Here is a 57317-nt window from a genome sequence, read left to right as displayed (position 1 = left end):
TATCGGCGGGACGCCTGCGCACGGCGGTGGCCTATCCGCTGTGTCCCACGAGCCTGGGCGCCGCGGTTCAGGCGCGCGATGCCGGCTATATCGAGCCGGTGCTGGTGGGGCCCGCGTGCCGGCTGCGGCCCCTGATGGCGGAGATGGGCCTGGCCGCCGATGCGCTGGAGGTGGTCGATACGCCGGACGACGAAAAACTGGCCGCCTGCGCCGCCGCCGCCCTGGCGCGCGATGGGGCCGTGCGCATGCTGATGAAGGGCAGCCTGCACACCGATCATTTCATGTCGGCCGTGGTGGCGCGCGACGCCGGGCTGCGCACCGACAGGCGCATCAGCCATGCATTCGTGATGGGCGTGGCAGCCTATCCCAAGCTTTTCATCCTGACCGACGCCGCGGTCAATATCGCGCCCACCCTGCAGGAGAAGGCGGATATCGCGCAGAACGCCATCGACCTCGCGCGCGCCCTGGGCGTGGAGCGGCCCAAACTTGCGGTGCTGTGCGCCACCGAGTCGGTCAATCCGTCGATGCCGGCGACGCTGGACGCCGCCGCCCTGTCGAAGATGGCCGACCGCCATCAGATCCAGGGTGGGGAGATAGACGGCCCGCTGGCCTTCGACAACGCCATTTCGCGCGCGGCCGCGGATCAGAAGGGCATTGTGTCCAGCGTGGCCGGGGACGCGGACATCCTGCTCGTGCCGGACATAGAGGCCGGCAATATGCTCTACAAGGAGCTGACCTGGCTGGCCGGCGCGGGCACCGCGGGGCTGGTGCTGGGCACGCGCGTGCCGGTGCTGCTGACGAGCCGCTCCGACTCCATGTCGGCTCGCGTGAACAGCTGCGCGGTGGCCGCCCTGTATGCGCGCGCGCTTGCCGGCTGACCCTCCATGAGTCCGATACCGCGCCTGGCTCCAAAAAGTCTGGCGGTTTGGTACTAAGCCCGGACCCTCAGGCTGGCTACGCTACCTGTAAGGCCATCCCGTTGAATGGTTCGTGAGACAGAACATAAAGGGGTTGAACATGCGCAGCGCAAGAAAATGCTTGACCACGATCCTGGCAGCACTGGCGATGGCCGGCGGCGCCATGGCGGCGGACACTCCCAAGCCGGGCGGCACCCTGGTAATCGGTTCGACGCAGGTGCCGCGGCACCTTAATGGCGCGGTGCAATCGGGCACGGCGACTGCGTTGCCCAGCGCGCAGCTGTTCGCCAGCCCGCTGCGCTATGACGCCGACTGGAAGCCGCAACCCTATCTGGCGCAGTCCTGGGAGCTCGCTCCGGACGGCAAGTCGCTGACGCTGCACCTGCGCAAGGACGCGCTGTTCCATGACGGCAAGCCCGTGACCTCGGCGGACGTGGCGTTCTCGGTCATGGCGGTCAAGAAGAACCATCCGTTCCAGACCATGTTCGCGCCGGTGGAGGCCGTCGATACGCCGGATCCTTACACGGCGGTGCTGCGCATGAGCAAGCCGCACCCGGCGATCCTGCTGGCCCTGTCGCCTGCCTTGATGCCCGTGCTGCCCAAGCACATCTACGACGACGGCCAGGACCTGAAGACGCACCCGCGCAACTCGGCCGACGTGGTCGGTTCGGGTCCGTTCAAGTTCAAGGAGTTCAAGCCGGGGCAGGAAATCGTGCTGGAGAAGTTCGACAAGTTCTTCCTGCCCGGCAAGCCCTACCTGGACCGGATCGTCGTGAAGATCAACCCGGACGCCACCAATCTGCTCATCGGGCTGGAACGCGGAGACATCGCGGCCTTGCCGTTCATGACCGAGCCGACCATCCTGCGGCGCGCCAAGGACAATCCGGCGATCGCGATGACCAGCAAGGGCTACGAAGGCATCGGGGCGCTGAGCTGGCTGGCCTTCAATACGGCGCGCAAGCCGCTGAACGACGTGCGGGTGCGCCAGGCCATCGCGTACGCGGTCGACAAGGGCTTCATCACCAAGGCGCTGAACGCGGGCTTCGCCAAGCCGGCCGACGGCCCCATCATCGGCACGAGCCCGTTCGCGGCGCAAGACGTCAAGAAGTATCCGCTGGACCTGAAGAAGTCCGAGCAACTGCTGGAGGAGGCCGGCTTCAAGAAGAATGACAAGGGCGAGCGCCTGTCGCTCACGGTGGACTACATGCCGGGGTCCGACGTGCAGGGCAAGAACGTGGCGGAATACATGCGCAGCCAGCTGAAGAAGGTGGGCATCGCGGTGCAGGTGCGTGCGTCGCCGGATTTTCCGACCTGGGCCAAGCGCATCGCCAGCCATGATTTCGACATGACCACCGACATCGTCTTCAACTGGGGCGATCCCGTCATCGGCGTGCACCGCACCTACTTGTCCAGCAACATCCGCGACATCATCTGGACCAATACGCAGTCCTACTCCAATCCGAAGGTCGACGCGCTGCTGGAGCAGGCCGGCACCGAGACCGACGTAGACAAGCGCCGCGCCCTGTACGGCGAATTCCAGCGGATCGTCACGGAAGACCTGCCCATCGACTTCCTGACCGTCATTCCGTACCACACCTTGACGTCCAAGAAGGTGCACGCCTTGCCCGCGGGGATCTGGGGCGTCATGTCGCCGATGGACGAAACCTACCTGCAGTAGGGGGCCGCCATGACGCGCTATATCTTGCGCCGCCTGGCCTACGCGCTGGTGCTGCTGCTGGCCGTGGTGACGCTGAACTTCCTGCTGATCCACATTTCGCCGGGGGACCCGGTCGAGACGATCGCCGGCTCGATGGGCGGCATCAGCGAAGAGCTGCGCGAACAGCTGCGCACGCAGTATGGGCTGGACAAGCCCTTCCTGGTGCAGCTGGGCATGTACCTGTCCCAGGTGCTGCGCGGCGACCTGGGCTATTCCTATTTTTTCAACGTGTCGGTGGCCCAGCTGATCTGGGAACGCGTGCCGGCCACGCTGCTGCTGGTCGTGACCTCGGTGATGGGCGCCTTCCTGGTCGGCACGTTGTTGGGCACGCTGGCCGCGCGCAAGCCCAACGGGCCGCTCTCGCAGGGCATCACGCTGCTGTCGGTGGTGGGGTATTCGGCGCCGGTGTTCTGGACGGGCATCATCCTCATCCTGCTGTTCGCCTCCGTCCTGCCGATCTTCCCGGTATCGGACATGCGTTCCGCGGGCGGGCCGGAGGCCGGCTGGGCGGGCATGCTGGACGTGCTGCACCACCTGGTGCTTCCGGCCTTCACGCTGGCGTTCGTGTACCTGGCGCAATACAGCAGGCTGGCGCGGGCCAGCGTGATGGAAGCCCTGTCCGCCGACTACATCCGCACGGCGCGGGCCAAGGGCCTGTCGGAACGCTCGGTCCTGTACAAGCACGCGCTGCGCAACGGCGTCTTGCCGGTGGTGACCATGCTGGGCCTGCAATTCGGCAACGTGCTGGCGGGCGCCATCCTGGTCGAGACGGTCTTCAACTGGCCGGGCCTGGGGCGCCTGGCGTTCGACTCCGTGCTCCGGCGCGACTACCCCACGCTGCTGGGGATCCTGCTGTTCGCATCGCTGCTCGTGGTGGTGATGAACCAGCTCACCGATCTGGCCTACCGCCTGATCGATCCCAGGATCAAGACGACATGAGCCAAGTTCCTTCCGCTGTTCCCATCGCCGCGCCGACCGCCGCGGCGGCCCGGCCGCCGGCGCGGCAATCCTACGAGGCCCTGCGGGTGTTCGTGCGCAATCCTTCTGCGGTGGTTGGCGTGCTGCTGCTTGCGGCAGTGCTGGCCGTGACGATCTTCGGGCCCATGTTGATGCAGGCGGATCCTTTCGAGATCGCCGGGGCGCCGATGAGCCCGCCCGGGGAGGATGCGCTGCTGGGCACGGACTACCTGGGGCGCGATGTGCTGACCGGCATGGTCTACGGGGGACGCGCCACCCTGCTGGTCGGGGTGGTGGCGGCCGTGCTGTCCATGGCCATCGGCCTGACCGTGGGTGCGCTGGCTGGGTATTACGGCGGCTGGGTGGACGAAACCCTGATGCGCATCACCGAGTTCTTCCAGGTGCTGCCCACTTTGCTGTTCGCCATGGTGCTGGTGACGCTGTTCTCTCCGTCGCTCGCCACCATTGCGGTAGCGATCGGCGTGGTCAGCTGGACGGGGACGGCGCGGCTGGCGCGCGGCGAATTCCTGCGCCTGAAGCGACGCGAGTACGTGCTGGCGGAGCGGGTGATCGGCGCGGGTGACGCGCGCATCATCTGGCGCGTGATCCTGCCCAATGCGCTGGCGCCTCTGATCGTGTCGGCCACGCTGGCCATCGGCATGGCGATCCTGTTCGAGGCCGGCCTGTCGTTCCTGGGGCTGGGCGATCCGAACATCATGAGCTGGGGGCTGATGATAGGCAGCAACCGGCCCTACATCCTGACCGCGTGGTGGGCCGTGACGCTGCCGGGAGCCGCGATCTTCGTGACGGTGCTGGCGGTCAGCCTGATCGGCGACGGCCTGAACGACGCGCTCAATCCCAACTCGCGGGGGCGCTCATGAACGCGATCGAGCAGGTTCCCGTTCTGGAAGTGGACCGCCTGAGCCTGGAATTCCGCGCGCGGGGGCGGGTGGCCGAGGTGCTGAGCGCGGTCAGCTTCGACTTGCGCCCGGGCGAAACGCTCTGCCTGGTGGGGGAGTCCGGCTGCGGCAAGAGCATGACCGCGCTGGCCATCATGCGCCTGATTCCGCCGTTGGGGCGCATCGGCGCCGGTAGCGTGCGCCTGCGCGGCGACAACCTGGCCGACCACGACGAGGAAGCCATGCGCCAGGTGCGGGGCAACAAGATATCCATGATCTTCCAGGAGCCCATGACCGCGCTGAATCCGGTGTACACGGTGGGCGACCAGATCGCGGAGCCGCTGAGGCTGCACCAGGGCATGGGCAAGGCGCAGGCGCGCGAGCGCGCCATCGACATGCTGAAGTCCGTCGGCATACCCCTGCCCGAGAGGCGCGTGGACGACTATCCGCACCAGATGTCGGGCGGCATGCGGCAACGGGTGATGATCGCCATCGCGCTGGCCTGCGATCCCGACGTGCTGATCGCCGACGAGCCCACCACCGCGCTGGACGTGACGGTGCAGGCGCAGATCTTCGATCTGCTGCGCGAGCAGCAGGCGCGCCGCGGCACCGCCGTGCTGTTGATCACGCACGACATGGGCGCGGTGTCGGAAATGGCCGACCGCGTCGTGGTCATGTACGGAGGGCGGGTGGTGGAGCAGGGAGGGGTGCGCGAGATCCTGGCGCATCCCCGCCATCCCTATACGCGCGGGCTGATCGCCTGCCTGCCCGAGCTGGATCGCGAACCCAGCGACATCCGGCCGGACCTGCCGGAGATCCCCGGCGTGGTGCCTTCGGTCTGGGAGCGTGGCGTGGGCTGTCCATTTTTGGAGCGCTGCGGCCAGGCGATGCCGCGCTGCCGCGACACCTTTCCACCGCTGACGCGCGTGGGCGACGCGCAGGAAGTGGCCTGTTGGCTTTACCCGGAGGCGACGCCATGACGCAGCCGAATGCCCCTGCCTTGCTGTCGGTGCGCGACCTGGCCGTGCATTTCCCCATCGGCGGCCGCGGACGGGACGGCAAGCCGGTCGTCGTCAAGGCCGTGGATGGCGTGTCGTTCGACCTGCAGCGCGGACGCACGCTGGCGATCGTGGGAGAGTCTGGCTCGGGCAAGACCACGACCGCGCTTTCGGTGCTGCGCCTGGCCGACCCGACCGCGGGCTCGATCCATTTCGACGGCACGGACCTCACCGCGCTGCGCGGCGCGGACCTGCGCCGCATGCGGCGGCGCCTGCAACTGGTATTCCAGGACCCGTACTCGTCGCTGAATCCGCGCCAGCGGGCCGGCGACATCGTGCGTTCGCCGCTGGACCTGATGGGCATAGACCCGCCCGGCGGCCGCGAGGCGCGCGTGGCCCGGATGTTCGAGCTGGTCGGATTGCGGCCCGAGCAGCGCCAGCTGTTTCCGCACCAGTTTTCCGGAGGGCAGCGGCAGCGCCTGAACGTCGCCCGGGCGCTGGCCAGCGCGCCCGACCTGATCGTCTGCGACGAGCCGGTATCCGCGCTGGACATCGCGATCCGGGCGCAGATCCTGAACCTGCTGCGCCGGATCCAGCGCGAGCAGGGGCAGTCATTCCTGTTCATTTCCCATGACATGGCCGTGGTCGAGCACATCTGCGACGACATCGCCGTCATGTATTTGGGCAAGATCATCGAGCAGACCTCGCGCGAGGCCTTCTTCTCGCGGCCGCTGCATCCTTATAGCGTGGCCCTGATGTCGGCGGTGCCGACGGTCAAGGGCGGGCGCGAGCTTGCCGCCCGGCGGGTACGGCTGGCGGGCGATCCGCCCAGCCCGGTGGACCCGCCGCCGGGCTGCCGCTTCGCCGGACGCTGCCCCGCCGCGCAGCAACTGTGCTCCACGCGCGAGCCGGCGTTGCGCGAAGCCGCGCCGGGCCACCGCGTGGCCTGCCACTTCGTCGAAATCCGCAATGGCGTCCCGGAATCGCCGCTGCGGGCCTGACCCCGATATCCAGAGGAGACCCTGATGACCCAGCCAGCCACGACCATCTACGCCGCGCGCAGCATCCTGACCATGAACCCGGCCCAGCCGCGGGCCACGCACGTCGCCGTGCGCGACGGCCGCATCCTGGGCGTGGGCAGCAAGGAATCCCTGGCCGGCTGGGGCCCCGCCGAGGTCGATGGGCGCTACGCGGACAAGGTGCTCATGCCGGGCCTGGTGGAAGGGCACTGCCATCTGCCCGAAGGCGGCATGTGGAAGTTCGTCTATGTCGGCTTCTACGACAGGCGCGGGCCCGACGGCCGGCTCTGGGAGGGGCTGAAAAGCTTCGAGGCCGTCGCCGCCAGGCTGCGCGAGGCCGAAGGCGCCCTGGCGCAGGATACGACGCTGATCGGTTGGGGCTTCGACCCGATCTTCTTCGAGGGGCGCAGGATGGACGTCCGCGACCTGGACGCCGTGTCCCCGCGGCGGCCGGTCGTGGTGATGCACGCCAGCATGCACCTCATGAATGTCAACACGCCGATGCTGGCCAAGGCGGGCATCGACCGCGATACCGATATCGAGGGCGTGACCCGGATGGAGAACGGGCAGCCCAGCGGAGAGCTCTGCGAATTCGCGGCCATGTTCCCGGTGATGCGGCTGATCGGCAGTCCGTTCCGCACGGTAGGCGTGTCCGAAGAGGGCCTGCGCATGTTCGGCAAGGTGGCGACGTGGGCCGGCGTCACCACGGCCACGGACCTGGTCAACGAGCTGGGCGACGAAGGGCTGGCGGCGCTGGCCCGCGTGACGGCCGAGCCGGATTACCCCGTGCGCATCGTGCCGGCCGCGTCGGCGCTGACCTACGCGGGCGATCCTGGACGCTGCCTGGCGAAGCTGGAAGAGGCCCGCCGGCTGAATCATGGCAAGCTGCATTTCGGGATGGTCAAGCTGGTGGTGGACGGGTCGATCCAGGGCTTTACGGCCCGGGTGCGCTGGCCCGGCTACTACAACGGGGCGCCCAATGGCATCTGGGTCATCGCGCCGGCCGAAGTGGATACTCTGGTGCAGGCCTACCATGAGGCCGGCGTGCAGATGCATATCCACACCAACGGCGACGAGGCGACGCAACTGGCGATCGAGGCCGTGGACCGCGCCTTGCGGCGCAGCCCGCGGCGCGACCACCGCCATACGCTGCAGCACTGCCAGATGGCCGACGCGGCGCAATTCCGGCGCATGGCCAGCCTGGGCATGTGCGCGAACCTGTTCGCCAACCACATCTTCTATTGGGGCGATGCGCACCACGCGCTGACCATGGGGCCGGACCGCGCCAACCGCATGGACGCCTGCGCCACGGCGGCGCGCGCGGGGGTGCCGTTCTCGATCCACTCGGATGCGCCGATCACTCCCCTGGGGCCGCTGTTCACCGCATGGTGCGCGGTGAACCGGCAGACCGCCAGCGGCAGGGTGCTGGGGGAATCGGAGCGGATCGGCGTGGATGCAGCCCTGCATGCCGTGACGCTGGGCGCGGCCTATACCCTGCACATGGATCACATGGTGGGGTCGATCGAAGTCGGCAAGTACGCGGACTTCTGCGTGCTGGAGGAAGATCCCCTGGCGGTGCCGGCGGACAAACTGAAGGATGTGCCGGTGGCGGGCACGGTCATCGGGGGCAGGCCCCTGGCGTTGCGGGAGGGCTGACGTGGCGCCGCGGGGCGGGGCGCCGGCGCGCATCGCGCTGACGGTGGTGGGCGGCTTCCTGGGCGCCGGCAAGACGACCTTGCTCAATCACGTGCTCGCCACGAGCCGGCGCCGCGCGGCGGTGCTGGTGAACGATTTCGGGCCGGTCGATATCGACGCCGGCCTGATCGCGGGGCGCGCGGACGACGTTATCCGGCTGGCCAACGGCTGCGTCTGCTGCTCGATGGCAGGCGGGTTGGACGATGCGCTGGCGCGCGTGCTGGCGCTGGATCCGTTGCCGGAATGGATCGTGATCGAGGCCAGCGGCGTTTCCGATCCGGCCCGCATCGCACAGGTCGGCATGTCGGATCCGCTGCTGCAACTGGAAGCCGTGGTGGTCGTGGTCGACGCCGCCAATGTGCGCGCCCTGGCGGCGGATCCGCTGTTTGCCGATACGCTGGAGCGCCAGCTCGGGGCGGCGGATCTGCTCGTGCTCAACAAAACGGACCTGGCCCCGCCGCGGGAGCTGGCGGCTCTGCATGCGTGGCTTGAGGACCTTACCCACGGCGCGCCGCGCATCGAAGCTCGCGAAGGCCGCGTGGATTTGCGCTGCCTGATGGGGGAGGCCGCGGTCGCGCATCACGGGCACCACGAGCACCACGATTGCCGTGCCGCCGGCTGCGGCCATGCCGGACATGAGGCCGAGGAACCGGACCATCCGTTCGAAAGCTGGCTGTGGCGGGCGCCTGCGCTGCTCGACGCCGACAGGCTGGCCGAACGGCTCAGGCAGACGCCTCGGCAGTTGCTGCGCGCGAAGGGCTGGGTGCGCACGGACCGGCATGGCCTTGTGCTGGTGCAACTGGCCGGACGCCGGGTGCGTTACGACACACAGGCGCAGCCGCCTGCCGGGCTGGACGAGCCCGGGCTGGTGTTGATCGGATTGCGCGGCGCCGTCGACCCGCGCGCGGTGGCGGAATGGCTCGCGCCCGCCGAGGCATAACGCCGCGCGCGTCGAACGGCCGTTCTGGTGCAAGCGATTTTCCGTTTCTGGTTCTAGACCCTGCCAGGCCGCTCACTTACCTTGGATCCTGAATGCTGGCGCATGCCGCGCCGGCTTCCACTGGAGGCACGCAATGCACAAGACCGTCACCGCGGACATGCTGGCCGAATTCGCGGCGGCCTGGAACCGCCACGATATCGAAGCCCTGATGTCTTTCATGAGCGACGACTGCGTATTCGAAACCGTGGGCGGACCCGAGCAGTGGGGCGCGCGGCATGCGGGGCGCGATGCGGTGCGCGCGGCCTTCGCGGCGGCGTGGGCCTCCTTTCCCGACGCGCAGTGGCGCAACGGCAGGCACTGGGTCGCCGGGGACCGGGGCGTATCCGAATCCACGTTCACGGGCACCGCCGCGGACGGATCGCGCGTGGAGGCGGACATGGTGGACGTTTTCACTTTCCAGGACGGGAAGATCCGCGTGAAGAACGCATTCCGCAAGCAGCGGCCGGCCTTGCCGGCGCGGTCGTGACGCCCGCCGCGCACTCAGCAACCGGAACCGCAGCATGGATACCCAAATGTCCTTCCAACCTGAAGGCCCGGCCCGTTCGGGCGGGGCAGCAATCAGCGCATACAACCCGGCCTACGATCCGCTGGTGTCGCCGCCTGGCCAAGGGCAGGACTACGCGCCCACCTACTGGGTCGCGACCGCGGGCGCGCCGCCCGAGGACGACGGCCCGGTCAATGGCGATATCGACGCCGACGTGGTGATTGTCGGATCCGGCTTCACCGGGCTGTCGGCCGCGCTGACCCTGGCACGGGACTTCGGCGTCAAGGCGGTGGTGCTGGAGGCCAACCGCGCGGTGTGGGGCTGCACCAGCCGCAATGGCGGGCAGGGGCAGAACGCCTCGGGGCGGCTGTACCGTTCGCAATGGATCGAGCGCTGGGGCCTGGACACGGCCAAGCGCCTCGATGCGGAGATCCGCGAAGGGTTCGAGTACTGGAAAAGCCTGGTCGCCCAGGTGGATTGCGACGCGCAGCCGGGGGGGCACTTGTACACGGCGCATCGCCAGAAGAAGATGGCGTTCCTGCGGAACGAGGCGCGCGTGATGCGAGAGGTCTTCGGCTACGACACGAAGATGCTCAGCAAGGAAGAGCTGCGCGAACGCTATGTCGACGACCGCGAGGCGGTGGGCGCGATGCACGAGCCCGATGGCGTGGGCGTGCATCCGCTGAAGCTCGCCTATGGCTATCTGAGGCAGGCGCGCGCCTTGGGGGTGCGGCTCCACCCCGGCAGCCCGGTGCTGCGCTGGCGCGCGGAGAATGGCAGGGTGCTGCTGGAAACGCCGGGAGGCGTGGTGCGCGCGCGCCGGGTTGCGTTCGCCACCGGCGGCTACACCGCGCAGGGCGTCAACCGCCTGCTGGACAACCGCATCATGCCCGTGCTGTCGAATTCGCTGGTGACGCGGGTGCTGTCGCCCGCGGAGCGCGAGGCGGCAGGCTTGAAGAGCACGGTGTTCATCACCGATACGCGGACCCTGCGCTTTTACTACCGGCTGCTGCCTGATGGCAGCATGCAGATCGGCAGCCGCAGCGCGCTGCGCGGCGCCGACGCGGAGAATCCGCGCCACCTGGCGTTGCTGCGCGACGGGCTGGCGCGCAAGTTTCCCGCCCTGAAAGGGGTGGAGGTGGCGTATTCGTGGTGGGGCTGGGTGGACGTCAGCCACGACATGATGCCGCGCGTGACGCAGCCCGACCCGGTGCTGCCGGTGTACTACGCGTTCGGCTATGGAGGTAATGGCGTGGCGTTCTCGGCCCATGCCGGCAGGCGGCTGGCGCAGCGGATGATGGGCAAGGACGGCGTGGCCTGGAATCTTCCGATCTACGATTCCCCCTTGCCCGGGCATCCGTTCGCCCCGTTCCGCAGGCTGGGCCAGGGCCTGCTGTACCGTTGGTACTACCTACGAGACGAACTGCTCTAGCGTGTTGAGATCGGGGCCTTCCGTGTCGCGCCGCCCGTCGGCGCGGGCGCGGAATCGGTCGACGACCCGGGCCAGCCTGACGATGCCCGGCTCGATGTGCTCGGGGCGGATCGAGGTGAAGCCCACCCGCAGGAAATTGCGGGGCGCGTCGGCGCCGTTCATGAAGAAGACGTCGCCGGGCTCGACGACCACGCCCTCGGCCAGGGCGGCCTCGGACAATTCGACGGCGTCGAGCCAGGGCGGCCCCTGCAGCCAGCACGAGGACGACCCGGTGATGGGGATGACCTTGAAATCGGGCAGGTGCTGCGCCAGCGCGCGCGAGAGTTCGTTGCCGCGCTTCTGGTAGGCCTGGGACTGCCGGCGCAGCAGCGCGTGGTGATGGCCCAGCGAAATGAAGAGCGAGAAGGCGCGCTGGATGTAGGCGGACGGATGGCGCAGCATGAGCCGGCGCAGGGCGCGCAGTTCGCCCGTGAGTTCGCGCGGCGCCACGATATAGCCGATGCGCAGGCCGGGCGCAAACGATTTGGCCAGGCTGCCCACATAGATGACGCGGCCGTCGCGGTCCAGGCTCTTTAGCGCGGGTATGGCGCCTTCGCCCCAGCGGCTCTCGCTTTCGAAATCGTCCTCGATGATCATGCTGTCGGCCTGGCGGGCCAGCGCCAGCAGGCTCTGGCGCCGTTCCATCGAGAGCGTGACCGTGGTGGGGCACTGGTGGCCCGGAGTGACGAAAAGATAGTCGCAGCCCAGCAGGTGGGTGCCGGTGCACAGGCCCTGCTCGTCGACGGGCATGGGCAGCAGATTGCGCGTATGGCTGGCGAAGATGTTGCGGGCATCGGGGTAGCCTGGATCTTCCATGCCCACGACCGTGTCCTCGTTGACCAGCAGGTCCGCGAGCAGGTAGAGCGCGTGCTGCGCGCCCACGGTAATGACGATTTCCTCGGCGTCCGCCCATACGCCGCGGCGCGGCAGGACCTGGGTCCGGATCTGCTCGATCAGCGCGGGGTCGTCGTGGGTGATGAGGTCCGGGGCCCAGCTGCGGATGTCCAGCACCGACAGCGCCTTGATGCAGCATTCGCGCCACTCGGCGGTTGGGAACAGGTCCTGGTCGAACTGCGCGTAGACAAAGGGATAGGGCTGCTTCTGCCAGTCGCGCGGCTTGGTGATGTTGCGCTGCCGGGATGGCCGGAAGCGCAGCCGTTCTTCCCAGCGCACCGTGGGCGCGCCGTCGCCGCCGGTGGGGCTAGCGTCGGCCGCGGGGCCCGAATGCCCAAGCATGACTGTGTCGCTGACGAAGTGGCCGCTGCGCTCCCGCGACACCAGGTATCCCTCGCTGACCAGCTGCTGGTAGGCGAAGACGACCGTATTGCGGGCGATGCGCAGCTGGTCGGCAAGATGCCGGCTGGACGGCACCGGCGTGCCGGGCGGCAGATGGCCGCTCAGGATGGCGGACACCAGCATCTGCCGCACGCATCCCTGCAGGCTGAGGTTGGGCGCGCTTTCCCGTTCGAACAGGCGCTCCCACAACACAGGCTTGAGCATCGAGGCCTGGCTGGACATGAAGGCTCCCCTTGTGACGACCACGCGGACGGAGGCGGCGCGCAGCGCGCCACCTCCGTTCCGGGTTCCGTCACTCAGGATAGAGGAGCCGGATGGGGGAAGGAATGAGGGATTGCCCTGCCGGCTAGACCCGTCCCTTCCAGGGGATCACGAATTTCTCCAGGTAGCGCACCAGCAGGTCGAAGGCGAAGGCGAACACCCCGATCACGATGATGCCCATGATGACGGTGTCGCTGGCCAGGAACTGGGCGGCATTGAGCACCATGAAGCCCAGGCCCCGGTCGGCGGCCACCATTTCCGCCGCGACCAGCGTGGTCCATCCGACGCCGATGCCGATGCGCATCCCGGTGAAGATTTCCGGCATGGCCGCCTTAAGGATGACGTGCCAGACTATCTGGGCGCGCGAGCCGCCCATGGCGTAGGCCGCGTGGATCTGCTCGATGGAGACGGACCGCACGCCGGCGCGCGCCGCGATCGCCATGGGCGCGAAGATCGCCAGATAGATAAGGAGGATCTTGGGAAACTCGCCGATGCCGAACCAGATGATGATCAGGGGCAGGTAGGCCAGCGGCGGCAGAGGGCGGTAGAACTCGATGGGCGGATCGAAGATGCCGCGCGCGTAGCGGTTCACGCCCATCAGGATGCCGACCGGTATGGCGGTCAGGCAGGCCAGGAAGAAGGCGCCGAAGACGCGGTACAGGCTGGGCAGCGCGTGCTCGGTGAGGGGGGGATTGGCCACGCCCTCGGTCATGGCGAAGACGAACTTGTCGTAGACCGCGAAGGGCGAGGGCAGGAACAGCGGCCGCACCCAGCCCGCGCCCGTCACCAGGAACCACAGGGCGACCAGCGCCAGGCTGGTGAGCAGGCTGATGTGGCCGCTGTAGCCCGCGCCCGGCGCGCCGTACACCATGCCGGGCGTCGCGGGCTTGTGCCCCGGCGAACGGCTCCTAGACATGGACGCCTTGGGGGGAGGCGGAGGCGCGTTCGTCGCCATAGATGATCCCGAGGACTTGTTCCCGCATGTCGATGAAGTCGGGACTGGATTTGATGCTGCGGCCATCGCGGGTCTCCAGGTAGCGCCGGTTGAAATCCGGCGTGAAGGTGTGCGTGATCCGGCCGGGCCGGGGCGACATGACGATCAGCCGCGAGCCCAGGAATAGCGCTTCTTCCACGCTGTGCGTGATGAAGAAGAACATCTTGTTGGTCTGCCGCCAGATGTCCAGCAGCAGTTCCTGGATGGTTTCGCGGGTCAACGCGTCCAGCGCCGCCATGGGCTCGTCCATGAGCAGCATGGCGGGGTCGCAGGTGAGGGCGCGCGCGATGCCCACGCGCTGCTGCATGCCGCCGGAAAGCTGGTAGATCATGTGGCGGTGGAAATCCTGCAGGCCCACCAGTTCCAGGTTGCGGCGGGCGCGGGCGCGGCGCGTTTCCTTGTCCACGCCTTGCAGCATCAGGCCGAACTCGGTGTTCTCCAATACGTTCAGCCAGGGCAGCAGAGCGTGCTTCTGGAACACCACGCCGCGGTCGGCGCCCGGCCCGACGATGGGCTTGTCGCCCAGGGTGATCTCGCCCTCGGTGGGAGACAGGAAGCCGGCCAGCAGGCTCAGCAAAGTGGTTTTGCCGCAGCCGGAGGCGCCCAGCGCGACCACGAACTCGCCCGGCTGGATGGTCAGGTTGACGTTCTGCAAGGCGATCACCGGGCCGCTGTCGTGCAGGCCGGGATAGGTGACGCTGACTTTCTCCGCGCACAGGCGCTGCGCGGGCGTGGATGGCTGCATGGTCATGCGTGCTCCCTGTAGTGGGGCGCCGCCGTGGCGCGTGAACGGCGGCGCGGTAAGGCCGCCGGGCCGGCGTGGCCGCTACTTCGCCGCCGCCTTGGCGTACTTGTCCGTGACATGGGCGCTGTAGTCGCCCAGGGCGCGGTCGATCTGCTTCTGGTCCTTGAGGAACTTGGCGCTGGCCGTGAACGCGCGCGCGGCGCCCGACTCCTTGCCGCCTCCCAGCCATTCGTTGGAAGCCTGTTCCTGGACGGTGGGGAAGACCAGCAGCTTCAACGCCTCGACCATGTCCTCGGGTTTGCCGCCTATCAGTTTGACCATGCCCTTGACCTGCGGGGAGTCCGCCGTCCATTTGGCGCCATTTGCCCGGTACTCGGCATAGGACTTGGCCAGCACGGAGGTGAACGCGGCCATGAACTTCGGATTCTTGGCGGCCCAGGCGCGGTCGACGACGATGCCGTCGAAGGTGGGGACGCTGGCCGCGCCGATCTGCTCGGAGTCCGCGATGATCTTGCCGGTCTTGGTGATTTCGGTCAGGGCGGGCGGCCAGACATAGGCGGCGTCGATGTCTCCGCGCTGCCAGGCCGCGACGATCTGGGGCGGCTGCATGTTCAGGATGCGCACGTCCCGCGGGTTGATCTTCCAGACCTGTTCCAGGCCCACCAGCAGGTGAAAGTGCGAGGTGGACACGAACGGGGTCGCGACGCGCTTGCCTTTCAGGTCGGCGGTGCCGTTGATGCCGGAACCGTTGCGCGCGACCAGCGCCTCGGATTTGCCGATGTTGTCGAGGATCCAGAACAGCTCCATGTCCACGCCACGCGTGGCCGCGGCGGTGATGCCGGTGGAGCCCAATACGCCGACCGGCACGTTGCCCGATGCGAGCGCGGTGGAAATGTCGCCGCCGGAAGTGAACTGGCGCCAGTCCACCTTGTAGCCGGCCTCCTTGAGGGCGGCGTCGAAACTGCCGTCCGCAATGGCGGACAGGAACGGGCCGACGATGAGCTGGTAGCCGACCACCAGCTTGGTCTGCGCGTAAGCGGGAGCGGCCAGCAGCGCGGCGGCCAGGCCGGCCAGGGTGCAGCGGCGGATGAGGCGGTATATCGCGTTCATGGTGATCTCCGGGTGGAAACGGCCGCGCTCCGGCGCGACCGGGATGCTGATAGCAGTTTGCCCGGATGCGACCAGAACGCTAGGGCCAGATGCCCGGATCAGTAGGAGCCAAGTGTGTGCCCCCACGCTGCGCACGCTTTGCGTGCTTGCTGCCCCCCGAGGGGGCTGGCCCGCCTTGGGGCGGCCCGGCGGCGGGCGGGCTATTTTTGCGGAGAGTGGCGCGGACTCCAGCGCAGTCCATGCTTTGCGTGCTTGCTGCTCCCCGGGGGGCTGGCTGTATGGACCGGGGACATGGGTAACAGGTGTGCGAGGACATGGGTGACACTTTTCCGGGTTAGGCGCCTGGAAGATATCCGCGCCTTGGAGTCACGTTACCGCGGAAGACCAGAAGATCGAGTTTGTGGCATTGGCCACCCAGGCGGGCCTACCCTGCGCATGCATTGCCGCCTGCGGTAGACTTGCGTCACAACGCAATAGCAAATTGCCGCCCCAAGGCGCGCAACCCCAGGAGTCCCCCGATGTCATTGGAACCGCACTACACCGCCATTCTCGAACAATTGGGGGAGGATCCGTCCCGCGAAGGGCTGGCGGACACGCCCGCGCGCGCGGCCAAGGCCATGCGGCATCTGTGCCGCGGATACGGGCAGAACCTGGACGAGATCGTCAACGGCGCGCTCTTCACCTCGGACACCCGTGAAATCGTCCTGGTAAAGAACATCGAGTTGTATTCGCTGTGCGAGCATCACATGCTGCCGTTCATCGGCAAGGCGCACGTGGCCTACCTGCCCAACGGCAAGGTCCTCGGCCTGTCCAAGGTCGCCCGCATCGTCGAAATGTATGCGCGCCGCCTGCAGATCCAGGAAAACCTCAGTCGCCAGGTGGCCGAGGCTGTCCAGTCCGTCACCGGCGCCGCCGGCGTGGCCGTCGTCATCGAAGCCCAGCACATGTGCATGATGATGCGCGGCGTCGAAAAGCAGAATTCGTCCATGGTCACCTCCGTCATGCTGGGCGAATTCCACGACAACCCCTCCACCCGCGCCGAGTTCCTCAGCCTCATCCGCTAGCACGATCCATCCCTTTTTCGATCTAGACCGCGCGGCGTGCCGCTGAAGGGTGCTGGTGTTGCATGATGGGTGTCTGACACCCTTGCAGCAACCGCGCATGCTGGCATCCGTCTCTCCAAGGGTGTCAGACACTTGGCGGCGCAAGGCGAGCCAGTGTACGGACCGGGGACATAGGTAACACGTGTACGGGGACATGGGTAACAGGTTGATCTGCTTGCTTCATGGCTTTCAGATCCACTTGTCCGAGGCAGCGCAGCCCTTCAGGACCAGCGAACGCGCACAGTGCGCGCAGCGTGGGGGCACACACCCTCCGCCGGGCCGCCCCAAGGCGGGCCAGTCCCCTTGGGCAGCAAGCATGCAAAGCATGCAAAGCATGGACTGCGCTGGAGCCCGCGGCACTCTCCGCAAAAATAGCCGGCCCGCCGCCGGGCCGCCCCAAGGCGGGCCAGCCCCCTCGGGGGGCAGCAAGCACGCGAAGCGTGCGCAGCGTGGGGGCACACACCTTCAGCCGGGCCGCCCCAAGGCGGGCCAGCCCCCCTCGGGGGGGCAGCTAGCCCGCGCAGCGGGCGCAGCGTGGGGGGCAACTCACTTAGATTTTGCTACGGCCTGGTTCCAGGCCGCGACCACTGCCTCGTACTCGTTGGCCGCGGCTTCCTGGCTGACGGGGAAGATCTTGATGGTCTTCAGGTCGGGCAGGGTGGTCAGGCTGGCCACCGCCACGTCCGTGCGCGTCGGGCGGCGGAAGTTCTTCACCAGCTGGGATTCCTGCGATTCCTTGCTCAGCAGGCCGTCGTACAGGGCCTTGGCGGCGTCCATGTTCTTTGCGCCCTTGATGATGAACATGCCTTCGGGTGCCAGGTAGCTGCCCTCCGTCGGGTACACGAGCTTGATTTCCTTCTGGCCGCCGGCCACATACTCCTGGGCGGCGTATTCCAGCGTCATGCCCACGGCGTACTCGCCCGCGGCCACGCCTTTATAGGTGGTGCCCGAGGACGCCGTGACCACGGCGTTGGCCGCGATCTTGTCCAGGCCTTCCTGGCCGAACTGCTTGTACAGGCCGTACACCAGCATATAGGCGGTGCCGCTTTTGGATGGATCGGTGATGGCGAACTTGTTCTTCCATTGCGGCTGCATCAAGTCCGACCAGGTGGCGGGGGCCGGCAGGCCCTTGAGCTGCCGTTCATTGACCATCATCACCATGACGTGCACGTTCGTGCCCACCCAGAGATCGTCCGGGCCGCGGAACTCGGCGGGAATCTTGTCGAGATCGGCCGGGTGGTAGGGCTGGAGATGCTGGCGGTACGCGCCCAGCGTGCCGAAGCCGCCGCTCCAGAACAGGTCGCCGCGCGGGTTCTGCGATTCGGCCTCGATGCGCTTCATCATCGTGCCCGTGCCGCCCGTAACGGGCTGCACGTTCAGCTTGGGCGCGTGCTTCTTCACGGCTTCCAGCGCGGTTTCGATCGTCTCGGTGTTGTTGGACGAATAGAGCACCACGTTCTGGGCATGGGCCGCGCCCGTGACCAGGGCCGCGGCCAGGACACTGTACTGAAGGATGTGCTTGAGTTGCATGGTGAGCCTCTGTGCGAGTGGGTTATTTGCCGGAGAACAGCTTGATGCGGAACGCCTTGACCGACACGATGATGGGCAGCACGATCACCGTGACCAGGGCGGCGCCGTAGGCCGACGCCATGCCCAGCCTGCCGCCGTCCACCTGGCGGAAGATCGCGATGGGCATCGTCTCCAGGCCGCCGCTGTAGGCGACGATGGAGGCGGACAGTTCGGATATCGTCGTCAGCCACATCAGGATGGCGGCCGAGATGATCGACGCTTTCATGGCGGGCAGGACCACCTTGAAGAAGGTCATGAGCGGGGATACGCCCAGGCTGATCGAGGCTTCCTCGATCGACTCGGGAATGTTGAACAGCACCGACGAGGCGTTGCGCACCGCGAAGGGCAGGCGCCGCACCGTGTAGCACAGCACCATGATGCCGGAGGTGCCCGCCAGCACGAGCCAGCCGGTATTGAAGGTCTGCACCAGGGCGATGCCCAGCACCGTGCCGGAGATCGTGAGCGGCAGCACCACGATGTAGTCCAGGACCTGCGTGGACGCGCTGCGCTTCTTGATCGTCAGGTAGCTGGCCAGGACCGCGAAGGCCACGCCCAGCACGGTGGCCAGGGAAGCGAACTTGAGCGAATTCAGGATGGGCTCCGGCGCTCCGTGCACCGCGCGCTGCATGCTGGCGAGCGACCATTGCCCCCATTGCATGACCGGGCCGCTGGTCTTGGTGAAAGCCGCGATGAAGACGACGATGAGCGGCAGCAGGGAAATGAAGATCACCAGGCCCACGCCGCCGGTGTAGAGCAGGGCGGTCCAGGAGCGCACGCGCGTGGCCGCGGGCGCTCGGCCCTGGGTCATCGTATAGACCTTGCGCTCGACCACGCGCTTCTGGAAGAACAGCACGATCGCGACGATGGCGATGGACACCACCGACATGGCGCTCTGCAGCGTCGGGCTGCCGCCCATTTCGCTGACGAAGGTGTTGTACGTCATTACCGACAGCAGGGGCACGCGGCTGCCCAGCAGCATGGCCAGCGCGAAGTTGCCCACCACCAGGGTGAACACGACCAGCGCATTGACGAGCACCGCGGGCAGCAGCACCGGCACCAGCACGCGCAGCTTGGTGGCGAGCGGCGGAGTGCCCAGGCTGAGTCCCGCTTCCTCGAGCTGGCCATCGAAGCCGCGCAATGCGGCCAGCACGCCGAGGTAGATGTAGGTGTAGTAGACGAGCGTCATGGAGAACACCATGCCCGTCCAGCCGTAGAACGACGGCAGCGAAATGCCAGCGTCTCCGAGCAGGTTGGTCAGGATGCCGTTGTTGCCGAGGATCAGCAGCCAGGACTGGCCTACGATGATCTCGGGAATCACGATGGTCAGCACCGGCAGGATGGCCACCAGGTTCTTCAGCGGGAAGTCGTAGCGCGCCACCATGAAGGCGAACGGCACGCCCACAAGCACCGTGCACGTCGTGACGGCCAGGCCCAGGATCAGGGTGTTGCCGAAAGCCTCCACGTACTGCGAGTCGGCCAGCAGGGCCCGGAAACCCTCCAGCGAGAAACCGCCGTCCTGCCCGGTGATGCTGTTGCCGAAGAGCACGCCCAGCGGATAAAGCACGAAGAACAGCAGCAGGGCCAGGCTGATCGCGGTGAGGACGCCCCAGGGCCACCATTGGATTTTCATGGCGTGCGCGTCCTCAGGCGTTGACGACGCGGCTGTCGGCCGGGATCAGGACCTGCACGGCTTCGCCCGGCTGGAACTGCGCCACCATGTTGCCGGCGTGCAGCTCGACGCGGATCTCGGAACCGTTCGCCAGCGCGATCCGGTAGGCCGTCTTGAAACCCAGGTACTGGCGCCGCAGCACCTTGCCCGGCAGGGTATTGGGCACGTAGGGCGTGGGCGCCATCAGGGCGAGTTCTTCCGGCCGCGCGATCAGCATGCCGTTTTCGGCCAGCTGCGCGCTGCCCTGCACGCCGTCGAAGCCCAGGCCGCAGAGTTCATAGCGGACATGGCCGGCGGGCGCGCCCGCCTGGCCGTTCCTGGCCGGAACCGGGATCACGTTGGCCGAGCCGATGAAGTCCGCCACATAGGCGTTCACCGGCGTGCCGTAAAGTTCCTCCGGCGTGCCCAGTTGGGCGATGTCGCCGTGGTCCATGATCGCGATGCGGTCCGACATGGCCAGCGCCTCTTCCTGGTCGTGCGTCACGAACACCGTGGTGATGCCGGCCTCGCGCACCAGGTCCAGGATCACGTCGCGCATCTGCAGGCGCATTTTGGCGTCCAGGTTGGACAGCGGTTCGTCCATGAGCAGCACGCGCGGCCGGATCACCAGCGCGCGCGCCAGGGCCACGCGCTGGCGCTGCCCGCCGCTCATCTGCGCGGGGTAGCGGTCGGCAAGCGCCAGCAACCCCACCTTGTCCAGCGCTTCGTTGACGCGCCGGGCGGTCTCGGCCCGGGCCACGCCGCGGGCGCGCAGGCCATAGGCCACGTTGTCGAAGGCGCTTTTGTCGGGAAACAGGGCGTAGTCCTGGAACACCATGCCGATGTCGCGGCGGTGGGCGGACACGTGGGTCACGTCGTCCTGGTCGAACAGCAGGCGGCCGGCGTCCGGCTCGTAGAAGCCGGCAATGCAGCGCAGCAAGGTGGTCTTGCCGCAGCCGCTGGGGCCCAGCAGCGTATAAAACGCGCCGTCCGGGATGTGCAGGGACAGGTTGCGCAGCACCTGCTGCCCGCCGAAGGTCTTGACGATGCCGTCTACCGTGATTGATGCCATGTTGGGTTCCTGCCTGAGATTGTCGGCATCATAGGAACGGGCCCGCCGGGCGACCAGCAGTGTTTTTTAAGGCATGGCGTTAGATTTTCTAAGAGGTCGGCGGCCTGCCTATCCCCTAGAATGCGGCTGGATATGGCGTGCGCGCTGCCAGCGGCGCGCCGACAATAAATAGACGACAAGGGTAAACGTGGGAAAGAGCAGCGCAGCGTGGCGCCAGGCAGGTGCCGGGGCGGGCCTTTTTGCCGCCGGGCCGCCCCAAGGCAAAAACGCCCCCTTGGGGGGCAGCAAGCCAAAGGCGCAGCGTGGGGGCATTTACTGAGATGGCGGGCCCCAGCCTGCCGCCGCTGAAGGCCTTGCGGGTATTCGAAGCCGCGGCGCGCCTGCGCAGTTTCACGGCGGCGGCCGACGAATTGAGCATTACGCACAGCGCCGTCAGCCAGCAGATCCGCATTCTCGAAGAGTATGTGGGGCAGCCCCTGTTCGCGCGTGAGGCGCGCGGCGTCGCGCTGCTGCCCTGCGCCCAGGCGTACTTTCCGGAGGTGCAGGCCAGCCTGGAGCGCATCGCGGCGGCCACCGCCAAACTGAAATCGCCCGCGTATGGCGGCGTGCTGCGCGTTTGCGCAACGCCGTCCCTGACCATGAAATGGCTGATTCCGCGCCTGTCGGCCTTCCAGGCGCAGCATCCGGGCATCGACGTGCAGCTGACCACGCAAGGGCGCCCCTTCCTGGACCGGGGCGGCGACGCCGGCAGCGATGTGTTGATCCGCCATGGCTACATGGCGCATTCCGAGCTGGCCTGCGTGCACTGCCTGGACGACTACCACGTGCCGGTGGCGTCGCCGCGCTTCATCGAGCGCAACCGCCTGGCCGCGCCGGCGGACTGCCTGGGGCATCCGCTGTTGAAGATCGCCGGCGGCATGGACCATTGGCCGCGCTGGTTCGCGCTGGCCAAAGTGGACGTGCCCGCGCAATTGCCCGGCCCGGTCTTCGACCATCAATTCCTGTGCATGCAGGCGGCCATGAACGATCTGGGCATCGCGCTGGCGCCGTGGTGCCTGCTGCACGACGACATCCGCGCCGACCGGCTGCGCCCGCTGTTCGCCGAGCCGCAACTGCCCAATGCCGGCATCCACGCGCTGTACCGGCCGGAAGGCCCGGCGGCCGCTTCGGCGCAATTATTCATCGACTGGCTCTGCGCGCAAGGGCGCGAGCCGTTCCAACCTGGATAGAAAAGGACCTTTCCATGCTGTTGCCCACGACGACCCCCGGCCTGCACTGGCGCGGCATCGAGCCGCCGCTCGCGCTGTCCGGCTACAAGCTCATCGCGTTCGATATGGACTCGACCCTGATCTCGATCGAAACGCTGGACGAGATGGCGGACCTGATGGGCAAGAAGGCGGAAGTGGCGGCGCTGACCGAAGCCGCCATGCGCGGCGAGATCGTGGATTACAAGCAGAGCCTGCGGGAGCGGGTGGCGCTTTTGGCCGGGATGCCGGTAGCGGCGCTGGACGAGGTCTACGAACAGCGCCTGCGCATCAACCCCGGCGCCGAGACGTTGATCGCCGCCTGCAAGGCCGCGGGCCTGACCTGCCTGCTGGTGACGGGCGGTTTTACCTGCTTCACGGACAGGCTCAGAGTGCGCCTGGGCCTGGACGACGTGCGCGCCAACGTGCTGGAGGTGCGCGAAGGCCGCCTGACGGGCCGGCTGCTGCCCCAGCCATGGGGCGATATCTGCGACGGCGAGGAAAAGCGCCGCAAGTTGCTGGAGGTGTGCGCCGCGCTGGGAGTGGGGCCGGAGCGCGCCATCGCCGTGGGCGACGGCGCCAACGACCTGCCGATGATGCGCGCCGCCGGTTTGTCGGTGGGCTACCGCGCCAAGCCGGCCGTGCGCCAGGAAGTGAATGTGGCGATCGACGAGGGCGGCCTGGACCGGCTGCTGGAGCTTCTGGCGTGAAGCGGCCTCAGGCCAGGCCGCGGATCTCCACCGCCGGATCGACGTCGGCGTCGTAGTCCACGCCGTCGATCTCGAATCCGAACAGGCGCAGGAACTCCTGCTTGTAGCCGGCGAAGTCCGTCATCTGATAGACGTTTTCGCTAGAGACCTGGCCCCACAATGCCTGCACGCGGGCCTGCACCTCGGGATCGAGCTCCTTGCGGTCCGCGCGCAGGCGGCCTTCCTGGTCCATGATCGGCGCCGGGCCACAAATGCTGTCGCGGTACAGGCCGTATACCTGTTCGATGCAGCCCTCGTGCGTGCCTTGCTCCTTCATGATCTTGAAGAGCAGCGATAGGTACAGCGGCATCATCGGGATCGCCGAGCTGGCCTGCGTCACCACGGCCTTCAACACGGAGACGCGCGCGTCGCCGCCGCGCGCGGCCAGCTTGGCGCGGATGTCCAGCACCTTCTGGTCCAGGTCCTTCTTGGCCGCGCCGATCGAGCCGTTCCAGTAGATGTCGTGGGTGATCTTCTCGCCCAGGTAGGTGAACGCCGTCGTGGTGGCGCCTTCGGCCAGCACGCCGGCCTCCAGCAAGGCGTCGATCCACATCTGCCAGTCTTCGCCGCCCATGACTGCAACGGTGGCGTCGATCTCGGCCTGCGTGGCGGGTTCCAGCACGGATTCCTTCACCACTTCGCGGTCGGTGTCCAGGCCGCGCAGGCTGACCGCCGCGCCGATGGGTTTGAGCGTCGAGTTGAAGACCTCTCCGGTCTTCGGGTGCGTGCGCCGCGGCGCCGCCAGGCTGTAGACCACCTGGTCGACCTGGCCCAGGTCGCGCTTGATCGCTTCGATGGTCTTGCGCTTGATTTCGTCGGAGAAGGCGTCGCCATTGATGCTCTTGGCGTAGAGCCCTTCGGCCTGCGCCTGTTCGTGGAAGGCGGCCGTGTTGTACCAGCCGGCCGTGCCGGGCTTGCCGCCCTCGGGCGGGCGCTCGAAGAACACGCCCAGGGTCTGCGCTCCGCAGGCGAAGGCCGCGCTGATGCGCGCCGCCAGCCCATAGCCGGTCGATGCGCCCAGCACCAGGACGCGCTTGGGGCCTCCCGCTACCGGGCCTTGCGCCTTGACGTAGTCGATCTGGTTCTTGACGTTGGCGGCGCAGCCGACGGGGTGGGTGGTTACGGAGATGAAGCCGCGCACACGGGGCTTGATGATCATGAGGGCCTCGATTCGGGGGATGCCGGGGGAGGAGCCCTTGCGGCAAAGCGCAAAGGGCGACCCGCATTGTACGGGAGGCGCCAAGAGGCGCCCGCCCGTGGCGGTTCAGCGGACGCGGGCGTCCGCCAGGGGAGAGGCGGGGGCGCGGCCGCGGCGCCATTCCACCGCGCCGATGCAGATGCCGCTGGCGCAGATGATGGCGATGCCGAGCCAGGTCAGCGCGTCCGGGAAATGGCCCCATACCAACCAGCCCACGGAGGTGGCGCTGATGATCTGCAGATAGACGAATGGCGCCAGCGTGGAGGCGGGCGCCCGGCGGTAGGCCGCGATCTGGAAGAGGTGGCCGAGGCCGCCGGTGATGCCGGTGGAAATCAGCACGACCCAATCCAGCGGCGTCAGCGCGCGCAGCACGGGCAGCGCGGGCGGCAGGATAAAGGGCAGGGCGATCGTAAGGAAGACGGTGCCCACCGCGCCGCTCCAGATCAGCGAGGTGAATGGGTCGTCGCCGGCCACGCGCCGCGTGGCGATGAACTGCACGGCGAAACAGCAGGCCGTGATCAGGCCGAAGACCGTGCCGACGGGATGCAGGCCGCCGCCGGGGCGGATCACAATGACCACGCCGATGAAGGCGACGCCGGCCGCGACGAAGCGCGAGAGGCGCGCGGGTTCCTTGAGGACCCAGGGCGCGGCGGACAGCACCAGGAGCGGCGCCAGGAAGTTGATGGCGGTGGCCTCGGCTTGCGGAATGTAGCTCAGCGTGGTGAAGAACATGAGCGTGGCCAGGAACATGGAGCCGCCGCGGATGACCTGTTCGCGCGGTTTGTTGCTGCGCAATATCCGCAGCCCGCGCGCGGGGAGCACCAGCGCCAGCACCAGCACGAGGTGCACCGCGTAGCGGAACCACGAGAGCACCAGGAGCGGCACGCCTTCGTTCATCACCCACTTGCCGCTGGCGTCCAGACAGGACAGGGTCCACATCGAAAGCACCAGCAACAGCACCCCGAGCATCGGGCCGCGTGCGGCGGGCGCGCCGGGGCGCGTGCGACCGTTATCGGCCGGGGTCATCGGAAAACTCCTTATTTTGGGGCCCTGTTCCTGGGGACCGGCAGGCGGCTGACATGATACGCTCATCGAGCCGGGGGAACAGGCTCATGATCGAATTACGCAACATAGAAACTTTTTTCTGGGTGGCCACGCTGGGCAGCTTCCGCGCCGCGTCGGAAAAGCTCAACACTACGCAGCCTGCGGTATCGCAACGCATCGCCTCGCTGGAGGCCGACCTGGGCGTGCGCCTGTTCGAGCGCGACGCGCGCGGCGTCAAGCTGACGGGCAAGGGGCACGAGCTGCTGTCGCACGCCGAACGCATGCTGCAAGTTCGGCGCGACATGTTCGAGGCCGCGCGCGAGCAGAACGTCATGACCGGCACCGTGCGCATCGGCGTGGCCGAAACCATCGTGCAGACCTGGTTGCCCACGCTGATCGAGCTGATCCACACGACGTATCCGGCGCTGGTGCTGGAGATCGAGGTGGATACCACCCACGTGCTGCGCTCGCACCTGATGTCGCGCCAGATCGACCTGGCGTTCCTGATGGGCCCCGTGCTCGAAGCCAGGGTCGAAAACCTGCCGCTGTGCACCTATCCCTTGGCCTGGGTGGCCAGTCCCATGCTGGATCTGGGGCCCGAGCCGCTGACCCTGGAGCGGATCGGCAAGCTGCCCATCATTACCTATCCGTCCAATAGCGCGCCGTATCGCGTTGTGCGCGACATGCTGACGCGGGCCGGGGTGACGTCTCCGCGCATGTACGGCAGCGCGTCCATGTCGATGGTGGTGCGCATGACCCAGGACGGGATCGGCACGAGCGTCATCGCGCCGGTGTTCCTGGGCAAGGAGCTGGCGCGGGGCGAGCTGCGCATTCTCAACGTGGAGGCGGATCCCTTGCCGGAACTGAGCTTTACGGCGACCTGGGTGCAGGGGCCCGACAGCCATGCGGTGCGAGTCATCGCGCAGATGGCGCAGAAAGTGGCCGCCCAGGCCGGGAACGGCACGCCCTGCTAGCGGCCCCGCAGGGCGCTTCGATGCCCCTGCGCCCCTAGGTGTTTTCCCCAGCAGACAGTGTCCCTATTTTCATTTCCGGCCGCCCCCGGGCGCAGGGAAAAGCTTCCTCGGCTGCCCGCAAAGCCGCGCCGCCGCGTCGTTTGGCGAAAACGCCACGCGCCGCGCCGGCGAGACCCAAGAAATATTTATACCCCCGTATCGCAACTTACGATTGGACGCCCCAGGGTCCTGACGATGCAATGGCGGCGCATCGACAACGATTGCCGCCGGGGCTCCTGACTTCCCGATAGCCACCCGCGCGCGACGAGGATAACGGGATCCCGCGCGCGGCATACCATCCCGCCAGCTAGGAGTTTTGTCCATGAAAAAGTCTCTAGTTTTCGCCGCCGTCGCCGCCAGCCTGCTGGCCGGCGCCGTACAGGCGCAGGACCTGCCCAAGACCCAACTGAAGGTAGTGGGGGGCTTGAGCAACCTGACCGCCTACAACGACTACGAAAAGCCGTTCTGGACCAAGACCATCCCCGAGCTGTCCAAGGGCCAGGTCACGGCAACGATCAAGGGCTTCAACGAAATGGGCCTGAAGGGCCCCGAGTTGCTGCGCCTGATGTCGCAGGGCGTGGTTGAGTTCGGCACCGCCACCCTGGCGTACTTCGCCAGCGACAACCCCATCAACGAAGCCATCGACCTGGCCGGCCTGGCGCCGGACGTCAAGACCGCGCGCGCCGTGACCGACGCCTTCGAACCGGTCTACGCCAAGCTGTACGGCGAAGGCAGCAACGTCAAGCTGCTGGGCATCTCCACCTATCCCGCCCAGGTGCTGTTCTGCAACGCCGAGATCAAGGGCCTGGCCGACATCAAGGGCAAGAAGGTGCGCACGAGCAGCCGCACCACCGCCGAGTTCGTCGAGGCGCTGGGCGGCTCCAGCGTGACCATGGCCTTCGGCGAGGTCGTGCCGGCCCTGCAGAACAAGGTCGTCGACTGCGCGATCACGGGCTCTCTGTCGGGCTATTCGGCCAAGTGGTACGAGGTTTCGACGCACCTGGTTGCGCTGCCCATCAACTGGAACCAGCAGATCCACGCCGTCAACCAGAAGGCCTGGGACAAGCTGGATCCCAACGTGCGCACTTTCCTGCAGACCAATGTGAAGACCCTGGTCGACAACATCTGGGACGCCGCCGCGCGCCAGACCCAGGAAGGCTATGACTGCAACACCGGCGCCGCCGCGTGCCCGTACCCCGTCAAGGGCAAGATGGTCCTGGTCCAGCCTTCGGACGCCGACCGCGAACTGCTCAAGAAGGTCACGGAGGAAGCCGTGCTGCCCAAGTGGGCCGCGCGCTGCTCGGCCCAGTGCGTGAACGATTTCAACGCCACGATCGGCAAGACGCTGGGCGTGGTCGCGAAGAAGTAGGCCCCCCCCCGAAGCGCTTCGCGCTTCCCCCCCAGGGGGGCATGCCTGCGGACCGGCGGAGCCGGATCCGCGGCATCCCGATCGGAACGCCTACTGAGCCGGATCCGCGGCATCCCGATCGGAACGCGTACTGAGCCGGATCTGCGGCATCCCGATTGGGGGCGCTTACTGAGGCGGATCCGCGGCATCCCGATTGGGGCGCTCGTTACATAGCGGGTAGGGCGACCTGCCTGGCCCTGCAAAGGTTTTATTCATGACTCAATCCGAACACTTCCGCCTGCTGGGCGGCATATTGCGGCGTGCGGAGAGTTTCTCCCGCGTGGCCGTATGGGCCGGCGGCGCGCTGACGGTGGCCAGCGTCCTGCTGATTTCTTTCGACGTGCTGGCCCGCAAGTTCCTGGGCTTCACCACGGGCGGCGCCGACGAATTGTCGAGCTACGCCTTCGCCATCAGCACCTCCTGGGCGCTGGCCTTCGCTACGCTGCAGCGCGCCAACGTGCGCGTGGACGTGCTCTACCAGCACATGCCGGTGCGCGTGGCAGCCGTGCTCGACTGGATCTCCCTGGTGGCCCTGGCCATTTTCATGGTGTACCTGACCTTCTACGCGTCCGAGGTCGTGCAGGCTTCATGGGCGCAGAAGTCCACCGCCAACACGCCTTTGGCGACGCCTTTGTGGATCCCGCAAGGCCTGTGGCTGCTGGGCCTGGCCTGGATGTGCATCACCGTGGCCCTGATGCTGGTGCGCGCCTCGGCGGCGCTGGTCACGGGCGACCTCGATCTCGTCAAGAACATCTGCGGCGTCCGCTCGGCGCAGGAAGAGGCCGACGAGGAAGCCGCCGCCGGCGAGCGCATGGTCAAGGGAGAAGCCGCATGATTTCCACCGCATTGATCCTGCTCCTGGTGCTGATAGGCCTGTCCATCCCCGTGGGCGCGGCGCTGGGCGTGCTGGGCCTGATACTGGATCCGCTGTTCTCCATGCTGCCGCTCACCCGGGCCATCGGCGAGATCTCCTGGAGCACCAACAACGAATTCCTGCTGGTGGCGATTCCGCTGTTCATCATGCTGGGAGAAGTGCTGCTGCGCGCGGGCTTCGCAGAGCGCATGTACAGCGCGATGAGCCTGTGGTTGTCGTGGCTGCCGGGCGGGCTGATGCACGCCAACATCGGCGCGTCCACGCTGTTCTCGGCCACCTCCGGTTCCAGCGTGGCCACGGCCGCGACCGTGGGCACCGTCGCCATCCCGCAGATCCGCAAGTACGGCTACAACGAACCGCTGTTCCTGGGCAGCCTGGCGGCCGGGGGCACGCTCGGCATCCTGATCCCGCCGTCCATCAACCTGGTCATCTATGGCGTGCTGACGAATTCGTCCGTGCCCAAGCTGTACCTGGCCGGCATCATCCCGGGCTTCGCGATGGCGGCGCTGTTCATGCTGACCGTGGTCGTCGCCTGCGTGGCCAAGCCGTCCTGGGGCGGCAAGAAGATCCAGGCGACCTGGGGCCAGCGCCTTGCCAGCCTGGTGCATCTGGCGCCGCCGATGGGAATCTTCTTCCTGGTGGTGGGCTCCATCTACGCCGGCCTGGCGACGCCGACCGAGGCGGCCGCGCTGGGCGTGCTGGGCGCGCTGATCCTGGCCGCGTGGTTCCGCCGCCTGACGTGGTCGATGCTGCGCGAGGTCATGGAAGGCACCATGCGTTCCACGGCCATGATCATGCTGATCGTCATCGCGGCCAGCTTCCTGAACTTCGTCATGTCCGCCACCGGACTGACCGATGCGCTGACGCAATCGATCACCGGTCTGGGCCTGTCGCCCGGGTGGATGCTGCTGATCGTGGTGGTCTTCTACCTGGTGCTCGGCTGCTTCATGGAAACGCTGTCCATGATGATCACCACCATCCCCATCGTGGCGCCCATCATGATCGGGCTGGGTTTCGATCCCATCTGGCTGGGCATCGTGATCATCATCCTGGTCGAGGCCGCGCTCATCACGCCGCCGGTGGGCCTGAACCTGTTCGTCGTGCAGAGCCTGCGCAAGAGCGGGTCCATGAACGCCGTGATCGTGGGCAGCCTGCCGTTCGTTGCGGCCATGTTCGTGATGCTGGCGCTGCTGGCGTTCTGGCCCGATCTGGCGCTGTGGCTGCCGCGCGTATTCGGTTGAGCTCCATCCCTACGCACATCCCGGGCGCGGCGAGCCGCCGCGCCCTTTACCTCCTAGTTTCCGCAGGACAGATATGAAAGCCGTATTCCAGATCGAAGATACCCAGCCCCGCCAGGTTGAAGTGGATTTCAACACCGTGATCGTCGCCGGCTGGGCCGGCCGCGATATGGCGGCCATCGAGCACCACATCGAGGAACTGGCCGCTATCGGCGTGCCGCGCCCCAGCAGCGTGCCGCTCTACTACCGCATCGCCGACAACCAGCTGACCCAGGACGAGACCGTGCAGGCGCTGGGCGAGGAGTCCTCGGGCGAGGTCGAGACCTTCGTGTTCTCGGTCGATGGCGAGATGTACGTCAGCATTGCCTCGGACCATACCGATCGCAAGCTCGAAACCTACAGCGTGGCCATGTCCAAGCAGGTCTGCGTGAAGCCCGTGGCCAAGAGCGCCTGGCGCCTGGCCGACGTGGCGGACTACTGGGACGAACTGGTCATCCGTTCCTACATCGTCGAGAACGGCGTGGAAGTCCTGTACCAGGAAGGTCCGCTGGCTTCGCTGCGCACGCCCCAGGACCTGATCGCCGGCTATACCGGCGGCGCGGCCGTGCTGCCCGAAGGCGCCGGCATGACCTGCGGCACCGTGGGCGCGATCGGCGGAATCCGCCCCTCCGTCGACTTCACGATGGAATTGCATGATCCGCGCCGCCAGCGCAGCCTGCGTCACCGCTATCATGTCGAGACGCTGCCCGTGGTGGCTTGAGCTGGCGGGACAACGCTGCCATCCCCCGGCGCTGATCGCCAGGCGCGTCCATGCCGGACGCGCCGATTCGCACTTATGCCGCCCGGCGGCACTAGGATGACTATGGTTTCGACCCTGAATGATCTGAATCTGGCCCTGCGAGAGGGCCGCGTGAGCTCCGTGGAGCTGACGGAAGCCGCCCTGGCGCGGGCGCAGGACGAAGCGGGCGAGGGCGCCCGCGTCTTCACCCGCCTGTACGCCGAGTCGGCGCTGGCACAGGCGCGCGCGTCCGACACGCTGCGCGCGGCGGGCATCGTCCGTTCGGCGGTGGAAGGCCTGCCCATCAGCATCAAGGACCTGTTCGACATCGAGGGCGAGACCACGATGGCGGGCTCGGTCGCGCGCGAAGGCGAACCGGCGGCCGACGCGGACGCGGAGGTCGTGCGGCGCCTGGTCGCCGCGGGCGCGGTCATCATCGGCCGCACCAACATGACCGAATTCGCCTACTCGGGCCTGGGCATCAACCCCCACTACGGCACGCCGCTCAATCCCTATGATCGCGCCACCGGGCGCATCCCCGGCGGTTCGTCGTCCGGCGCCGCCGTGTCCGTGTCGGATGGCATGTCGGCCGCGGCCATCGGTTCAGATACCGGCGGATCGGTGCGCATCCCCGCCGCGCTTTGCGGCCTCACGGGGTTCAAGCCCAGCGCCTGGCGCGTTTCCATGGACGGCGTGCTGCCGCTGTCGGCCAATCTGGATTCCATCGGTCCCATCGCCGCCAGCGTGCGTTGCTGCGCCGAACTGGACGCCATTCTTTCCGGCGACGGCGGCCCGGTGCCGGAGGCGATGCCGCTGCGCGGCCTGCGCCTGGCCGTCCCGACCACGCTGGCGCTCGACGCGATGGACAAGCACGTGGCCGAGACCTTCGCGGCCGCGGTGAGCCGGCTGAAGAGCGCGGGCGCCCTGGTCGACGAGATCGCGGTTCCGGAATTCGCCGAGCTTTCGGCCATCAACGCCAAGGGCGGCTTCACCGCCGCCGAGGCCTGGGCCTGGCACCGCGACCTGATTGCGCGCGCCGGCAAGCGCTACGATCCCCGCGTGGTGTCGCGCATCATGCGCGGCAAGGACATGAGCGCGGCCGACTACCTGGACCTGCTGGACGCCCGCGAAGCCTGGGTCGCCGCGGTGGACGGGCGCATCGCCGGCTACGACGCGCTGATCATGCCGACCACGCCCATCGTGGCGCCGGCGGTGGCGGATCTGCAGGCCTCGGACGATGCCTACTACGCCGCCAACGGCCTGATCCTGCGCAACCCCACACTGATCAATTTCCTGGATGGCTGCGCGCTTTCCCTGCCTTGCCAGGCAGCGGGCACCGCGCCGGTCGGCCTGATGATCGCCGGCAGCAACGGCGCCGACCGCCGCATCCTGGCCATCGGCCTGTCGGTCGAGGAGCTGTTCGCGGGCCAGTAACGCCGAGGCTGGCTGGCGCTAAGATGGCATCTCCACAGCCGGATCCGGTGCCATGATCGATCTGCGCAATATCGAGACGTTCTTCTGGGTGGCGACGCTGGGCGGCTTCCGCGCGGCGGCCGAGAAGCTCAGCGCCACCCAGCCCGCGATTTCCCAGCGCATCGCCTCGCTGGAGTCGGACCTTGGCGTGCGGCTCTTCGACCGCGATTCGCGCGGTATCAAGCTGACCGGCAAGGGGCGGGAACTGCTGTCGCATGCCGAACGCATGCTGCAGATGCGGCGCGACATGCAGGAAGCCGCGCGCGCCAAGAGCGTCATGAGCGGCACGCTCAGGCTGGGGGTGTCCGAGACCATCGTCCATACGTGGTTGCCCGCCCTGATGGAGCACCTGCATGACGTCTATCCGGCGCTCATGGTCGAGATCCAGGTGGACACGACCACCATGCTCAAGACGCAGCTGGCTGCGCGCCAGATCGACCTGGCGTTCCTGCTGGGGCCGATGGAGGAGCCCCGGGTCGAGAACCTCTATCTGTGCAACTACCCCTTGCGCTGGGTGGCGAGCCCCAAGCTCAGGGTAGGGCGCCAGCCCATTCCCCTGAAGCGGCTGGCCGAATGGCCGGTGATCACGTATTCCTCCACTACCGATCCGCACCGCGCCGTGCGCCAGCTGTTGCAGCAGGCCGGCGTGGAGGCGCCGCGCATGTATGGCAGCTCCGCGCTGAGCGTGATCGTGCGTATGGCGCAGGACGGCATCGGCACGGCGGTCATCGCGCCCGTGATCCTGCACAAGGAGCTGGCCCAGGGCGAGCTGCGCATCCTGGACGTCAAGGCGCCGGCCTTGCCGCCGCTGCACTACACGGCCTGCTGGATGCAGGGGCCAGACAGCCAGGTCCCGCGCGCCGTGGCCGAAGCGGCCCAGCAGATCGCCCGCGAAGAGGCGCTGCGTCATCCGGCATAACCCTGATAAGTAATTCTGATCGGGGTTTATCGCAACTTGTGATTGGACGGCCGGGCGCGCTTCCTGTGCAATGGCCCCGTATCGGCATCATCATCGAAGGGGGTAGCCATGGTTTCGAATCCTGGGGCGCGCGGTAGCGTGGAATTGGCTCGGCAGGCGCGTCTGGACGCTCGCAGCGGCAAACTGGCCGGTCCCACCGCGAACCTGGCGCCGGGTCATGTCCAGGCCAATCTCGCGATCCTGCCGCGCGCGCTGGCGGCGGATTTCCTGCATTTCTGCCAGCGCAATCCCAAGCCCTGTCCGCTGCTGGCCATGTCCGAGCCGGGCGATCCCGCGCTGCCGGAGCTGGGCCAGGACATCGACATCCGCACCGACATCCCGCGCTACCGCGTCTGGAAAAACGGCGAGCTGGTGGCCGAGCCCACCGACGTGCGCGACATCTGGCGCGACGACCTGGTGTCGTTCCTGATCGGATGCTCGTTCTCGTTCGAGGAAGCCATGCTGGACAACGGCTTGCCCGTGCGCCACATCGAGCAGGGCTGCAACGTTCCGATGTACCGCACCAATGTTCCGACGCACGCCGCCGGCGTCTTCAGCGGCCCGCTGGTCGTCTCGATGCGTCCCTTGAAGGCGGCCGACGCGATCCGCGCCATCCAGGTCACCTCGCGTTTTCCTTCGGTCCATGGCGCGCCGGTGCATATCGGCGACCCCTCGTTGATCGGGATTGCCGATATCGGCCGCCCGGACTATGGTGACCCGGTAGAGATTCGGGCGGGCGAAATGCCGGTGTTCTGGGCTTGCGGCGTCACGCCGCAGTCCGTGGTCGCCGCGGTGCGTCCAGAGTTCTGCATCACCCACGCTCCGGGCCACATGCTGGTCACGGACCTCGTCAACAGCAGGATGGCGGTGTTCTGACCGCCGCCGCTCAGCCGTGTGTCTGCGGCTGGCGGCAAGATGTAGTTCCAGCAGTACCGGTTGTGCCACCAAAACGATCCATCACAGGACAAGGGGAAATGGCGACAACAGTTCAGGGCCAGCCGCCTCCGACCGGAAGGCGCCTGCCCGCCGCGAGTCCGCGCGCGCCAGCCCGGCGCGCTACGGCCCATGCATTTGCATTGTTTTCTCACCTAGCCGGACCAATCCAGGAGTCTAGTAATGAAGATGAAGCTCATTGCGGGTGTCGCCGCGAGTCTGGCGCTGATTGCCGCCATGCCTGCCCAGGCGCAGGACAAGGCCGTGCGCATCGGCGCGATCTATCCCCTGTCCGGCGCGCTCGCGTCGACCGGTTCGGAAATCAAGGCGGCCATCGAACTGGCCGTGGACATCATCAATAATCCGCATCCGGAGCTGGAAGGCATTCCCCTGGCCGCCGGCAGCGGCCTGACCAAGCTGGGCGGCGCCAAGATCGAGGTGGTGTTCGGCGATTCCCAGGGCAAGCCCGAGGTGGGGCTGGCCGACGCGCAGCGCCTGATCGACCAGGAAAAGGTGGTGGCGCTGACGGGCGCCTACCAGTCCGCCGTGACCAAGACGGCCAGCCGCATCGCCGAACAGCGCGGCATCCCCTACGTGAACGGGGAATCCAGCAGCCCCGACCTCACCGAGCGCGGCTACAAGTGGTTCTTTCGCACCTCGCCCAACGACGACACCTTCGTCGAGAACATGATGCAGTTCCTGGACGGGGTGACGGCGGTGCCGACCGCCAAGATCGCCGTGGTGTACGAAAACACCGACTTCGGCGTGAACACGTACAAGGCCGTCGACAAGTTCGCCAAACAGTACAAGCGCCAGCTGGTCGCCAATATCGCCTACAGCGCGGGTTCGGCCTCTGTGACGGCGGAAGTGCAGAAGCTGGCCGCCGCCAAGCCCGACGTGGCCATCTTCGCCAGCTACACGTCCGATGCCATGCTCTTCGTGCGCACCATGCGCGAAAGCAAGTACGCGCCCCCGGTGCTGCTGGCCAACGATGCGGGCTTCATCGATTCGCGCTTTGTTCAGGAAGTGGGGCCGCAGGTGCAGGGCGTGCTGACGCGCGACGTGTGGGGCAACGACGTCGCCGCCGCCAAGGCCGGCCTGAAAAAGATCAACGACATGTACAAGGCCAAGACGGGCAAGGACCTGAACGGCAACAACGCGCGCTCGATGCAGGGCGTGCTGGTGCTTGCGGACGCGATCAACCGGGCCGGCTCCACCGATCCCGAAGCCATCCGCAAGGCGCTTGTCGCGACCGATCTCGGCGAAGCGCAGGTCGCCATGCCCTGGGCCGGCGTGCAATTCGACGCCAAGGGCCAGAACACCAAGGGCGCGGGCCTGATCCTGGAGCTGAAAGGGGCGTCCTACCAGACGGTATGGCCGGAAAAATTCCGCACGGACAAGAGCCTGCCCACGCTGCCGTTCGCCTGGAAATGAGCTTGGGCCCTGTTCCCTGGAACAGGCCCTGGCATGACGCGGCGGCCCGCGCGGCCCGCCGCAGGAGCACTCCATGTTCGAAGCTCTCTCGGCAGGCCTGTTCAATGGCCTGATCTACGCCGCGGTGGCGGTGGGGCTGGCGCTGATCTGGGGCATTACCGACGTCATCAATTTCGCCCATGGCGAATTCCTGATGCTGGGCATGTATGCCGCCTATTGGCTCTACACCCTGGGCCACATCGACCCGACGCTGTCGGCGCCGCTGGTGGCCGTCGTGCTCGCCTTCGTCGGATTCCTGACCTACGCGCTGATCATCCGGCGGCTGCAGAAGGGGCCGGCGATGGCGGTCATCCTGGCCACCTTCGGGCTGGGCCTGGTGCTGCGCCAGGTCGCCTTCATCGCCTTCAGCCCCGACTACCGCAGCCTGCCCGACACGCTGGTCTCCGGCAGCGTGACGGTGGCGGGCATTTCGCTGGGACGGCCCCAGGTGGTCACCGGCCTGATCGCGCTGGTGGTCGTCGCGGCGCTGTTCGTGCTGGTGTACCGGACCCGTTGGGGCCATGCCCTGCAAGCGGTGGCGGAAGACCGCCAGGTGGCCGCGCTGGTGGGCATTTCGCCGGACCGTGTCAACGCCCAGGTCTGGATGCTGGGCAGCGCGGCGGTCGGCCTGGCCGGCGCCTTGCTGACCACCTTCTTCTACGTCTTCCCATCGGTGGGCACGGTGTTCGGGCTGCTGGCCTTCGTGGCGGTGTGCATGGGCGGCTTCGGCTCGCTGCCGGGCGCGTTCATTGCGGGGATCCTGATCGGCATCATCGAGGCCATGACAGGCTACTTCGTTGCGCCCGCGATGAAGACCGTGAGCGTTTTCATCCTGTTCATCCTGGTTCTCTGGTATCGGCCGCGCGGCCTGTTCGGACGGTGGTGACAGATGCAGACGACACAGAAAATCGATACCGAGTCCTCGGGCGTGCGTAAATGGCCCGTCGCGGCGGCGGCCGCGGCCGCCATCGCCATGGCGCTGGTGCCGCTGGCGGTGACGGACGCCTTTACCCTGCAGGTGCTGCTGCTGGCAATCATGTTCGGCGCGCTGGGCGCGTGCTGGAACCTCGTGGGCGGCTTCCTGGGACGGATCTCCTTCGGCCACAGCGTGTTCGTGGGGGTAGGGGGCTACACCACCTTGCTCCTGCTGCACCACCTGAAGCTCACGCCGCTGCTCGGCATTCCGCTGGGCGGGCTGATCAGCGCGGCGCTGGCGTGGCTGGTGGGCGGGCCCACCTTGCGGCTTTCCGGCCATTACTTCGCCATGGCCACGATCGCGCTGCTGCAGATCGGCCTGCTGCTGCTGATCAACTGGGAATGGGCGGGCGGCGCGGTGGGCCTGGAGGCGCCCATCGGGGACGCCGCCTGGATGCTGCTGTTCCGCAGCAAGGTGCCGTACTACCTGATCGCCGTGGGGTTGGCGTTCCTGACCTTCTGCGCCACGTTCTTCCTGGTGCATTCCAAGACCGGCTTCTACTGGCGCGCGATCAACGGCGACGAGGCCGCCTCGCGCAGCCTGGGCGTGCCGGCGGACCGCTACAAGATGCTGGCCTTCGTGATCTCCGCGGGCATGACCGGCGTCTGGGGCGGCTTCTTCGCCATGTACGTGGGGTTCATCGATCCGGAATCCATGTTCAACCTGACGATGTCCGTGCAGGTCGTGCTGGTGACCATCCTGGGCGGCGTGGGCACGCTGGTAGGGCCCTGGCTGGGGGCGGCGGTGCTGCTCCCTCTCTCCGAGGGCACGCGTGTGCTGTGGGGCAGTTCGGGCATGGGTCTGGACCTGCTGGTTTTCGGCCTGGCCATTCTGCTGGTCACGCTGTTCCTGCCGGGCGGACTGGTCACACTGAGGAGGCGCCGTGGCTCTGCTGGACGTTAAGAACCTGACCAAGCGATTCGGCGGGCTGGTGGCGAACAAGGACATTTCGCTGTCCGTGGACGCGGGCGAAATCGTCGCCATCATCGGCCCCAACGGCGCGGGCAAGAGCACCTTGTTCAACGGCCTGGTGGGCCACCACGAGCCCACCTCGGGCACGGTGACCTTCGACGGACTATCCATGATCGGCAGGCGGCCTGAGCAGGTGGCGGCCATGGGCCTGGTCCGCACCTATCAGATTCCCCGCAGTTTCGGGCAGATGACGGTGCTGGAGAACGCCATGGTCGGCGCGCTGCTGCGTCATCCGCGGCTGCCCGATGCCCGCCGGGAATCCGCCCGGGTGCTGGAGCTTGTCGGCCTGGCCGACCGCGCCGAGGTGCGGGCGGCGGAGCTCAACGTGGCCGGGCAGAAGCGGGTCGAGCTCGCCCGCGCGCTGGCGACGGAGCCGCGCATGCTGCTGCTCGACGAAGTGGCCGGCGGCCTCAACCCAGCCGAAGCCATTGCGCTGACCGAGATCTTGCGCGGCATACACGCCGCGGGCGTCACGCTCATCATCGTGGAGCACGTGCTGGAGGTGGTCATGCGCCTGGCGCAGCGGGTGCTGGTGCTGAACTTCGGGCAGACGATCGCCGAGGGCGCGCCGCAGGAGATCGTGCGCAATCCCGCCGTCATCGAAGCCTATCTGGGGAGAAAGCACCGTGCCTGATGCGATGCTGAAAGTCGAGAACCTGAGCGTGGCCTATGGCGGCGTGCAGGCGGTGCGCGGCTTGTCGCTGGAAGTCCGGCCGGGCGAGATCGCCGCGCTGCTGGGCGCCAACGGCGCGGGCAAGTCCAGCACCTTGATGGCCATCGTGGGCTCGGTCAGGCCCAGGGAAGGCCGCGTGATCTTCGAAGGGAAGGACATCACCGGCACCCCGCCCGACAGGCTGGTGACCCAGGGCATCTCCATGATCCCGGAAGGCGCGCGCGTGTTCGCGCGCCAGCCGGTGGAGCAGAACCTGCGCCTGGGAGCCTATACGGTGCGCGATGAGCGGGTCTACCGCGAGCGCCTGGGTCGGGTCTATGCCTTGTTCCCGCGATTGAAGGAGCGGCGCGAGCAACTGGCGGGCACGATGTCCGGGGGCGAGCGCCAGATGCTGGCTATCGGCCGGGCGCTGATGAGCGGCCCGCGCCTGCTCCTGATCGACGAGCCCAGCCTGGGCTTGTCGCCCTTGCTGGTGGAGCAGGTATTCGATGCGCTGGCGGCTCTGAACCGCGATGACGGGCTGTCGGTGCTGCTGGTGGAGCAGAACATGGCCCAGGCGCTGGAAGTCGCGGCGCGCGCCTACGTGATGCAGAGCGGACGGGTGGCGCTATCGGGAGAAGCGGCGGAATTGGCGGCCTCGGATGAGGTGAGAAAGGCGTATTTGGGAATGTAAGTACGCCGTGTGTCTGACACCCTTACCTGTACTCCGTGTGTCTGACACCCTTACGAGACACCCGTCCCATTGGAAGACCCCTTCCCGGGTGTCAGACACCGGCTGACTTTGAATGGCCGTCCTCAGATATAGCCGGTGTCAGACACCCGGGAACGCCTGCTTCAGCTTTACCGGCGTTTCGTAAGGGTGTCTGACACACGGAGTATCGGGAAGGGTGTCAGACACTCGGAGTATAGGTAAGGGTGTCAGACACTCGGAGTATCGGGTTAGAAAATATGCCTGAACCCCACGGCTGCGCCCAGCTGGTTGCTCTTGCCGGCGATTTCGCCGCTGGCGGCGTCACTGACCTTGTTCCAGTCCACGGTGCCGTACAGCTGCGAACGCTTGGACAGCGAGTACTCGGCCACGGCGACGAGCGCGTAGCGCTTGCCCTTGTCGCCTTCCTCCACGACGTTCTTGCTCTGGTCGTAGTAGGCGGCGCCGGTAATGGCCCAGCGCGGGGTGGCCTGCCAGGTGACGCCGGCGAAGTAGCCGTTGTCCTTGCGGTCCAGGCTGGCCGTGGTGGTTCCGCCCATGACGCCGTTCACCCAGCCGGTTTCGTCGCGGCCGTTGTAGTAGCCGGCGAATACCTTGGCGCCGTCGAACTGATAGGAGGCGTTCAGGTTCCATACGCGCTGGCGCTGGTCGGAATCCGTCGCGTCGTAGGTCTGCTGGTAGGCCGCGCCCAGGCCCAGTTGGCCGATGGTGTAGCGCAGGCTGGCGCCGTATTGCTGGCCCGCCTTGTGGTCGTCCCAGTCTTCGCCGTTGGCCCAGGACAGCACGACGGACAGATCGCCGAACGTATTGGCGTACTTGGTCATGTTGTTCGTGCGGACCCGCGACATCGCGGCGGGCAGCCAAGCGTTCTGATCATAGTTGCCTACGGTCAGCGGATCGAAATAATCGGCCAGCAGGTCGAACATGGGGGTGTTCTGCAGACCCAGGGTCAGGGTCCCGATCTGGCCGCCGTCCAGGCCCACGTAGGCCAGGCGGCTGAACGCCTTGCTCGTGTCCGAGCCGCGGCCGTTCTGCAGGTTGATGCCGTTTTCCAGCCGGAAGAAGGCGCGATTGCCGCCGCCCAGGTCTTCCGAGCCGCGCAGGCCCCAGCGGCTGTTGGAAATGGCGCCGTTCTCCATCGACACGCGGCTGCCGTCTTCGCCGACGCTGCCTGCGCTGGTGCTCAGGTAGCGGATGCTGACGTCGGCGATGCCGTACAGGGTGACGCTGGTTTCCGCCGCGGCCGTGCCGGCCGTTGCGAGGCCAATGCCGGCGAGGGCAAGGGATAGGGTGATGCGTTTCATGCGGGCTCCTCCAGGTGTAGCTGTTTTAGTTGCGCCAGGCTTGTGGCCCGGCTTGTTGCGCATGGCGGGTTGCCAGGCGCTGGGCGGCCGCTCCGACGCTTAGGATGAGCGCGGGTCCGGGCGGCAGCCTCGGTTGCACATGCGCGCCATGCCGATAGGGCGCATGGGCGCCTGGGGATTCTAAAAAAGTTGGAAGCGGAACAGGGGGCGGATTCGTTCGGCGTTTTCCCGGGTTTACAGAACGCGGAAACAGGCGGCGGGGGCAGGCCGGTCGCGCTGCCCAAATAAAAAACCCCGTTCCAGGAACGGGGTTTGCGTGCAACGCGGCGCAGCCTTACAGGGTCATGTGCAGCGGCAGCCAGGTCGCGATGCCCGGGATGAAATAAAGCAGCAGCACGGCCAGGATCATCAGGAAGAACATCGGCAGCGAGGCGCGCGCGATGTAGGGCAACTCCCTGCCGCTCATGCCGGAAAGAACGAACAGATTGAACCCTACGGGCGGCGTGATCTGTGCCATTTCCACAACGAACACGATGAAAATGCCGAACCAGATCAGGTCGATGCCGGCCGCCTGCACGGTCGGCAGCAGCACTCCCATGGTCAGCACCACGATGGAGATGCCGTCCAGGAAGCAGCCGAGGACGATGAAGAACACCATCAGCGCCAGGATCAGCCCGAACTGGGACAGGCCCAGGCCGCCGATCCATTCGGCCAGCGCGCGCGGCAGGCCGATGTAGCCCATCGCCAGGGTCAGGAACTGCGCGCCCGCCAGGATCAGCGCGATCATGCAGTACAGCCGGGTGGCGCCCAGCAGCGATTGCATGAAGGTGGACCGGTTGAGCGAGCCTTGCAGCGCCGACAGGATCAGGGCGCCCACCACGCCGACCGCCGCGGCTTCCGTCGCGGTGGCGATGCCGGTGTAGATGGAGCCCAGCACGGCTCCGATCAGCAGCATCACCGGGATCAGGTGCCGCGAGCGCGACAGCTTTTCCATGAACGACAGGCCCGGATCGGCCGCGGGTACGTCCCGCGGATTGCGGATCGCCCACCAGGCGATGTAGCCCATGAACAGCGCCGCCAGTAGCAGTCCTGGCAGGATGCCGGCGATGAACAGCTTGGCGATGGAGACGTCCGCCGCCACCCCGTACACGATCATGATGATCGAGGGCGGTATGAGCAGGCCCAGCGTGCCGGCGCCCGACAGCGTGCCGAGGATCTTCTCCTCGGGATAGCCGCGGCGCTTCAGCTCGGGGATGGTCATCTTGCCCACCGTGGCGCAGGTCGCAGCGGAAGAGCCGGAGACCGCCGCGAAGATGGCGCAGCCTATCACGTTGGTGTGCAGCAGGCGGCCGGGCAGGCGGTTGAGCCAGGGGGCCAGCCCCTTGAACAAGTCCTCGGACAGGCGCGTGCGGAACAGGATTTCGCCCATCCACAGGAAGAGCGGCAGGGCGGTGAGCGTCCAGCTGGAGGACGCGCCCCAGATGGTGACGGCCATGGCGTCGCCCGCCGGGCGGCTGGAGAAGATCTCCATGCCGATCCACGCCGTTCCCGCCAGGGTCAGGCCGACCCAGACCCCGCAGCCCAGCAGCGCGAAGATCGAGACGACCAATAGGGTTATGACGAGTAGTTCATTCATGGGTTTGCTGCGAAGTTGCGGCGGCCAGGCCGCGTGAGCGTCGGACCAGTTCGTCGATCAGGGCGACCAGGAACAGCACCGTGCCCACCGCCATGGTGATCTGCGGAATCCAGAGCGGGGTGGCGTCGTTGGCCGTGGAGATGTCGTTGAACTGCCAGGAGTCGTAGGTCAGCTTGATGCTGAAGAACGCAAATGCGGCAGCCAGCAGGCAGCCGACCGACAGGGCGAAGATGTCCAGCCGGCGGCTGGCGGCGGGATTCAGCGAATTGAGCAGCAGCGTCACGCGGATGTGCTCGCCGTGCTTGAAGGTGCTGGAAAGGGCGAGAAAGCCGGCGGCGGCCATGAAATACCCGGCATAGGCGTCCGTGCCGGGTATGTTCATGTTGAGCTGGCGCGCGATGATCGCGGCCAGCACCGACACCAGTACGCCGATCGTGCACAGGCCGGCCAGCAGGCCGGCCGCGCCGTAAAGACCATCTAGAAAGCGGCGCATGGGAAAATCACTGCTTCTTGTAAGCGTCGATCATGGCCTGGCCGTCCGCGCCGGCCTTCTTCAGCCAGTCGTCCAGCATGCGCTTGCCGATCACCGACAGGCCTTCCTTCAGCTCGACGGTGGGCTGGATGGTTTCCATGCCGTTCTTGGCCAGCTCTTGCTGGTACCACTTGTTCTTTTCCTCGGACAGCTTCCAGCCGCGTTCCTCGGCCTGGGCGCCCGCCTTCTTCAAGGCCGCCTGCGTGGCCGGATCCAGCGCGTCGAACGCCTTCTTGTTGACGATGATGGCGTTCTTCGGCAGCCAGGCCTGCGTGTCGTAGAACTTCTTGATGTACTCGTAGGTCTTGGTGTCGTAGCCCGTGGATGCCGAGGACATGTAGGAATCGATCACGCCCGTGGCCATGGCCTGGGCCAGTTCGGCCTGCTGCACCGTGACCGGCTGCGCGCCGACCAGTTCGGCGATCTTGGCCGTCACCGGGCTGTATGCGCGCCACTTCAGGCCCTTCATGTCCGCGACCTTCTTGATGTCGCGGTTGGCGAAAATGCCCTGCGGCGGCCAAGCCACGGCGTACAGCAGCGTCATGCCGTGCGCGTTCAGCTTCTTCTCCAGGAAGGGCTTTTGCGCCTGGTAGAGCTTGAACGACGCTTCGTAGCCGGTGGCCAGGAAGGGCAGGCCGTCCAGTTCGTAGATCGGGTCTTCGTTGGCGAAGTTGGTCAGCAGGATTTCGCCGATCTGGGCCTGGTTGCCTTGCACCGCGCGCTTGATTTCGGGCGCCTTGTACAGCGACGCATTATTGTGCAGCGTGATCTTCAGCTTGCCTTCCGACAGCGTGTCCACGTCCTTGATGAACGTGGTCAGGTTTTCGACGTGGAAGTTGCTGGCGGGATAGGCGCTGGGCAGGTCCCATTTCGTCTGGGCCTGCGCGCCGGCGCTGAACGCCAGGACGATGCTGCCAGCCAACAGGGAGATTTTCTTGTGCATGGGTGGTCCTTCTTGCGAAATGGTGAAGCCGGGTTTAGCCCGATAGGCATTGCGAAAGAGAGCGCTGCGGTAATGACGCGCAGCTGAAAAGCCGTGCCATTCTATGTTGCCGTGCGGCAGAGGGGCGCGTGAAATCGCGACTTTACGGGTTATTCCTAGGGAGGCCGAGACGCGGCCGATGCTTGAGGGTTCAATCTTTGCGCAAGCCCGGCCCACGCTCGGCCGGGGGGCTTTTTTTCTTCTAAGATTGCGCTATCGAATGCATCTGCCGAGGCTTGCGTGAACTTCGTTTTCCGTCGTGATGAGTTATTGATTGAAGAAGTGTCCAGCGTGCTGCCGGACATGGCCCTGTGCGAGCGCATCGGCGTGCGGGCCGAGATCCTGCAGCCGATCTGGGCACAGCCCGATTCCCCCCATCGCACCGTCCACGTCGAGCCCGGCGTCGACGCGCCGCAGGGGTATGCGTTCCGGAAGCTGCGTTCGCTGTTCGGCGTGCTGGACGACGAGCGCATGGCGCTGGCCGGCCGCGCGTATCAGATTGCGGAATGGGCGCGCACGCACCGTTTCTGCGGCGTCTGTGGAACGCCGGCCGAACGGCTGCCCACGGAGTTCTGCCTGCGCTGCCCGTCCTGCGGCTTCTCCGCGTATCCGCGCATTTCGCCCGCCATGATGGTGCTGATCCGCAAGGGCGACAGCATCCTGCTGGCGCGGCACACCACGACGGCCACCTCCCGCTACACGGCTCTGGCCGGCTTCGTCGAGCCGGGAGAGAGCATCGAGCAGACCATACATCGCGAGGTCTACGAAGAGGTCGGGCTGAAGGTCGGCAACCTCCAGTATTTCGGCAGCCAGTCCTGGCCATTCCCGCATTCGCTGATGGTCGCGTTCACGGCGGACTACGTATCGGGCGACATCCGGGTCCAGGAGGACGAGATCGCGGACGCGCGCTGGTTTGGGCCGGGCGACGCGATGCCGGAAATCGCGGCCCGGATTTCCATCGCGGGTTCGCTCATCCGGGCCAACCTGCCCATGGGCTGGTCCGCGCCTTAACCGCCATCCTGCGGAACGCCATCTAGGGGTATTCCCTTGAAAGAGGGAGATCCCGCCATATGCTGGCAGTTTTTTATTGATGAATTATCGATAAATTATTAGTATTTTGCGTAGATAAACTTGTTCTACGCCTGCCATGACACCCGCTTTGATCGCTTCCTCGGCCCACCTCGCCAGCGGCAGCGCGCCCGACCTGTCCGAGGTGGAATTCGGGCTGATGATCGCCGGCCACGCCTTCGACCGCTGGACCGTGCGCTGCATGGCGGCGGCGGGCCTGCCGGACCTGACGGCGACCGACGTGATGGTGTTCCATCATGTCTACCACCGGCAGCGTCCCAAGAAGCTGGCGGACATCTGCTTCACGCTGAACGTCGAAGACACCCATATCGTCAACTATGCGCTCAAGAAGCTGGAGCGGCTCGGCGTGGTCAAGGGCGAGCGCAGCAGCAAGGAAGTGTTCTACAGCGTCACGGACGAGGGCGCGGCCAAACTCGCCCGCTACGCCGAGATCCGCGAGCAATGCCTGACCTCCGGCCTGGATGCGCCAGGCGGAGGCGGGCTGGAATTCAGCCGCCAGCTGGCGCACACGCTGCGCGCGCTGTCCGGGCTGTACGACCAGGCGGCCCGCGCGGCCACCTCTCTCTGAACCGCATTCACCAACATTCGGGGCATGGCCCCGTCACCCGCAACCGCCCGCGGCCGAACGCGCCGTGGCGGCCTCTTGTTACCAAGGACACCTATGAAGTGGCAATTCTGGATTGATCGTGGGGGCACCTTTACCGACATCGTTGCGCGTCGTCCCGACGGCACGACCACCACGGCGAAAATGCTGTCGGAGAACCCCGAGCAGTACCGCGACGCCGCTGTCGCCGGCATCCGCAAGCTGCTGGGTATCGCGCCAGGGCAGCCCGTGCCGGCCGATCAGGTCGAATGCGTGAAGATGGGCACCACGGTCGCCACGAATGCGCTGCTCGAGCGCAAGGGCGAGCGCACCCTGCTGGTGACGACGCGGGGCTTCCGGGATGGGCTGCGCATTGCGTACCAGAACCGGCCGCGCCTGTTCGACCGCAACGTCGTGCTGCCCGAGATGCTCTACGAATCCGTCTTCGAGGCCGACGAGCGCGTGGCGGCCGATGGCGAGGTGATCCGCGACCTGGACGAGGCAGGCCTGCGCGCCGGCATGCAGGCGGCCTACGACTCTGGCATCCGCGCCGTCGCGATCGTGTTCATGCACGCCTGGCATGCGCCGGAACATGAGGCGCGCGCCGCTCGCATCGCGCGCGATATCGGCTTTCCGCAGGTCTCGGCCTCGCACGAGGTCAGTCCGCTGATCAAATTCGTTTCTCGCGGCGACACCACCGTGGTGGACGCCTATCTGTCGCCCATCCTGATGCGCTACGTGGACCAGGTGGCCGGCGAGCTGCCGGGCATCCGCCTGATGTTCATGCAGTCCAGCGGCGGCCTGACGGATGCGCACCGCTTCCGCGGCAAGGACGCCATCCTGTCCGGGCCCGCCGGCGGCATCGTCGGCATGGTGCGCACCAGCGAAACCGCGGGCTTTCCCAAGGTCATCGGCTTCGACATGGGCGGTACGTCCACGGACGTGTCGCACTACGCGGGCGAGTTCGAGCGCGAGTTCGAGACCCAGGTGGCCGGCGTGCGCATGCGCGCGCCGATGATGAGCATCCACACCGTCGCCGCGGGCGGCGGCTCCATCCTGCATTTCGACGGCGCGCGCCTGCGCGTGGGCCCGGATTCGGCGGGCGCCAATCCCGGTCCGGCCTGCTATCGCCGGGGCGGCCCGCTGGCCGTGACGGACTGCAACGTCCTGCTGGGCAAGATCCAGCCGGACTTCTTCCCCAAGGTCTTCGGTCCGGACGCCAACGAGGCGCTGGACCGCGACGCGGTCGTCGAGCGCTTCCAGGCCATGGCCGGCGAAGTGCGCGCGGCCACCGGCCGCGACATGACGCCCGAGCAGCTGGCCGAGGGCTTCCTCGAGATCGCGGTGGGCAACATGGCCGAGGCCATCAAGCGCATCTCGGTGCAGCGCGGCCACGACGTGACTGAATACGCGCTGACCGTGTTCGGGGGCGCCGGCGGCCAACACGCCTGCCTGGTGGCCGACGCGCTGGGCATGACGACCGTGTTCGCGCATCCGCTGGGCGGGGTGCTGTCGGCCTACGGCATGGGCCTGGCCGATCAGACCGACATGCGCCAGAAGACGGTCGAGAAGATCCTGGACGCGGACCTGATGCAGGCCCTGCAGGGCGAACTGGACGAATTGGCCGGGCAGGCCGTCGGCGAACTGCGCCGCCAGCATGTGGCCGAAAACGACATCGGCGTACAGCGCCGCCTGCACCTGAAGTACCGCGGCACGGATACGGCGCTGGAAGTGGCCTATTCGGACCTGGACCAGGTGCGCAGGGATTTCGAGGCGGCCTACCGCCAGCGTTATTCCTTCCTCATGCCCAACCGCGAACTGGTGGTGGAAACGATCTCGGTCGAAGCCACGGGCGGCGGCGAGCGTGTCGGCGAAGCGTCTGTCTCCCGGGTGCGCGAGGGGGCGCTCGCCGCGCGCCGCAATGTGCGCATGTATAGCGGCGGCGCATGGCGCGACACGCCCCTGTATGTGCGCGAGGACATGGCGGGCGGCGATGTGGTGCCCGGGCCCGCCCTCATTTCCGAGCCCAACCAGACGACGGTGGTCGAGGCCGGCTGGCAGGCAGAACTGACGCAGCAGGACCATTTCGTGATCCGTCGCGTCGAAGCGCGTCCGGAGCGCCGCGCCGTCGGCACGCAGGCGGACCCGGTCATGCTGGAGGTATTCAACAATCTGTTCATGTCCATTGCGGAGCAGATGGGCTACCGCCTGCAGAACACCGCCTACTCGGTGAACATCAAGGAGCGCCTGGATTTCTCCTGCGCGATCTTCGACGCCCAGGCCCGCCTGATCGCCAACGCGCCGCACATGCCGGTCCACCTGGGTTCCATGGGCGAATCGGTGCGCACCGTCATGAACGCCAATGCCGGCCGCATGATGCCGGGCGACGCCTACGTGGTGAACGATCCTTATCACGGCGGCACGCACCTGCCGGACGTGACGGTCATTACTCCGGTGTTCGACCGCGCGGGAAGCGAGATCCTGTTCTATGTGGGATCGCGCGGCCACCATGCCGACATCGGCGGCACTACGCCCGGTTCGATGCCGCCCGATTCCAGGACGGTGGAGGACGAAGGCGTGCTCTTCACCAATTTCCAGCTGGTGAAGAATGGCGAGTTCCGCGAGGATGCCGCGCGCGCCATCCTGGGTTCCGGCCGCTGGCCGGCGCGCAATCCCGATCAGAACATCGCGGACATGCACGCGCAGATCGCCGCCAACGAGAAGGGCGTGCAGGAATTGCTGCGCATGTGCGACCACTTCGGCCTGGACGTGGTGCGGGCCTACATGGGGCACGTGCAGGACAACGCCGAGGAGGCGGTGCGCCGCGTGATCTCGGTGCTGAAGGACGGCAGCTACGAATATCCGCTGGACAACGGCGCGGTGATCCGCGTGGCGGTGCGGGTGGATACCGAGGCTCGCAGCGCCGTGGTGGACTTCACCGGCACGTCGGAACAGCTCGACAACAACTTCAACGCGCCCGGCGCGATCGCCGTCGCAGCGGTGCTGTATGTGTTCCGTACCTTGGTCAATGACGACATTCCGCTGAACGACGGCTGCCTCGTGCCGCTGTCCATCATCCTGCCGGAAGGCTCGATGCTGCGCCCGAATCCGCCGGCCTCGGTGGTGGCGGGCAACGTGGAAACGTCGATGTGCATCGTCAACGCGCTGTACGGCGCGCTGGGCGTGCTGGCCGCCAGCCAGGGCACGATGAACAACTTCACGTTCGGCAACGCGCGCCACCAGTACTACGAGACCATCTCGGGCGGCACGGGCGCCGGCCCGGTGCGCATCGACGCCGCGGGACCGCGCGATGAGGGCTTTGCCGGCACGTCGGTGGTGCAGGCGCACATGACGAACTCCCGCCTGACGGATCCGGAAGTGCTGGAGTTCCGCTTCCCGGTGCGCCTGGAGTCCTACGAGATCCGCAAGGGCTCGGGTGGAGCGGGACGTTATCCCGGCGGCGAAGGCGGCGTCCGCCGTATTCGTTTCCTGGAAGACATGACCGCGGCCATCCTCTCGAACAACCGGCGCTATGCGCCGTTTGGCTTGGCGGGCGGGCAGCCGGGCGCGATGGGACGCAACTCGGTCGAGCGGGTGGATGGCACCATCGAAGAGCTGGGCCCGCAGGACAGCGCGCAGTTGCAGCCCGGCGACGTGTTCGTGATCGAAACCCCCGGAGGCGGCGGCTACGGGCAACGGTAGGATGGATGTAGCGCGAGAGTCCTTAAGCTAGAACATCGACCTCCAGCGCGCGCAACCCACGCGGCAGGGAATGGATTGTGCCGGGGATCGGCTGAAAACAATCCGCCCACGGCCGCATGGGTTGCGCGCGCTGGATACCTGAGTTCTCCCCCAGGAACTGCCGCGCTACACCCATCCTACGGCTCGTCCGGGTCGGACATCACATCCAGGGCGATTTCCGCCTTGCGCTTGCGATCGTAGACCCGCAGCGTGACCTCGTCGTCGCGGATTTCGAAGACCGCCGTGGCCAGGGTGTTTTCCTCGTCGGGATCATCCTGCGCGGTGCGCAGGATGGGCAGGTCGCCCTCGGTGTCGTGCAGGGCGTCCAGCAGGTCCTCGCTGCCGGCGCCGGCGGACCAGCCGTCCACGATTCTTTCGATGCGGTTCTGGCGGGCTCGGGACGAGTCGGTGACGATCTGGGCCAGCCCGCGGGTCTCGGCGTGCACCATGTGGTTGGAGTGGCCGTAACGGGTGCCGGTTTCGAGGATGGAGATGGCGCCGGGAACAGCCTCCACGCTGAACAGGCGCGGGTCGCCCGCGGCTCCCAGCAGGTGGTGGAACCCTCCCGAATGTGGCAGGTCGCGCAGCAGCGCCAGGGCGTCGTCCAGCGTGGAGCAATCCAGGGCGGCGCGGGCCAGCAGCATGCGCGGCACGCCCGGATGCCGCTGGCGCGTGCGCAGATTATTGATGGTCTGGACCAGGCCGGCGCGGTTGGCGCCGAAAGTGTGGCCGGGCAGGGAGCCGGGGTAATAGAAGCTGAGATAGCCCGGCGCGTCTTCCAGCGCCACGTCCACCAGGCAGCAGCGCCCGCGCAGATAAGGGTCGCCGTCTTCGTTGTGGGCGATCCAGCGCGCGCCGTCCGGGGTCTTCAGAGCGACGGACGTGCAGCCGTCGGCCGTGCTGTGCAGGAGATCGCCGCGGCAGTTCCAGAGCAGCACGTCCTCGAACGGCAGACGCAGCCCTTCGGCCAGCCCCTCGAGCTCTTCCCAGATGGCGGGAACGGCCGCCTGCGCCTGCTGCGCGAGTTCATCCAGGAAGCGGTGGCCGCGCCACGGCCGCAGGGCCTCCCATGTGCCGCTTTGCTCCAGGTAGGTGGACATGATCGGGCGTGCCAGTTTGCCCAGCGCCAGGCCGACCTGGCGCCGGTTTCCGGCGATGCGTTCGTATTTGTAGGCCATGGGGAATCTCCGGGTGTCCAGCGGATTGTAATTTTTCTAAGCTCCACCGGGTGGGGACGGATGCGTTAAGATCCCCAGTAAGTTGCTCCGGTGACCCCGGCGTAGCCCAGGAATCATGCCCCTACAACAACCCCGGGGTGCCGACGGTCCCCAAGAGGAGAGTTTCATGATCAAACGCAAAGTCGCCGCCGCGCTGGTCGGCCTGTCCGTGGCCATGTTCGGCGCCGCCTCCGGCGCCCATGCCCAAGGCAAGGAATTGGTGGTGGCCACCGATACCGCTTTCGTTCCGTTCGAGTTCAAGCAGGGGAACACCTACACGGGCTTCGACGTCGATCTCTGGGCGGCAATCGCCAAGGAACTCAACCTGAAGTACAAGCTGCAGCCGATGGACTTCGCCGGCATCATTCCCGGCCTGCAGACCAAGAACATCGATGCGGCGCTGGCCGGCATCACCATCCGCGACGACCGCAAGAAGGTCATCGACTTCTCCGATCCCTACTACGAAAGCGGCCTGGCCATCCTGGTGGGCGAGAAGAACACCGACATCAAGGACGCGAAGTCGCTGTCCGGCAAGACCGTCGCGGTCAAGACCGGCACCGCCACCGTGGACTTCCTGAAGGCCCAGGTGCCGGACGCCAAGCTCAAGCTGTTCCCGAACATCGACAACGCCTACCTGGAACTGGCCACGGGCCGCGTCGACGCTGCCGTGCACGACACGCCCAACGTGCAGTACTACGCCAACACGGCGGGCAAGGGCCGCGTGAAGGTGGTGGGTTCCGTCAAGAGCGGTGATTTCTACGGCATCGCCTTCCCCAAGGGCAGCGAGCTGGTGCCCCAGGTGAACAAGGCGCTCGCCACGCTGAAGGCCAACGGCCAGTACGACGCCATCTACGAGAAGTGGTTCGGCAAGAAGCCCTGACCGCCGGGGCTGAATCGCTTTCTGGGCGCCCGCGGCCAGCGGGCGCCGGCCTCAGTTGGCCGCAATGCCGGATCCAGGGGGGAATATCGTGGAGTTTGACTGGGCTGTAATCAGAGACGCGCTACCCAATTTGCTCGAGGGTACGCTGATGACCATCAAGATCACCTTCTGGGGCTTGTTCGGCGGCTTCCTGCTTGGAGCGCTATCGGGCGTGACCCGAGCCTACGGGCATCCCATCCTGTCGGCCATCGCGCAGGTCTATGTCGCGATCATCCGCGGAACTCCCATCGTCGTGCAGGTGATGTTCATCTACTTCGCCTTGCCCCTGCTGGCGGACATCCGGGTGGATGCGGAATGGGCCGCCATCGCCACGCTGATCATCAATTCGGGCGCCTACATTTCCGAGATCGTGCGCGGTTCGCTGCTGTCGGTGCACAAGGGCCTGAAGGAAGCCGGCCAGGCCATGGGGCTGCCGTTCCACAAGATTCTCTTCCATATCATCGGGCCGGTGGCGTTCCGGCGCATGATCCCGCCGCTGGGCAACCAGTGCATCATCAGCTTGAAGGATTCCTCGCTCTTCATCGTGATCGGCGTGGCTGAACTGACCCGGCAGGGCCAGGAGATCATGGCCAGCAACTTCCGCGCGGTCGAGATCTGGTCGGCGGTCGCCATCGTTTACCTGATCCTGACCGGTCTGATGGCGCTGAGCCTGCATCTGGTGGAAAAGAGGATGCGCATACTATGAGCATGGTCGAATTTCACAACGTCACCAAGCGCTTCGGCGAGTCCACGGTGCTCGACGGGATTTCGCTGAACATCGATGCGGGCGAGGTCGTGGTGGTGGTTGGCCCGTCCGGCTCCGGCAAGTCCACGTTCCTGCGCTGCATCAACGTCCTAGAGACCATCAACGATGGCGATTTGCTGGTGGACGGCCTGAGCGTGAACGGCAGCGCGGCGCAAGTGCGCGAGATCCGGCGCGAGGCCGGCATGGTGTTCCAGCAGTTCAACCTGTTTCCGCAGATGACGGCGCTGGAGAACGTCATGTTCGGCCCCGTGCATACGCGGGGCCAAAGCCGCGCCGAGGCGCGCGAGCTGGCCGAGAGCCTGCTGGCCAAGGTCGGCCTGGCCGAGCGCATGAACCACTATCCGGCCGAGCTCTCAGGCGGGCAGCAGCAGCGCGTCGCGATCGCGCGCGCCCTGGCGATCAAGCCCAAGCTGATGCTGTTCGACGAGCCCACGTCGGCCCTGGATCCGGAGCTGCGCCACGAAGTGCTCAAGGTCATGCGGGATCTGGCGGAAGAGGGCATGACGATGGTGGTCGTCACGCACGAAATGGAATTTGCGCGCAGGGTAGGCAGCCGCCTGATCTTCATCGACGCGGGCAAGATCGCCCACGACGGGCCGCCGGCCGAACTGCTCGGCAACCCTCCCAGCCAGCGCCTGAAGGATTTTTTGCAGCACGTGGCTTGAAGGGGGGGTGTCAGACACCCGTGGACGTCTGCCAGGCTTGGAGCGGCGTCTCGTAGGGGTATCAGACACCTGAAACGGAAGGCGGCTTCTCAAGTGTCTGACACCCTTACGAGAAAACCGGCACCTTACGCCAGTGCTCCCGGGTGTCTGACACCCCGATAGAAACTACCCCTTCACCCGCACGATCTTCTGCACTTGCGGCACGTGCCGGATGGCGCGGATCACCTGCGCCAGGTGCTTGCGGCTGTCCACCTGGATGGTCAGGTGCAGGGATACCGTCGAAACCGCGTCATCGTGCATCGTGACGTGCATGATGTTCGCGTCCGCGGCGGTGACTTCGGCGGCCAGGCGCCCCAGCACGCCGCGCTCGTTGCGCGTGACGATATCCAGGCGGGTGGCCAGGTGCTTGGCGGTGTGGGCATCCCACGCCACGTTGATCCAGCGTTCCGGTTCGCGCAGGCGCTGGCGCAGGGCGACGGGGCAGTCGGCGGTATGCACCACCAGCCCGTGCCCCATGCGCATGCCCGCGACGATCGGGTCGCCCGGCAGCGGGCCGCAGCAGGGCGCCAGCTGCACGGCTTGGCCTTCGTTGCCCTGGATCAGGATGGGAGCGCTGCGCGCCGAGGTCAGCTCGTCCACGGCCGCCGCCGTGGTGGCGACCAACTGGTGCTCGGGTGCGAAGCGGCGGGCCACGACGGCCGCCAGGCGCTTGCCCAGCCCGATATCGGCCAGGATTTCCTCGCGGGAGCTGGCGCCGGTGCTGCGAGCAAGCTTCTGCCAGGCGGGATCGTCGGTGGCGGGCAGGGGCATGCGCAGTTCCTGCAGCGCCTGGCCCAGCAGGCGTTCGCCGAATGCCACCGATTCCTCATACTTGACGGTGCGCAGGTAGTGGCGGATTTCGGAGCGGGCGCGGCCGGTGCGCACGTAGTTGAGCCACTGCGCGTTCGGGCGGGAAGCGGGCGAGGTGACGATTTCAACCGTGTCGCCGCTGTTGAGCTCGGTGCGCAGCGGCACGAACTCGCCATTGACCTTGGCCGCCACTGCCTGGTTGCCGATGTCGGTGTGGATCGCGTAGGCGAAATCCACCGGCGTGGCGCCCCGCGGCAGGGAAATGATCTTGCCGCGCGGCGTGAACACGTAGACCGCGTCGGGGAAAAGATCGACCTTGACGTGCTCCAGGAACTCGCCGGAATCGCCGGTCTGGCTCTGGATGTCCAGCAGCGATTGCAGCCACTGGTGGGTGCGTTTCTGCAGGTCGTTGAGGGTCAGGTCGGCGCCCTTGTACAGCCAGTGCGAAGCGACGCCTTCTTCCGCCACATGATGCATGTCGCGCGTGCGGAACTGGAATTCGACGGGCGTGCCGTAGGGGCCGACCAGTGTGGTGTGCAGGGACTGGTAGCCGTTCACCTTGGGAATGGCGATGTAGTCCTTGAACTTGCCCGGGACCGGGCGGTACAGCTGGTGCAGCGTGCCCAGCGCCAGATAGCATTCCGGCAGCGTGTGCACGATGACGCGGAAGCCGTAGATGTCGAGCACGTCGGAGAACGATTTCTTCTGGTCGACCATCTTGCGGTAGATGCCGAACAGCGTCTTTTCGCGCCCGGTGACCTCGGCCTCGATACCGGCGGCGGGCAGCGCGGCGCGCACCGAATCGGCGATCTTGGTAATGACTTCGCGGCGGTTGCCGCGCGCGGCCAGCACGGCCTTGTACAGCACCTGGTAGCGGTTCGGGTACATCGCCGCGAAGCACAGGTCCTGGAGTTCGCGGAACAGCAGGTTCAGGCCCAGGCGGTGCGCGATGGGCGCGTAGATGTCCAGCGTTTCGCGCGCGATGCGGCGGCGCTTTTCAGGGTTGACCGCATCCAGCGTGCGCATATTGTGCAGGCGGTCGGCCAGCTTGATGAGGATGACGCGCACGTCGCGCGCCATCGCCAGCAGCATCTTGCGGAAGCTCTCTGCCTGCTGTTCGGCCTTGGTGGCGAAGTCCAGGCGGTCGAGTTTGGACAGTCCGTCGACCAGTTCGGCGACTTCGGGCCCGAATTTCTCGGCAAGCTCATGCTTGGCGATGCCCTGGTCTTCCATGACATCGTGAAGCAGGGCGGCGGACAAGGCGTTGACGTCGAGCTTCCAGCCGGCGCAGATTTCGGTGACGGCGATGGGGTGCGAGATATAGGGCGAACCGCTGGCGCGGAACTGGCCCAGATGCGCCTGGTCGGCGAAGCGATAGGCTTCGCGCACACGCTCTACGTCTTTCTTGTCGAGATAGCTGCCGATGATTTCGGTCAGCGGCGCCAGGGAAGCGACCGGAGAGGCGGTCGCGTCCGCCGCTTCTTGAGCGGCGACGGACGGTGGCGCGGAGAGGTTCTTGTCTTTCTTGCCGGTGCGGCGCCCGAGACGGGAGCCGGCACGCAGCGCGGCAAGCAGACCAGATGAAGCGTACTTCAGCCCGGGAAAAGCCATGCTTGCCGCCCCCCGGAGATGATCAGGTGGGAACTTTACGCAGCATTTCCACGCCGGTGAGGCCGCCCGCGATTTCGCGCAGGGCAGTGACCGTGGGCTTGTCTTTGCTGTCCAGGCGCGGGGCATGGCCTTGCGCCAGCTCGCGGGCGCGGTAGGTAGCGGCCAGCGTGAGCTTGAAACGGTTGGGGATTTGATTCAGACAGTCTTCGACGGTAATGCGAGCCATTAGGACACCTGGTGCTGATGGAGGATAGGGAGAACGCGTTCGGCTCAGTGTTCGGCCGGGATGCCGAGTTGCGAGAACAACTGGCTGTGGCGGGCGGCCTGAGACGAAAAACGCAGCCGCGCGGCGCTGACGATTTGAGTCAGTTCCGACAAGGCTACGCTAAATTCTTGATTAATAATAACATATTCGCATTCAGGCGCGTGGGCGATTTCGCCGCCCGCAGCCATCAGCCGGCGCGCGATGACTTGCGGCTCGTCCTGGCCGCGCGCCTTCAGGCGGCTCTCGAGTTCTTCGATCGAGGGCGGCAGAACGAAGACGCCGATCGCGCCCGGAAAGCGCTGCCTGACTTGGCGCGCGCCCTGCCAATCGATTTCGAGCAGCACGTCGCGCCCGGCGCGCGTGGCCTCGTCGATGCGGTCGCGCGGCGTGCCGTAGAAATTGCCGTGCACCTCCGCCCATTCCAGCAGGTTCTGCGCTTCGCGCAGGCGCTGGAATTCGTCCGTGGACACGAAACGGTACTCGCGGCCGTCTTGTTCGCCGGGACGAGGGGCGCGGGTAGTGCAGGAAATGGAGAGCAGGATGGAAGGGTCTTGCTGCAGCAAGGCCTTGACCAGGCTGGACTTGCCGGCGCCGCTGGGCGCGACGACCATGAAGACGTTTCCGGGATTGGCGTGCATGAATTGTTATCGGGCTTGGTGCTAAGACTGAAAGGATAGCAAATCGCGCGGCCCGGCAGGAGGAAAAACCCTGCCGGGCCGCGCGTAGCCCGCCGAGCTTCGCTCAGCCGCCGGCCTTAGCGGCGGCCGCGCCGAGCTTGCCGCCGGACGCGGGTGCGCCGCTGCCGAGCAGATGGCCGTTGACTTCGATCCCGTACAGGGAATCGTCGGAGTCGTGGTATTTGGCCCGGGTCGCGGCCACCGATTCCGTGTAGCGCGGATCCTGCGGGCGTTCATGGGCGTTCATGAAATAGGCGACGTCCCACGCTTCCTGGTCGCTCAGCATGCCGGCCTGTCCGAGCGGCATATTGGCCTTGATGAAGCCGGCGGCGTTGCCGATCTGGTGCATGCCCGCGCCCCAGTTGAAGGAGTCCGGCCCCCACAGCGCGGGGAAGACCCAGTGCTTGCCGTTCTTCTGGCCCTGGCCTTCGGCGCCGTGGCACACGGCGCAGTACTGCGCGTATACCTCGCTGCCGCGCAGGTAGTCGGCCTTGCGGGCCGGCGGCGGCAGCTTGCGGTAGCCCTGGCCTTCCAGCACCACGCCGGTGGGCGCCTTGCTGGCCAGCCAGAACATATAGGTCTGCAGCGCGGTGAGGGTCGGGTCGTCCGCGGGCGGCGCCTTGCCGTTCATGCTGAAGCGGAAGCAGCCTTGCAGGCGTTCGGCCAGCGTGTTCACGTGGCCGTTCTTCGCGCGATATGCGGGGTACAGCACATAGGCGGCCCACATCGGAGCCGAATCGGGGCGCCGGCCGGCGTCCAAGTGGCAGCTTGCGCAGTTCAGGTCGTTGCCGACGAATTTGCCGGCCAGTTGGGGCGTATGCAGGAAGATCTGCTCGCCTTGGCGCACGGTCTTGCCGAAGTCGGTGTCGGGCAGCGAGGCGGCCGAAGGCGGCGTGAAAGCAGGGCGGGGCTCGGCGGCGTGGAGGGACGCGGAGGCGGCGAGGCCGGCGGCGGCGAGCAGGAGGCGCAGGCGGACGATGGTCATTGCTTGGCTCCGGCGGAGGCGTTGGCTTGCGCGGCAAGCGTGTCGGCTGCCTTGGGCAGGCCGGCATAGTAGGCGGAGACGGCGTCGATCTCGTCGTCGGAGAGCCGGGTGGCTACCGCCGGCATCAGGCCCAGCGGGCCGGGCGGGCGCTGGCCCTGGCGCCAGGCGCGCAACTGGCCCGCTATATAGGCGGCAGGCTGTCCGGCCAGGGCGGGGAAGTTCTCGCCTACGCCGATGCCGCCGGGGCCGTGGCATTGGTTGCAGGCGGGCACGTTCTTGTCCCAGGCTCCGCGCGTGGCGAGCCAGGCGCCGGTGTCGGCGGGCTTGACCGGATGCATGGCGGTGGCGGCGAGCCGGTCGGTGTCCAGCGCGGATGGCAGCGCGGCGTAGTAGCGCGCCACGGCCTGGCGCTGGGCTGGATCCAGCGCCTTGGCGGTCGCGGCCATGACCGGGCTGACGCGCGAGCCATTGGCCATGGCGTTCAGCTGCTCCTCCAGGTACCGCCCGCCCATGCCCGCCAATTGCGGAAAGCCGGCGGCCGGATTGCCTTCGCCACGGGCTCCGTGGCAGGTGATACAGGCGGGCGCGCCGTTGGCGCCCTGGGCGCTGATCTGCTTGCCGTCCGGCGCGCTTTGCGCGCCGGACGAGGCGGCGAACAGCGCGCCCAGGATCAGCGCGCCGGGTAAGGATCGGGACATGGAACCTGCTCCATAGGTATTGGATTTTTGGTAATAAGCTAATTTCTAATAATTATATAAATACTTGTGACGGATCAACACGAGATTGTCCATTTGATGGCGCGGACGGCGCCGGCTTTGCAACTGGAAC

At 66.8% G+C, this 57317-nt stretch carries 51 protein-coding genes (1 of these 51 running past the window's edge); 32 read left to right on the top strand and 19 right to left on the bottom strand.

Features of this window, described 5'->3' with window-relative positions; genetic code table 11:
- The 10 genes from JL37_RS06470 to JL37_RS06425 form a co-directional block, all read left to right on the top strand.
- Nucleotides 1-878: the 3' portion of a bifunctional enoyl-CoA hydratase/phosphate acetyltransferase gene (locus tag JL37_RS06470; protein WP_043542765.1), read on the top strand. 43 nt of this gene lie to the left of the window's left edge; the window shows 878 of its 921 coding nt (coding positions 44-921); its start codon lies beyond the left edge, outside the window; its stop codon occupies nt 876-878.
- A 139-nt stretch (nt 879-1017) separates the two neighbouring features.
- The gene (locus JL37_RS06465) at nt 1018-2595 is read left to right on the top strand and encodes an ABC transporter substrate-binding protein (RefSeq protein ID WP_043542763.1); all 1578 of its coding nucleotides are present in this window, start codon (nt 1018-1020) and stop codon (nt 2593-2595) included.
- A gap of 9 nt (nt 2596-2604) precedes the next feature.
- On the top strand, nt 2605-3573 hold the full coding sequence (locus JL37_RS06460; protein ID WP_043542762.1) for an ABC transporter permease: 969 nt from the start codon (nt 2605-2607) through the stop codon (nt 3571-3573).
- Nucleotides 3570-4472, top strand: a complete 903-nt coding sequence (locus JL37_RS06455) for an ABC transporter permease (RefSeq protein WP_043542761.1) — start codon at nt 3570-3572, stop codon at nt 4470-4472. The genes JL37_RS06460 and JL37_RS06455 overlap by 4 nt, the downstream gene beginning before the upstream one ends.
- Nucleotides 4469-5470 carry an ABC transporter ATP-binding protein gene (locus JL37_RS06450; RefSeq protein WP_043542758.1) on the top strand — a complete coding sequence of 334 codons (1002 nt, stop codon included), beginning with the start codon at nt 4469-4471 and terminating at the stop codon, nt 5468-5470. Before JL37_RS06455 ends, JL37_RS06450 begins: the two co-directional genes overlap by 4 nt.
- Nucleotides 5467-6489 carry an ABC transporter ATP-binding protein gene (locus JL37_RS06445; RefSeq protein WP_043542756.1) on the top strand — a complete coding sequence of 341 codons (1023 nt, stop codon included), beginning with the start codon at nt 5467-5469 and terminating at the stop codon, nt 6487-6489. Before JL37_RS06450 ends, JL37_RS06445 begins: the two co-directional genes overlap by 4 nt.
- Before the next feature lie 24 nt (nt 6490-6513).
- A complete protein-coding gene (locus tag JL37_RS06440) occupies nt 6514-8163 on the top strand; it encodes an amidohydrolase (RefSeq protein ID WP_043542755.1) in 1650 nt (549 codons plus the stop codon).
- A 1-nt stretch (nt 8164) separates the two neighbouring features.
- Nucleotides 8165-9142, top strand: coding sequence for a GTP-binding protein (locus JL37_RS06435; protein ID WP_043542752.1), 978 nt, complete (start codon nt 8165-8167; stop codon nt 9140-9142).
- 133 nt (nt 9143-9275) lie between these two features.
- Nucleotides 9276-9668 carry a nuclear transport factor 2 family protein gene (locus JL37_RS06430; protein ID WP_043542749.1) on the top strand — a complete coding sequence of 131 codons (393 nt, stop codon included), beginning with the start codon at nt 9276-9278 and terminating at the stop codon, nt 9666-9668.
- 46 nt (nt 9669-9714) lie between these two features.
- On the top strand, nt 9715-11118 hold the full coding sequence (locus JL37_RS06425) for an NAD(P)/FAD-dependent oxidoreductase (RefSeq protein ID WP_369798523.1): 1404 nt from the start codon (nt 9715-9717) through the stop codon (nt 11116-11118).
- On the opposite strand, the gene JL37_RS06420 is transcribed toward JL37_RS06425, so the two are convergent.
- From JL37_RS06420 to tauA, 4 genes are all read right to left on the bottom strand, one after another.
- Complete coding sequence (locus JL37_RS06420; RefSeq protein ID WP_043542746.1) at nt 11098-12675, bottom strand: PLP-dependent aminotransferase family protein; 1578 nt, start codon at nt 12673-12675, stop codon at nt 11098-11100. The genes JL37_RS06425 and JL37_RS06420 overlap by 21 nt on opposite strands.
- Before the next feature lie 124 nt (nt 12676-12799).
- On the bottom strand, nt 12800-13630 hold the full coding sequence (locus JL37_RS06415; RefSeq protein WP_043542745.1) for an ABC transporter permease subunit: 831 nt from the start codon (nt 13628-13630) through the stop codon (nt 12800-12802).
- The gene (locus JL37_RS06410; RefSeq protein ID WP_052096896.1) at nt 13623-14459 is read right to left on the bottom strand and encodes a taurine ABC transporter ATP-binding protein; all 837 of its coding nucleotides are present in this window, start codon (nt 14457-14459) and stop codon (nt 13623-13625) included. Before JL37_RS06410 ends, JL37_RS06415 begins: the two co-directional genes overlap by 8 nt.
- A gap of 75 nt (nt 14460-14534) precedes the next feature.
- A complete protein-coding gene (tauA, locus tag JL37_RS06405; protein ID WP_043542744.1) occupies nt 14535-15563 on the bottom strand; it encodes a taurine ABC transporter substrate-binding protein in 1029 nt (342 codons plus the stop codon).
- A gap of 518 nt (nt 15564-16081) precedes the next feature.
- Between tauA and folE the strand changes: the two genes are divergently transcribed.
- Nucleotides 16082-16627, top strand: a complete 546-nt coding sequence (folE, locus tag JL37_RS06400; protein WP_043542743.1) for a GTP cyclohydrolase I FolE — start codon at nt 16082-16084, stop codon at nt 16625-16627.
- A 585-nt stretch (nt 16628-17212) separates the two neighbouring features.
- Here folE and JL37_RS06395 read toward each other — a convergent pair.
- The 3 genes from JL37_RS06395 to JL37_RS06385 are packed head-to-tail and all read right to left on the bottom strand — an operon-like array spanning nt 17213 to nt 20955.
- The gene (locus JL37_RS06395) at nt 17213-18196 is read right to left on the bottom strand and encodes an ABC transporter substrate-binding protein (protein WP_043542742.1); all 984 of its coding nucleotides are present in this window, start codon (nt 18194-18196) and stop codon (nt 17213-17215) included.
- Between the two features lie 22 nt (nt 18197-18218).
- The gene (locus JL37_RS06390; protein ID WP_043542740.1) at nt 18219-19865 is read right to left on the bottom strand and encodes an iron ABC transporter permease; all 1647 of its coding nucleotides are present in this window, start codon (nt 19863-19865) and stop codon (nt 18219-18221) included.
- A gap of 13 nt (nt 19866-19878) precedes the next feature.
- Entirely contained in the window at nt 19879-20955 is a 1077-nt protein-coding gene (locus JL37_RS06385; RefSeq protein ID WP_043542738.1) for an ABC transporter ATP-binding protein, read from the bottom strand.
- Nucleotides 20956-21275: 320 nt separating this feature from the next.
- Here JL37_RS06385 and JL37_RS06380 point away from each other — a divergent pair, with 320 nt between their 5' ends.
- Together JL37_RS06380 and serB are read left to right on the top strand one after the other, a co-directional pair.
- Nucleotides 21276-22184, top strand: coding sequence for a LysR substrate-binding domain-containing protein (locus tag JL37_RS06380; RefSeq protein WP_043542737.1), 909 nt, complete (start codon nt 21276-21278; stop codon nt 22182-22184).
- Nucleotides 22185-22198: 14 nt separating this feature from the next.
- On the top strand, nt 22199-22909 hold the full coding sequence (gene serB / locus JL37_RS06375) for a phosphoserine phosphatase SerB (RefSeq protein ID WP_043542736.1): 711 nt from the start codon (nt 22199-22201) through the stop codon (nt 22907-22909).
- Between the two features lie 7 nt (nt 22910-22916).
- Here the strand turns inward: serB and fabV are convergent, their stop codons facing one another.
- The gene (fabV, locus tag JL37_RS06370; protein ID WP_043542735.1) at nt 22917-24107 is read right to left on the bottom strand and encodes an enoyl-ACP reductase FabV; all 1191 of its coding nucleotides are present in this window, start codon (nt 24105-24107) and stop codon (nt 22917-22919) included.
- 105 nt (nt 24108-24212) lie between these two features.
- On the bottom strand, nt 24213-25172 hold the full coding sequence (locus JL37_RS06365) for a DMT family transporter (protein ID WP_043542733.1): 960 nt from the start codon (nt 25170-25172) through the stop codon (nt 24213-24215).
- Between the two features lie 86 nt (nt 25173-25258).
- On the opposite strand from JL37_RS06365, the gene JL37_RS06360 reads away from it, so the two are divergent.
- The 13 genes from JL37_RS06360 (at nt 25259) to JL37_RS06300 (ending at nt 38632) form a co-directional block, all read left to right on the top strand.
- On the top strand, nt 25259-26164 hold the full coding sequence (locus JL37_RS06360; protein ID WP_043542732.1) for a LysR family transcriptional regulator: 906 nt from the start codon (nt 25259-25261) through the stop codon (nt 26162-26164).
- Nucleotides 26165-26525: 361 nt separating this feature from the next.
- Entirely contained in the window at nt 26526-27572 is a 1047-nt protein-coding gene (locus tag JL37_RS06355; RefSeq protein WP_043542731.1) for a TRAP transporter substrate-binding protein, read from the top strand.
- A 253-nt stretch (nt 27573-27825) separates the two neighbouring features.
- On the top strand, nt 27826-28446 hold the full coding sequence (locus JL37_RS06350) for a TRAP transporter small permease subunit (protein WP_043542729.1): 621 nt from the start codon (nt 27826-27828) through the stop codon (nt 28444-28446).
- Complete coding sequence (locus JL37_RS06345; protein WP_043542728.1) at nt 28443-29726, top strand: TRAP transporter large permease; 1284 nt, start codon at nt 28443-28445, stop codon at nt 29724-29726. The genes JL37_RS06350 and JL37_RS06345 overlap by 4 nt, the downstream gene beginning before the upstream one ends.
- 73 nt (nt 29727-29799) lie before the next feature.
- The gene (locus JL37_RS06340; protein ID WP_043542727.1) at nt 29800-30483 is read left to right on the top strand and encodes a DUF2848 domain-containing protein; all 684 of its coding nucleotides are present in this window, start codon (nt 29800-29802) and stop codon (nt 30481-30483) included.
- Nucleotides 30484-30585: 102 nt separating this feature from the next.
- On the top strand, nt 30586-31935 hold the full coding sequence (locus JL37_RS06335; RefSeq protein WP_043542726.1) for an amidase: 1350 nt from the start codon (nt 30586-30588) through the stop codon (nt 31933-31935).
- 52 nt (nt 31936-31987) lie between these two features.
- Nucleotides 31988-32893, top strand: coding sequence for a LysR family transcriptional regulator (locus tag JL37_RS06330; protein ID WP_043542725.1), 906 nt, complete (start codon nt 31988-31990; stop codon nt 32891-32893).
- A 108-nt stretch (nt 32894-33001) separates the two neighbouring features.
- A complete protein-coding gene (locus tag JL37_RS06325; RefSeq protein ID WP_043542724.1) occupies nt 33002-33808 on the top strand; it encodes a putative hydro-lyase in 807 nt (268 codons plus the stop codon).
- 240 nt (nt 33809-34048) lie between these two features.
- Nucleotides 34049-35299 (top strand): ABC transporter substrate-binding protein, encoded by a 1251-nt coding sequence (locus tag JL37_RS06320; RefSeq protein ID WP_043542723.1) that lies wholly within the window; start codon nt 34049-34051, stop codon nt 35297-35299.
- Nucleotides 35300-35372: 73 nt separating this feature from the next.
- Nucleotides 35373-36224 (top strand): branched-chain amino acid ABC transporter permease, encoded by an 852-nt coding sequence (locus JL37_RS06315; RefSeq protein ID WP_043542722.1) that lies wholly within the window; start codon nt 35373-35375, stop codon nt 36222-36224.
- 3 nt (nt 36225-36227) lie between these two features.
- Entirely contained in the window at nt 36228-37217 is a 990-nt protein-coding gene (locus tag JL37_RS06310; protein WP_043542721.1) for a branched-chain amino acid ABC transporter permease, read from the top strand.
- Nucleotides 37198-37920, top strand: a complete 723-nt coding sequence (locus tag JL37_RS06305) for an ABC transporter ATP-binding protein (protein ID WP_043542720.1) — start codon at nt 37198-37200, stop codon at nt 37918-37920. Before JL37_RS06310 ends, JL37_RS06305 begins: the two co-directional genes overlap by 20 nt.
- Nucleotides 37921-37924: 4 nt before the next feature.
- On the top strand, nt 37925-38632 hold the full coding sequence (locus tag JL37_RS06300) for an ABC transporter ATP-binding protein (protein WP_043542719.1): 708 nt from the start codon (nt 37925-37927) through the stop codon (nt 38630-38632).
- A gap of 266 nt (nt 38633-38898) precedes the next feature.
- Here the strand turns inward: JL37_RS06300 and JL37_RS06295 are convergent, their stop codons facing one another.
- The 4 genes from JL37_RS06295 to JL37_RS06280 all read right to left on the bottom strand — a co-directional run bounded on the left by JL37_RS06295 (nt 38899) and on the right by JL37_RS06280 (nt 43083).
- Nucleotides 38899-39972, bottom strand: a complete 1074-nt coding sequence (locus JL37_RS06295; protein ID WP_043542717.1) for a porin — start codon at nt 39970-39972, stop codon at nt 38899-38901.
- Nucleotides 39973-40306: 334 nt separating this feature from the next.
- Complete coding sequence (locus tag JL37_RS06290) at nt 40307-41608, bottom strand: TRAP transporter large permease (RefSeq protein WP_043542716.1); 1302 nt, start codon at nt 41606-41608, stop codon at nt 40307-40309.
- On the bottom strand, nt 41601-42101 hold the full coding sequence (locus tag JL37_RS06285) for a TRAP transporter small permease (protein WP_043542715.1): 501 nt from the start codon (nt 42099-42101) through the stop codon (nt 41601-41603). Before JL37_RS06285 ends, JL37_RS06290 begins: the two co-directional genes overlap by 8 nt.
- A 7-nt stretch (nt 42102-42108) precedes the next feature.
- Nucleotides 42109-43083, bottom strand: a complete 975-nt coding sequence (locus JL37_RS06280) for a TRAP transporter substrate-binding protein (RefSeq protein ID WP_043542714.1) — start codon at nt 43081-43083, stop codon at nt 42109-42111.
- A 279-nt stretch (nt 43084-43362) separates the two neighbouring features.
- Between JL37_RS06280 and nudC the strand changes: the two genes are divergently transcribed.
- The 3 genes from nudC (at nt 43363) to JL37_RS06265 (ending at nt 48496) form a co-directional block, all read left to right on the top strand.
- A complete protein-coding gene (gene nudC, locus JL37_RS06275) occupies nt 43363-44133 on the top strand; it encodes an NAD(+) diphosphatase (RefSeq protein ID WP_043542713.1) in 771 nt (256 codons plus the stop codon).
- Nucleotides 44134-44269: 136 nt separating this feature from the next.
- Nucleotides 44270-44779, top strand: a complete 510-nt coding sequence (locus JL37_RS06270) for a winged helix DNA-binding protein (RefSeq protein ID WP_043542712.1) — start codon at nt 44270-44272, stop codon at nt 44777-44779.
- A 93-nt stretch (nt 44780-44872) separates the two neighbouring features.
- Entirely contained in the window at nt 44873-48496 is a 3624-nt protein-coding gene (locus JL37_RS06265; protein ID WP_043542711.1) for a hydantoinase B/oxoprolinase family protein, read from the top strand.
- A 176-nt stretch (nt 48497-48672) separates the two neighbouring features.
- Here JL37_RS06265 and JL37_RS06260 read toward each other — a convergent pair whose 3' ends face one another.
- A complete protein-coding gene (locus tag JL37_RS06260) occupies nt 48673-49713 on the bottom strand; it encodes a C45 family peptidase (RefSeq protein WP_043542709.1) in 1041 nt (346 codons plus the stop codon).
- Nucleotides 49714-49879: 166 nt separating this feature from the next.
- Here JL37_RS06260 and glnH point away from each other — a divergent pair, with 166 nt between their 5' ends.
- The 3 genes from glnH (at nt 49880) to glnQ (ending at nt 52102) form a co-directional block, all read left to right on the top strand.
- Nucleotides 49880-50632, top strand: a complete 753-nt coding sequence (gene glnH, locus JL37_RS06255) for a glutamine ABC transporter substrate-binding protein GlnH (protein WP_043542708.1) — start codon at nt 49880-49882, stop codon at nt 50630-50632.
- A gap of 88 nt (nt 50633-50720) precedes the next feature.
- Complete coding sequence (glnP, locus tag JL37_RS06250) at nt 50721-51377, top strand: glutamine ABC transporter permease GlnP (protein WP_043542707.1); 657 nt, start codon at nt 50721-50723, stop codon at nt 51375-51377.
- Entirely contained in the window at nt 51374-52102 is a 729-nt protein-coding gene (glnQ, locus tag JL37_RS06245; protein WP_043542706.1) for a glutamine ABC transporter ATP-binding protein GlnQ, read from the top strand. The genes glnP and glnQ overlap by 4 nt, the downstream gene beginning before the upstream one ends.
- 165 nt (nt 52103-52267) lie before the next feature.
- Here glnQ and JL37_RS06240 read toward each other — a convergent pair whose 3' ends face one another.
- The 5 genes from JL37_RS06240 to JL37_RS06220 all read right to left on the bottom strand — a co-directional run bounded on the left by JL37_RS06240 (nt 52268) and on the right by JL37_RS06220 (nt 57187).
- A complete protein-coding gene (locus tag JL37_RS06240; RefSeq protein ID WP_043542705.1) occupies nt 52268-54562 on the bottom strand; it encodes a bifunctional (p)ppGpp synthetase/guanosine-3',5'-bis(diphosphate) 3'-pyrophosphohydrolase in 2295 nt (764 codons plus the stop codon).
- A 22-nt stretch (nt 54563-54584) separates the two neighbouring features.
- A complete protein-coding gene (gene rpoZ / locus JL37_RS06235; RefSeq protein WP_006219679.1) occupies nt 54585-54788 on the bottom strand; it encodes a DNA-directed RNA polymerase subunit omega in 204 nt (67 codons plus the stop codon).
- 44 nt (nt 54789-54832) lie between these two features.
- The gene (gene gmk, locus JL37_RS06230) at nt 54833-55465 is read right to left on the bottom strand and encodes a guanylate kinase (protein ID WP_081954987.1); all 633 of its coding nucleotides are present in this window, start codon (nt 55463-55465) and stop codon (nt 54833-54835) included.
- 103 nt (nt 55466-55568) lie between these two features.
- Nucleotides 55569-56489: a c-type cytochrome gene (locus JL37_RS06225; protein WP_043542704.1), complete on the bottom strand. Its 921-nt coding sequence runs from the start codon at nt 56487-56489 to the stop codon at nt 55569-55571.
- Complete coding sequence (locus tag JL37_RS06220) at nt 56486-57187, bottom strand: c-type cytochrome (RefSeq protein ID WP_043542703.1); 702 nt, start codon at nt 57185-57187, stop codon at nt 56486-56488. The genes JL37_RS06225 and JL37_RS06220 overlap by 4 nt, the downstream gene beginning before the upstream one ends.
- Between the last annotated feature and the right edge of the window lie 130 nt (nt 57188-57317).

It is taken from the genome of Achromobacter sp. RTa (assembly GCF_000757485.1).
Taxonomy (GTDB): Bacteria; Pseudomonadota; Gammaproteobacteria; order Burkholderiales; family Burkholderiaceae_B; genus Achromobacter.
This window is presented reverse-complemented; position numbering and strand designations above follow the sequence as displayed.

Coding starts and splice junctions, on each gene's coding strand:
- JL37_RS06365 (WP_043542733.1), bottom strand. CDS start 25,172: ATGACCCCGGCCGATAACGGTCGCACGCGCCCCGGCGCGCCCGCCGCA.
- JL37_RS06385 (WP_043542738.1), bottom strand. CDS start 20,955: ATGGCATCAATCACGGTAGACGGCATCGTCAAGACCTTCGGCGGGCAG.
- JL37_RS06430 (WP_043542749.1), top strand. CDS start 9,276: ATGCACAAGACCGTCACCGCGGACATGCTGGCCGAATTCGCGGCGGCC.
- JL37_RS06350 (WP_043542729.1), top strand. CDS start 27,826: ATGACTCAATCCGAACACTTCCGCCTGCTGGGCGGCATATTGCGGCGT.
- JL37_RS06320 (WP_043542723.1), top strand. CDS start 34,049: ATGAAGATGAAGCTCATTGCGGGTGTCGCCGCGAGTCTGGCGCTGATT.
- JL37_RS06465 (WP_043542763.1), top strand. CDS start 1,018: ATGCGCAGCGCAAGAAAATGCTTGACCACGATCCTGGCAGCACTGGCG.
- JL37_RS06280 (WP_043542714.1), bottom strand. CDS start 43,083: ATGCACAAGAAAATCTCCCTGTTGGCTGGCAGCATCGTCCTGGCGTTC.
- JL37_RS06285 (WP_043542715.1), bottom strand. CDS start 42,101: ATGCGCCGCTTTCTAGATGGTCTTTACGGCGCGGCCGGCCTGCTGGCC.
- JL37_RS06225 (WP_043542704.1), bottom strand. CDS start 56,489: ATGACCATCGTCCGCCTGCGCCTCCTGCTCGCCGCCGCCGGCCTCGCC.
- JL37_RS06395 (WP_043542742.1), bottom strand. CDS start 18,196: ATGCAACTCAAGCACATCCTTCAGTACAGTGTCCTGGCCGCGGCCCTG.
- folE (WP_043542743.1), top strand. CDS start 16,082: ATGTCATTGGAACCGCACTACACCGCCATTCTCGAACAATTGGGGGAG.
- gmk (WP_081954987.1), bottom strand. CDS start 55,465: ATGCACGCCAATCCCGGAAACGTCTTCATGGTCGTCGCGCCCAGCGGC.
- JL37_RS06445 (WP_043542756.1), top strand. CDS start 5,467: ATGACGCAGCCGAATGCCCCTGCCTTGCTGTCGGTGCGCGACCTGGCC.
- JL37_RS06270 (WP_043542712.1), top strand. CDS start 44,270: ATGACACCCGCTTTGATCGCTTCCTCGGCCCACCTCGCCAGCGGCAGC.
- JL37_RS06290 (WP_043542716.1), bottom strand. CDS start 41,608: ATGAATGAACTACTCGTCATAACCCTATTGGTCGTCTCGATCTTCGCG.
- JL37_RS06310 (WP_043542721.1), top strand. CDS start 36,228: ATGCAGACGACACAGAAAATCGATACCGAGTCCTCGGGCGTGCGTAAA.
- JL37_RS06265 (WP_043542711.1), top strand. CDS start 44,873: ATGAAGTGGCAATTCTGGATTGATCGTGGGGGCACCTTTACCGACATC.
- JL37_RS06425 (WP_369798523.1), top strand. CDS start 9,715: ATGTCCTTCCAACCTGAAGGCCCGGCCCGTTCGGGCGGGGCAGCAATC.
- JL37_RS06390 (WP_043542740.1), bottom strand. CDS start 19,865: ATGAAAATCCAATGGTGGCCCTGGGGCGTCCTCACCGCGATCAGCCTG.
- tauA (WP_043542744.1), bottom strand. CDS start 15,563: ATGAACGCGATATACCGCCTCATCCGCCGCTGCACCCTGGCCGGCCTG.
- JL37_RS06360 (WP_043542732.1), top strand. CDS start 25,259: ATGATCGAATTACGCAACATAGAAACTTTTTTCTGGGTGGCCACGCTG.
- serB (WP_043542736.1), top strand. CDS start 22,199: ATGCTGTTGCCCACGACGACCCCCGGCCTGCACTGGCGCGGCATCGAG.
- JL37_RS06315 (WP_043542722.1), top strand. CDS start 35,373: ATGTTCGAAGCTCTCTCGGCAGGCCTGTTCAATGGCCTGATCTACGCC.
- JL37_RS06240 (WP_043542705.1), bottom strand. CDS start 54,562: ATGGCTTTTCCCGGGCTGAAGTACGCTTCATCTGGTCTGCTTGCCGCG.
- fabV (WP_043542735.1), bottom strand. CDS start 24,107: ATGATCATCAAGCCCCGTGTGCGCGGCTTCATCTCCGTAACCACCCAC.
- rpoZ (WP_006219679.1), bottom strand. CDS start 54,788: ATGGCTCGCATTACCGTCGAAGACTGTCTGAATCAAATCCCCAACCGT.
- JL37_RS06260 (WP_043542709.1), bottom strand. CDS start 49,713: ATGGCCTACAAATACGAACGCATCGCCGGAAACCGGCGCCAGGTCGGC.
- JL37_RS06420 (WP_043542746.1), bottom strand. CDS start 12,675: ATGTCCAGCCAGGCCTCGATGCTCAAGCCTGTGTTGTGGGAGCGCCTG.
- JL37_RS06380 (WP_043542737.1), top strand. CDS start 21,276: ATGGCGGGCCCCAGCCTGCCGCCGCTGAAGGCCTTGCGGGTATTCGAA.
- JL37_RS06340 (WP_043542727.1), top strand. CDS start 29,800: ATGAAAGCCGTATTCCAGATCGAAGATACCCAGCCCCGCCAGGTTGAA.
- JL37_RS06345 (WP_043542728.1), top strand. CDS start 28,443: ATGATTTCCACCGCATTGATCCTGCTCCTGGTGCTGATAGGCCTGTCC.
- JL37_RS06220 (WP_043542703.1), bottom strand. CDS start 57,187: ATGTCCCGATCCTTACCCGGCGCGCTGATCCTGGGCGCGCTGTTCGCC.
- JL37_RS06295 (WP_043542717.1), bottom strand. CDS start 39,972: ATGAAACGCATCACCCTATCCCTTGCCCTCGCCGGCATTGGCCTCGCA.
- JL37_RS06450 (WP_043542758.1), top strand. CDS start 4,469: ATGAACGCGATCGAGCAGGTTCCCGTTCTGGAAGTGGACCGCCTGAGC.
- JL37_RS06330 (WP_043542725.1), top strand. CDS start 31,988: ATGATCGATCTGCGCAATATCGAGACGTTCTTCTGGGTGGCGACGCTG.
- JL37_RS06335 (WP_043542726.1), top strand. CDS start 30,586: ATGGTTTCGACCCTGAATGATCTGAATCTGGCCCTGCGAGAGGGCCGC.
- JL37_RS06325 (WP_043542724.1), top strand. CDS start 33,002: ATGGTTTCGAATCCTGGGGCGCGCGGTAGCGTGGAATTGGCTCGGCAG.
- glnH (WP_043542708.1), top strand. CDS start 49,880: ATGATCAAACGCAAAGTCGCCGCCGCGCTGGTCGGCCTGTCCGTGGCC.
- JL37_RS06440 (WP_043542755.1), top strand. CDS start 6,514: ATGACCCAGCCAGCCACGACCATCTACGCCGCGCGCAGCATCCTGACC.
- glnQ (WP_043542706.1), top strand. CDS start 51,374: ATGAGCATGGTCGAATTTCACAACGTCACCAAGCGCTTCGGCGAGTCC.
- JL37_RS06300 (WP_043542719.1), top strand. CDS start 37,925: ATGCTGAAAGTCGAGAACCTGAGCGTGGCCTATGGCGGCGTGCAGGCG.
- JL37_RS06410 (WP_052096896.1), bottom strand. CDS start 14,459: ATGACCATGCAGCCATCCACGCCCGCGCAGCGCCTGTGCGCGGAGAAA.
- JL37_RS06415 (WP_043542745.1), bottom strand. CDS start 13,630: ATGTCTAGGAGCCGTTCGCCGGGGCACAAGCCCGCGACGCCCGGCATG.
- JL37_RS06355 (WP_043542731.1), top strand. CDS start 26,526: ATGAAAAAGTCTCTAGTTTTCGCCGCCGTCGCCGCCAGCCTGCTGGCC.
- JL37_RS06460 (WP_043542762.1), top strand. CDS start 2,605: ATGACGCGCTATATCTTGCGCCGCCTGGCCTACGCGCTGGTGCTGCTG.
- JL37_RS06455 (WP_043542761.1), top strand. CDS start 3,570: ATGAGCCAAGTTCCTTCCGCTGTTCCCATCGCCGCGCCGACCGCCGCG.